Origin of the sequence: Solwaraspora sp. WMMD406, from assembly GCF_029626025.1 — a bacterium.
Taxonomy (GTDB): Bacteria; Actinomycetota; Actinomycetes; order Mycobacteriales; family Micromonosporaceae; genus Micromonospora_E.
In genome coordinates, this window is sequence record NZ_JARUBF010000001.1 from 2,704,523 (window position 1) to 2,762,193 (window position 57,671).

Sequence of the window (57,671 nt, forward strand, 5' to 3'; positions counted from 1 at the left end):
GGCCCGCCGGCGGCCGCCCCCCGCCGGCCACTCGCCGAGGTCCTGGTCACCGACGACTGAGGCCGTACCCCCGGAGCCGCCCCGCGTCCGGGCCGAGCGAGCCCGCGACGGTCGTCGGTCGGCCGTCGTCGGACGGGTCGGCCGGCCGTCCCGTAATCGAGGTGAACGTCGCAACGTCACGTCGTATCGTGCTGGCGAGCGCGGCGTACCCGGTCTTGTCGTACTCGGGCGGTAGGAATGTGTCGCCGCACCCGACCGGAGATCGGGACGAGATCGGCACGAGGGACGAGATCGGCACGAGGGAAAGGCCACGGATGTCGCTGACCAGTGCCGATCGACCTGGCGCGGGCACTCCGCAGTCGGATCCGCCGAGCGCAGGGGGGCCACGCGGGGTAGGGCCGATACTGGGTGTGTTCGAGTACTACCTGACCGGTTACCGGAGGACCTGGCGGGCGAGCGTCTTCTCGTCGTTCCTGCTGCCGCTGCTGACCGTGCTCAGCTTCGGTGTCGGTGTCGGCGCCTACGTCGACGGCGGGATCGGCGGCGTGCCCTACCTCGACTGGATCGTTCCCGGTCTGATCGCGTCCACCGCGATGCAGGTGGCGATCGGTGAATCGTCCTGGCCGGTGCTGGGCGGCTTCAGCTGGCAGCGGACCTACTACTCGCAGATCGCCGCACCGTTACGGATCATCGACATCGTCGGTGGGCTGCTGGCGTTCGTGCTGGTGCGGGTGCTGGCCAGCGCCGTCGCCTTCGTCGTGGTCGCGGCGGCCTTCGGGGCGCTGCGTTCCGGCCGGGCGATGCTCACCCTGCCGGTGGCCTTGCTGCTGGCCGCGTCCGTCGCGCTGCCGGTGGCCGCCTTCGCCGCCACCATCCGCAGCGACAGTTACATGGTCATCGTGTTCCGGTTCGCGGTCATTCCGATGACGCTGTTCGCCGGGGTGTTCTTCCCGGTCGAGTCGTTGCCGCCGGTAGTACGGCCGCTGGCGTACCTGTCGCCGCTGTGGCACGGGGTGGATCTGTGCCGGGCGGCGGCGTTGGGCCTCGCCCCTGCCTGGTCGGTGCCCGGACACCTGGTCTACCTGGGGCTGTGGGTGGTCGGGGGGTGGCTGCTGGCAGTCTCCCGGTTCCGTAGCCGTCTCGTTCACTAGCCGGCCCGTGAGGAGAACGTGATGGTGACCCTCGTCCTGCCCCGGATGCTCGGACTGGGCGCGTCTGTGGATCGGGCCGCGTCGGTGGTGGAGCGCAACGCGGCGGCTCTCAAATCGGCGTACTGGGTGGTGCTGATCTCCGGGGTGGTCGAGCCGGTGCTCTACCTGTTCTCGATCGGAGTCGGCGTGGGACGGCTCATCGGCGACATCGCCCTGCCCAGCGGCACGTCGGTGGCGTACGCGGCGTTCGTCGCGCCGGCCATGCTCGCTGCCTCGGCGATGACCGGGGCGCTGTCGGAGACCACGTTCAACTTCTTCGCCAAGATGAAGTTCGTCAAGCTCTACGACGGGATCCTGGCGACGCCGGTCCGGCCGACCGAGCTGGCCTTCGGCGAACTCGGGTGGGCGATGGCCCGGGGGAGTGTCTACTCGGCGGCCTTCCTGGTGGTCATGGTTGCCATGGGACTGACCACCGTCCCCCGGGCCCTGCTGGCGTTTCCGGCTGCCGTGCTGACCGGTTTCGCGTTCGGCGGGCTCGGCATGGCGCTGTCCACCTACATGCGCAGCTGGCAGGACTTCGACCTGATGGGCTCGGCACAGTTCGCCGTCTTCCTGTTCTCCGGCACGTTCGTGCCGCCGCGGGACTATCCCTCGGTGCTGCGGTGGCTGGTCGAGGTGACGCCGTTGTACCGCGCGGTCGACCTGATCCGGGCGATCGCCGTCGACACGGTTGGCTGGATCCAGGTGTTCGATGTCTGTTATCTGCTCGGGGTCGCCGCGCTCGGCCTGGTGATCGCCGGCCGCCGGGTCGGTAGGCTGCTCTGCGCGTGATCTGGTCGAGGCGCTGCGACCATCATCGATCAATCTGGACAACCCCCGCCATACTTCTGCCCGGTGGAGGACAAAGCCATCGGCGGTTCACCAGAAAGTTTGGTTCTTCAGGGTCTTTCTTTCCCCAGGTCTCCGGGGTTACTGTCTGCCCCAGACGTAACACCAGCGACACAGCGCCGTAAACGCCGGGTCGCGATCACGGGTCCACGTGGGCCCAGGCTGCACCGCCAGGGGCGTGGCGGGAGCAGCCGTGGTGGTGGTCGGCCCCGCGTCAGCGGGGCCGACCACCACCACAACCCCAACCCAACCCGCCCCGGAGTCACGCGTTTCGGCGGCGTGCGGCTCCGTACACCCCGATCCCCTCCTCACTCGTCATCCGACGGCTCACGAGCCGTCCTAGAAAGGTGGACAAGAATGGACGAGGTGCTACGCCGTAACGGTCAGCTCACTCCGCCCAACCCCGCGCTCACGCGCCGCAAGATCCTGGCGGCCTCGGCAGGTGCGGCCGCCGTACTCGGCGCTGCCGGCCTGCCGGTCCTGCAGACCAACCGTCCGGCGCGGGCCGCCGGCGGATGGTCCGTCGACCCGCTGATCCCCGAGCAGAACCGGGGCATCATCCTGTACGCGGTGCGGGACCGGATCGGCGCCGCCCCGGACGACAGTGGCGTGCCGTACGGCTTCGAGCGGGTTCTGGCCCGCCTCGCCGAGATGGGCTACAAGGAGATCGAGTTCGCCGGCTACAACCAGCACACCTCGATCCTCGGCCGGCAGATCACGCCGACCGAGATCCGCAAGATCCTGGACGACAACGGGCTGGTCGCCAACGGCTGCCACGTGTCGATCCGGGCGGACACGTTCCAGCAGCAGCTGGACATCGCCGAAGAGCTCGGCATGAAGAACATCGGCACCGGAAGCGACCCGACCAACAGCCCGTACCAGGCGGACTGGGACGCGGCCGCCGACCTGTGGAACGAGCTCGGCCGGCAGGCCAAGGAACGCAAGATGCGGCTGTACACGCACAACCACGACTCCGCGTACAACTTCCTGCTCGACGCCGGGCCGTTGGACGAGCAGGGACGGCCGACCCGTTCCTCGGGTACCCGCAAGCTCGAGTACTTCATGGCGAAGACCGACGCCCAGTACGTCTACTTCGAGATGGACATCTACTGGGGCTACGTCGCCCGGCACAAGCACCACACCTTCACCAACTCGGCCGGTCAGCAGCGCACCCGGGTCTTCGACCCGCTGCTGACCGTCGCCCGCCGGACGCGTCGCTTCCCGCTGTTCCACGCCAAGGACGGCAACAAGAACGTGGACCTGTCCAACGGCTACGAGATGACTCCGCTGGGTGACGGTGACATCAACTTCCAGCAGTTCTTCCAGACCATCGGGCACTACGACTTCCACCACGCCAACTGGGAGCAGGACACCGCTCCCGGTGGCGCGGCCAACCCCGGCCAGTCGCTGGCGTTCGCCGAGCGCAGCTACCAGCACATGGCCGAGCTGACCGTCTACAGCCAGACAGCGGAGTGATTCGCCGTCGCCGGCGGTGGTCCGTCCGGACCGCCGTCGGCGACGTACGGGTCACCTGCCCTTCCTGAGGTGGCATGGTCGGATGGCTCGGTCACGCGACGCGTGACCGAGCCATCCGACCGCTCGGCACCGCTCGTGAGTTCGACGACCGCCACGGCGGTTCGCTCGGCCGCTCGCGCCCACACCGGGCCCGGCTGTCCTGGTCAGACCAGGTTTCTCAGTCTCAGACAAATCTTCTGTCACGGAATGAAAAAGTTTCGAGTCTGAAGATCAAAGCTCTGGACACAGAGTGAGAAGGCTCCTACTGTTTCGAGCACGACACGTCGATGTCGCGTCGACGTTAACCAACTGTCGGAGGTGGACTCCATGCGTACGGCGGACCCGTTGCACCTGCAGCTGCTGCGCCTGCTGCGCGACCGCGGCTCGGTCTCCCGCGCCGAGCTGGCCGACCACCTGGAGATCCCCCGGCCTCGCCTGCTGTCCGAGCTGGAGCGGCTGGTCGCCGCCGGGTTCGTGACCGAGGCGGGGATGGCCGCCTCGCGGGGCGGCCGTCGCTCGACCTTGGTCGAGCTCAACCCCAATCTGCGGTTCGCCGCGGTGGACCTCGGGGCCAGCTCGGTCGACGTCGAGATCACCAACGGCCGGCTCGAACCCGTCGCGGCGTTCACCGAGGCCGCCGACATCCGACAGGGACCCAAGGTGATCCTGCACCGGATCAACGAACTCCTCGCCAAGGCGCGGGTGGAGGGCGTCCACGAGCGACTCGACGCGATCGGCATCGGTGTTCCCGGCCCGGTCAGCTACCGCGACGGCGTTCCGGTCTCTCCGCCGATCATGCCGGGCTGGGACCGCTTTCCGGTCCGCGAGCTGCTCACCCGGGAGCACGGCTGCCCGGCGGTGGTGGACAACGACGTGAACATCATGGCGATCGGCGAGCGGCACGGCGGCGTGGCCCACTCGGTCGACGACTTCCTCTTCGTCAAGCTCGGCACCGGGGTCGGCTGTGGAATCTACCTCTCCGGTGAGGTCTACCGGGGAATCGACGGGTGCGCCGGCGACATCGGCCACATCCAGGTCGACCCCCAGGGGTCGATGTGCTCGTGCGGCAACGTCGGTTGCCTGGAAGCGCTGTTCAGCGGCGCGGCCCTGGCGAAGGAGGCCATCGCTGCGGCCCGCTCCGGCACCTCACCCGCGCTGGCCGAACGACTGGCCCAAGGCTCCGAGATCACCGCCCGCGACGTGGCGGCATGCGCGATGGAGGGCGACGTGACCTGTATCCGGCTGATCCGCGACGGCGGTCGGCGACTCGGGGGGGTGCTCGCCGGCCTGGTCAGCTTCGCCAATCCCTCGATGATCGTGATCGGTGGTGGACTGGCCCACCTCGGCCATATCCTGCTCGCCGAGATCCGCAGCGTCGTGTACCGGCGGTCACTGCCGCTGGCCACCGGCAATCTGCCGGTCGTCCTGTCCGAGCTGGGCTCGCGCGCCGGAGTCACCGGTGCCGCCGTGCTCGCCAGCGACGTCGCCTTCGAGCAGGCGTCGTGAGCGCCGTCGAGCCCGTCGACGGGCAGCCGACCGGCGCGCCGGCGGACACGGTGGACGCCACCACCGCCGCCCCGCAGGTCGAGGCCGGCGGCCAGGTGGTCCTGCGGCTCACCGACGTCGTCAAGACCTTCCCCGGCGTCCGCGCCCTCGACGGGGTCCAGCTGGAGGTCCGGGCCGGCGAGGTGCACTGCCTGCTCGGCCAGAACGGCGCCGGCAAGTCCACCCTGATCAAGGTGTTGGCCGGGGTGCACCGCCCCGATTCCGGCCGTGTCGAGTGGCAGGGCCGGCCGGTCCGGTTCGCCAACCCGCAGGCGGCGATGAGGTCCGGAATCGCCACCATCTACCAGGAACTCGACCTGGTCGACGACCTCTCGGTGGCGGAGAACGTCTTCCTCGGCCACGAGCCGCGTACCGCCGGGTTCGTCCGCCGTGGCCAGATGGTCCGGCGTACCCGCGACATCCTCGCCCGGCTCGGGCACGACGAGATCCCGGCCCGGCGGCTGGTCCGGTCGCTGCCGGCCGCCGGCAAGCAGGTGGTCAGCATGGCCCGGGCACTGTCCCACGAGGCCAAGCTGATCATTATGGACGAGCCGAGCGCGGTGCTGGCCCACGACGAGGTCGACAACCTGTTCCGGATCATCCGGGAGCTCACCGCCCAGGGAATCGCGGTCATCTACATCTCACACCGCCTCGAGGAGATCCGCGAGATCGGCGACCGGGTCACCGTCCTCAAGGACGGCCGGACCACCGCGCAGAACCTGCCGGCGCAGAGCACCCCGACCCGCGAGCTGGTCAGCCGGATGACCGGTCGGTCGATCGAGTACGTCTTCCCCCAGCGTGAGCCCAACCCACACGGCGAGCAACTGCTGGAGGTCACCGGCCTGAGCCGGGCGGACGAGTTCCACGACGTGTCGCTGACCGTACGGCGCGGCGAGATCGTCGGCATCGCGGGACTGGTCGGCTCCGGTCGATCCGAACTACTCGAAACGATCTTCGGTGCCCGTACCGCGCAGTCCGGCACCGTCCGGATGGCCGGCCGGGCGATTCGGCCCGGCAGTGTCGGCGCGGCCGTACGGGCCGGCATGGGCATGGCCCCGGAGGAGCGCAAGAGCCAGGCGCTGCTGCTCGGCGAACCGATCTTCCGCAACATGACGCTGGCGACGTTCGCCCAGCTGTCCCGGGTCGGCTTCACTCAGGCCGGGCGCGAGGTCGCCGAGGCCGAACGGGTCGCCAGCTCGCTGGAACTGCGGCCCCGGGGGGTGCACCGGCCGGTGCGGCAGCTCTCCGGCGGCAACCAGCAGAAGGTGGTCGTCGGCCGGTGGCTGCTCGGCGACACCCGGCTGCTGCTGCTCGACGAACCGACCCGAGGCGTCGACGTCGGTGCCCGCGCCGAGCTGTACCAGGTCATTCACGACCTGGCCGCGCGAGGCGTCGGGGTACTGCTGGTCTCCAGTGAGGTACCGGAAGTGCTCGGGCTGGCCGACCGGGTGCTGGTGATGCGGGAAGGCCGCGTCATCCGCGAGGCCCCGGCCGGTGAGATCGACGAAGAGACCGTGCTCGACCTCGTCATGGCGGGGTCGTCGATGGAAGGCGCCGCGGCGTGACCGGGCGATCCGACCAGTTGGCCAGCGGCCAGCCGGTGAGCGAAGGAGTAGGACTGTGACCGCGGACGAGGCCACGGCAACCGTACCCGGTAAGGAGCAGCCGGCAGCGTCGCCGGCGCACGGCACGGACGCACCACCCCGGCAGAGCTGGTGGCGCTCGGACGCCAGCGAGTACGCCCGACGCAACCTTTGGCTGGTCGGAGTCCTCGTCGTGCTGGTCGTCATCGGTGCCGTCACCCGACCTGACCTTTACAGCGACCCGACCTGGGTCCGTAACAACGTCTTCACCATCCTGCAGCAGGCGTCCGCGATCGGCGTGGTCACCGTCGGCATGACATTCGTCATCATCTCCGGCGGTATCGACCTGTCGGTCGGGGCGATCATGGCGCTGGCCGGTGTGTGGGCCACCACCTTGGCCACCCAGAGCTACGGACCCGGCGGGATGATATTCACCGCCGTGACCGTCGGACTCTGCGTCGGCCTGGTCAACGGAATCCTGATCTCGTACGGCCGGCTGGTGGCCTTCATCGCCACCCTGGCCATGATGGTCGCCGCCCGAGGTCTGGCCGCACTCATCTCCGGCAAGCAGACGCAGGTCTCCACCTCGACGGTGATCAACGGCATGGCCACCGAGCGGATTCTCGGCATCCCCCTGCTGGTGATCATCCTCGCAGCGGTGGTCGCCGCCGGCTGGGTGCTGCTCAACCGCACCACCTTCGGCCGCCGTACGGTGGCCGTCGGCGGCAACCCCGAAGCGGCGCGGCTCGCCGGCATCAACGTCCGCCTGCACACGCTGATGATCTACGGGCTGTCCGGGTTGTGCTGCGGCATCGGGGCGATCATGCTGACCGCCCAGGCCAACTCGGCCCAGGCCGCCATGGCCAACCTGTACGAACTTGACGCGATCGCCGCGGCGATCATCGGCGGCACGCTGCTCAGCGGTGGCCGCGGCACCATCATCGGCGCCCTGTTCGGGGTGCTGGTCTTCTCCACCATCACCAACCTGTTCGCCATCAACGGCCTCTCCACCGAATCCCAGAACATGATCAAGGGCGGGATCATCGTGGCGGCCGTGCTCATCCAGCAGTTCCGGTTCAACTCGCTCAGCCAGCTGTTGACCCGAAAACCGGCCTGACCTGGTTGGCCTGACCCGGCCGGGTAAGGCCACCCTGATCGCACCACGCACGCACCACGGTGACCGTCGACTGTGACGGCCGCCGGGATCCGCACACCCCGATAACCCCTTCACCTTCCGATCCAGGAGGTCGTCATGACCGCACTTTCCCGCCGGGCCCTGTTCGGTGCCCGCGGCGCCGCCGACGCGTCACGTCGTCGGCTGCTCGTCGGCGGCGCCGCCGTCGGTGCTGGTGTACTGCTGACCGCGTGCACCAGCAACGAGGCCGCGCCGACCAACACCCAGACCCAGGCAGCCAACCAGGGCAACGCCAACTCCGAGCCCGGTGAGACGGTCACCATCGGCTTCTCGGCACCGGCGGCGGACCACGGCTGGCTCGCGGCGATCACCAACAACGCCCGCGCCCAGGCCGAGGCGTACTCCGACGTGGAGTTCCTCACCGTCGAGGCCGGTGCCGACGCGGCCGCGCAGCGGGCCGCGCTGGACACCCTGATCTCGCAGAGCCCGGACGTCATCGTGATGCTGCCGCACGACGGCGCCGAACTCACCGCGAGCGGGCTGCAGGCCATGGAGGCCGGCATCCCGGTGGTCAACCTGGACCGGGCGTTCAACCAGGCGCTGGCCTACCGCACCCAGATCAAGGGTGACAACTACGGCATGGGCGTCTCGGCGGGCAATTACATCGCCGCCCAGATGCAGGCCAAGGGAATCGCGAACCCGGTGATCGCGGAGATCGCCGGCATCGACGCGCTGGAGTTGACCCAGGAGCGCTCGAACGGCTTCCGGGAGGCTCTGGAGGTGCACGGCTTCACCATCGCCAACCGGCGGGCGGCGGAATTCACCGCTGACTCCGGCCAACGCGAGGCGGCCAACCTGCTGCAGGCGCTGCCGCAAATCGACGCGCTCTGGAACCACGACGACGACCAGGGCATCGGCGTGCTGGCCGCGATCAACCAGGCCAACCGGTCGGAGTTCATCATGGTCGGTGGCGCCGGCTCGCGGGCGGCGATGGAGGCGATCCAGGCCGACAACACGGTGCTGAAGGCGACCGTCACCTACAGCCCGTCGATGGCCTCCTCGGCGATCTCACTGGCCCGCCTGATCGCCCAGGGCAAGGGCATGTCCGACCTGGTCGAGCTGCAGGTGCCCAAGGAGATCATCCTGGCCTCGGAAACCATCACCAAGGAGAACGCGAGCGAGTACCTGCCGCTCGGGTTCTGATCCTCACGGGGAGGCTTACCTTGTCCGCTCAACACAACGAACTGCGGGTCGGCATGATCGGCTACGCGTTCATGGGTGCCGCGCATTCCCAGGCCTGGCGCACCGTGAACCGCGTCTACGACCTGCCGTCGCGGGTCCGGATGGCCGCGGTGTGCGGCCGAGACGAGGCGCAGGTGGCGCAAGCCGCCGACCGGCTCGGCTGGGAGTCGCACACCACGGACTGGCGCGCGCTGGTCGCCCGGGACGACATCGACGTGATCGACATCTGCACCCCGGGCGACAGCCACGCCGAGATCGCGATCGCGGCGCTGGCCGCCGGCAAGCACGTACTGTGCGAAAAGCCGTTGGCCAACACCGTGGCCGAGGCCGAACAGATGACCGCGGCCGCGGAGTCGGCCCGGGCCAGCGGGGTCCGGTCGATGTGCGGGTTCAACTACCGGCGGGTGCCGGCGGTGACGCTGATGCGTCAGCTCGTCGACGCCGGCCGGATCGGAACCATCCGCCACATCCGCGCCGTGTACCTGCAGGACTGGATCGTCGACCCGGAGTTCCCGCTGGTCTGGCGGTTGCAGAAGGACAAGGCGGGTTCTGGGTCGCTCGGTGACATCGGCGCGCACATCATCGACGCCACTCAGTACGTCACCGGTCAGCGGATCACCACGGTGAGCGGGCTTACCGAGACGTTCGTCACGCACCGACCGTTGCCGGCCGGCTCCAGCGGTCTGACCGCCGCGGCCGGTGGCGGCGGTGCCGACGGCGGCGAGCCGGCCACCGGCGAGGTCACCGTCGACGACGCCGCGCTGTTCATGGCCCGGCTCGACGGCGGCGCGATCGCCAACTACGAGGCGACGCGGTTCGCCACCGGACGCAAGAACGGGCTGCGGATCGAGATCAACGGCTCGCTCGGGTCGGTCGCGTTCGACTTCGAGCGGATGAACGAGCTGGAGTTCTACGACGCCACCCGGCCCGGCGTCGAGCAGGGCTTCAGCCGGATCATCGTCACCGAACCCGACCATCCGTACCTGTCGGCCTGGTGGCCGCCCGGTCACGGCATCGGGTACGAGCACTCGTTCACCCACGAGGTCCGTGACTTCGTCGAAGCGGTGGCGACCGGAATCGACCCCACACCGTCGTTCGCCGACGCGTTGCAGGTCCAACGGGTGCTGGACGCGGTCGAACGCTCGGCCGGTGTGGGGCAGTGGACCACCGTGGAATCGGCTCTCACCACGGACCAGGTCTGACCAAGACACCTCGTCCCCGTGGGCGAGGATCACCCGGCGCGGTTGCGCCCCGCGCCGGGTGATCCGCGGGGCACGAGGACGGTCCGTCCGGCGTGACCGGATCGGGATTCCCCGGTCACGCCGGACGGCCAGTACGGCGTAAGCACAACCTTGGCGGCTGTGGCACCGCGCCAGGGGTGAGGCACCAACCGCAACTGTCCGTACCCAACGGACTCAGTGCCCACGGTGAGGCTTCGCGGCCTTCCCGAACCCCCGGAGGAACGACTGATGACAAGAACCGCCCGGCGATGGCTCGCCATCGCCGCGGGCGCGACACTCGTCACGCCCATGATCGCCACCGCGCCAGTGGCCGCCCACCCCGGACACGACCACGACGAGAGCTACCAGGTGCTGGTGTTCACCCGCACCGAGGGAGTGGCCCACCCGTCGACGGCCAAGGCCGTCAACGCCATCCGCACCCTCGGCAACAACAACGGATTCACCATCGACGTCTCCCGTAACGGCACCGTGTTCACCCCGGAGAACCTGGCCAACTACAGCGCCGTGGTCTTCCTGAACAACACCGGTGACGTGCTCAACGACGTCCAGCAGGAGGCCTTCGAGGACTACGTCCAGGCCGGCGGCGGCTACCTCGGCGTACACGCCGCCGTCGACGCGGAGCCGGACTGGGCGTTCTACCGCGACCTGGTCGGCACCACCTCGACCGGCACCACCGCCAGCGGTGCCGGCGTGATCGACGTCGCGGACCGCTACCACCCGTCGACCAGCACCATCTCCCGCGAGCTGACCATCGACGAAAACTACCTGAACTTCACCGAGAACGTTCGGGGCATCCAGCACGTGCTCGCCACCGTGGACACCGACACGATCAGCGGCAGCAGCATGGGCTACGACCACCCGGTCTCCTGGTGTCAGGACTACCAGGGCGGCCGGTCCTGGTACACCGGTCTCGGTTCGTCCCCGGACACCTTCACCGTCGGTGCCGTCCGCAAGCACCTGCTCGGCGGCATCCAGTGGGCCGCCGGCGCGGCCGAAGGCGACTGCGGTGCGACCGTCGAATCCAACTACGAGCGGGTCGTCCTCAACGACCAGCCCGGTGAGCCGATGAGCCTCGCTGTGCTGCCCGACGGCCGGGTGCTGCACAACACCCGCGCCGGCGAGATCCGCCTCTACGACCCGGCCTCCGGCGCCAGCCCGGTGATTACCAGCGTGCCGGTCTACCAGCACGACGAGGACGGCCTGCAGTCGGTCACCCTCGACCCGAACTTCGCCGAGAACAAGTGGGTCTACCTCTACTACGCGCCGCCGCTGGACACCCCGGTCGACGACCCGGCCACGCCGGGCGTCAACGAGGGTGACGCGCCGGCCAACAGTGACGACCCGAGCGTGTGGGAGGCCTTCAAGGGCTACAACCTGCTGTCGCGGGTCAAGTTCGTCGAAGAGCCCACGCCGCACCTGGACCTGTCGACCGAGCAGGAAATCCTCAAGGTCGACACCGACCGGGGTGCCTGCTGCCACGTCGCCGGCGAGGTCAAGTTCGACGGCAAGGGTCTGCTCTACCTGGTCACCGGCGACGACACCAACGCCAGCGGCTCGGACGGCTACACGCCGATCAACCGGTCGCTGACCCGCGGTCCGGCGTACGACGCCGCCCGGTCCTCGGCCAACACCAACGACCTGCGTGGCAAGCTGCTGCGGATCAAGCTGAAAGAAGATGGCAGCTACAGCATCCCGGCCGGCAACCTGTTCCCCGAATCGCAGGACCTCGACGACCAGACCCGCCCGGAGATCTTCCTGATGGGTCTGCGCAACCCGTTCCGCTTCGACGTTGACGAGCGCGGCTTCGTCTACATCGGTGACTACTCGCCGGACTCGCGTAACCCGAGTGCCACCCGTGGCCCGGAGGGCACCGGCCGATGGTTCGCCACCAACAAGGCGGGCAACTACGGCTGGCCGTACTGCTACTCGCCGACCCTGCCGTACATCGACTACGACTTCACCACCCAGACGTCGGGCGAGCCGTTCAACTGCGCGGCCCCGATCAACGACTCCCCCCGCAACACCGGCCGTAGCCTGCTGCCGCCGGTCGAGCAGCCACAGTTCTGGTACACCTTCAACGCGACCACGACCTGTCGGGACAGCTACCTGGTCGACCCGGCCGGCACCTGCGACTTCCAGTGGCCGGCGATCGGCACCGGTGGCGTCGGCCCGATGGGCGGCCCGATCTACAAGTTCGACGAGTCGCTGGAGTCGGACTACAAGCTGCCGGAGTATTACCACGACGCCGTGTTCTTCGGCGAGTTCAGCCGGGACCGGATGTTCACCATGCGGACCAACGGCAGTGGCAAGTTCTTCGGCGTCGAGCGGTTCCTGCCCAGCACGTTCGTCTTCGACAACCCGATGGACATGGAGATCGGCCCGGACGGCACCCTGTACGTGCTGGACTACGGTGACGGCTTCTTCCGGGCCAACCCGGACGCGTCGCTTTACCAGATCCGCTACGTCAAGGGCACCCGTGGCCCGGTCGCCGAACTCGCCGCGTCTCCGACGTCCGGCCAGGCCCCGCTGACCGTGCAGTTCTCCAGCGAGGGCTCGCGTACTCCGGAGGTCGGCGCGACCATCAGCATCGCCTGGGACTTCGACGGAGACGGCACCACCGACTCCACCGACCCGGACGCGTCGTACACCTACACCAGCAACGGCGTGTACTACGCCCAGCTGACGGTGACCGACTCCAACGGCAAGCAGGCGACGTTGAGCCGCACCATCACGGTCGGCAACACCGCGCCGACGGTCGAGGTCGCCACCCCGCTGTCCGGTTCCTTCTTCAACTGGGGCGACACGGTGCCGTACACGGTCACCGTGACCGACCCCGAAGACGGCACCATCGACTGCGACCGGGTGGAGGTCACCTTCGTGCTCGGCCACGACGAGCACGGACACCCGCAGACCACCACCACCGGCTGCACCGGCAACCTGCCGACCCCGGCCGACGGTGCCGACCACGCGGGTAGCTACCTGTTCGGCGGTATCAGCGCCAGCTACACCGACCTGGGCGGCGGCGGACAGCCGGCGCTGACCACGGTCGGCCAGGCCACCATCCAGCTCTACCAGCAGCAGGCCGAGTTCGCCCAGGTCAAGCAGGGCGTGTCGGTATCCAACACCTCCGACACCGGTGGCGGTCAGCACGTCTCCGGGATCACCAACGGCGGCTACATCGCGTTCGACCCGATCAACCTGGGCGGGATCGACACGGTGACGCTGCGCCACGCCGGTGGCTCGTCGTCGACCGTGGGCAACCCACGGGCGGTCGTCGAACTGCGGGCCGACGCGCCGGACGGACCGCTGGTGGCCAGCACCACGCTCGCCGCCACCGCCGGCTCCAGCGCCTGGACCAGCACCGACGTGGCGGTCGACCACCCGGCCGGGACACACCAGCTCTACCTGGTGTTCCGCTCGGTCGAGGGTGGACCAACCTCCAACATGTTCAACCTCAACTGGGTGCAGTTCGGTCCCGCGAGCTGACCCGACCCGGTGCCGGTGACCGCTGGTCACCGGCACCGGAAGCAGCAATCCGGTAACGCCGGGGGCGGGCGCACCACCCGCCCCCGGTCAGGAAGGAAGAAAACAACGCGGGGGAGGCAGGGCCAGTACGCCGAACGTCCCTGCCTGCCACAGCCCCGTCCGTCCGGTCGACCGGGCCCGGCGACGGCATCGTTGACGCCGACTTCGGCGCCGTCGGCGGTGGTGCCACCCTGGCGCGCCCGGGTGGACGGGGCCCTTCAACACCACATCAGTTGTCGGAAGGTAGGCACGACATGCGTACGGGAATCTGGCTCATCGGAGCCCGTGGTTCGGTCGCGGTCACCAGCATCACCGGTGCGCTGGCGCTGCGTGCCAGCCTGGCCGAGGCCACCGGTTGCGTGACCGAACTTCCCGAACTGCGCGGACCGGCCCTACCTGGCTTCTCCGACCTGGTCTTCGGTGGCCACGACATCGCGACCACGCCGCTGGTCAAGAAGGCCGACGCGCTCGCGTCGGCCGGGGTCGTGCCCGGCCGGCTCGTCGCCGCCCTGCACGACGACCTCGCCGGCGTCGAGGCGGAGATCCGTCCGCTGCCAACGGCCGCCACCCAGGCCGAGACAGCCGCGGCGATCGCGGCGGACCTGACCGCCTTCCGCGACCGGCACGCCTTGCGGCGGGTGGTGGTGGTCAACGTCTCCACCACCGAACCGGCACCGCCACCGCATCCGGCACACCAGAGCCTCGCCGCGCTCACCGCCGCGCTGGCCGGCCCGGAACCGGTCCTGCCACCCAGCGCACTGGTCGCGTACGCGGCACTCGGCGCCGGACACGCGTACATCGACTTCACCCCGTCGACCGGCGCCCGGCTACCGGCGCTCGACGAGTTGGCCCGCCGTGAGCGGGCGCCGTACGCCGGCCACGACGGCAAGACCGGGGAGACGCTTGTCAAGGCGGTACTGGCACCGATGTTCGCGCTGCGCAACCTGCGGGTCCGCAGCTGGTCGGGCACCAATCTGCTGGGTGGGGGCGACGGCGCCAACCTGGCCGAACCAGCGGCGAACGCGGCCAAGGCGGCCAGCAAACAGCGGGTCCTCGCCGAGACGCTCGGCTACCAGCCGCAGGGGCACACCCGCATCGAGTACGTCGACGACATCGGCGACTTCAAGACGGCCTGGGATCTGATCACCTTCTCGGGGTTCCTCGGCACCGGCATGCGGATGGAGTTCACCTGGCACGGCTGCGATTCGGCGTTGGCCGCGCCGCTGGTGCTCGACCTCGCCCGGCTCACCGCCGCCGCGCAGCACTCCGGTCGCAGCGGCCCGCTGCCCGAACTCGCCTTCTTCTTCAAGGATTCGCTCGGCACCGGGTCGCACTCCCTGTCCGATCAGTGGCGTGTGCTGGTCGAATTCACCCACGGACTCCACGCCCGGTACGAGTCCGGCGGCGCGGGAGGGTCCTCGGCCGGATCGGGCATCCCGGGGGAGTCCTTGGCCGAGCCGGGCAGGGCCGCGTGATGCCCGGCCGATCGCCGAGGCGCGGGAACTGGCGAGCCCGGCTCGGCGACGTGGCACAGCTGGTACGGGCACCGGCGGCGCTGTCCGTACCCGGTGACGTGGTCGCCGGAGCCGCCGCCAGCGGTGGGCTCGGGCCGCGTACCGTCGGACTGGCCGGCGCGTCCGTCTGCCTGTACTGGGCCGGGATGGCCGCCAACGACTGGGCCGACCAGGACCTGGACGCCGTCGAGCGGCCGGAGCGCCCGATCCCGTCCGGCCGGATCAGCTCCTCGGCGGCGTTCGCCGTCGCCGCCGGGCTCACCACCGCCAGCCTGGCCTTGGCCGCCGCGACCGGCGGCCGTCGCGCGCTGGCGGTCGCCGTACCGCTGACCACCGCGGTGTGGACCTACGATCTGTGGGCCAAGAACACCGCCGCCGGGCCGGCCGTGATGGCCACCTGTCGTGGCCTGGACGTGCTGCTCGGCGCGACCGCGACCGGCCGACTGCGGTCCGCCGTACCGGCGGCGCTCGCCGTGGCCGCCCACACGTACACCGTCACCGAGCTGTCGCGCAGCGAGGTCAGCGGCGCCGACCGACGGCTGCCGGTGGCGACCCTCGCCGGTACGGCCGCGATCGCACTGGCGGCCGCCGCCCCTGCCGGGTCCGGCGGCACGGATCGCGTCGCCGCCAGGAACGGCGGCACGCACGCCAGGAACGGCGGCACGGACTCCGACGCTGCGGCCGTGGGCACTGGTCGGACCGGCCGCCGGTGGCGTGCGGTCGCCGCCGCCGGGCTCGCCGTCTGGTACGCCGCCCGGTACGGCGCCGCCCAGGCCAAGGTGTACCGCGACCCCGGGCCCGGTCCGGTGCGCGCCGCCGTCGGTGCCGGGATCGTCGGCCTGCCCGCCCTGCAGGGCGCCCTCACCGCCCGGTCCGGGGCCACCCCCGCCGGCGTGGCCACCGCCGTCGGGCTGGCCGTCTCCGCCGCCGCGCCGCTCGGCCGCCGGCTTGCCCGCAAGGTGTCCCCGACATGAGTACCGGCACCGCCGGCCGGGCTCCCGGGCTGCGGTACGGATACGGTACGAACGGCTTCGCCAACCATCGGCTGGCCGACGCGCTGCGGGTGCTGGTCGACCTGGGCTACCAGGGTGTGGCGCTCACCCTGGACCACGACCATCTCGACCCGTACGCCGCCGGCCTGCCGCGCAAGGTGGCCCGGATCGCCGACCAGTTGCGCGATCTCGGCCTCGCCGTGGTCGTCGAAACCGGTGCGCGTTACCTGCTCGACCCGTGGCACAAGCACGCCCCGACGTTGCTGCACGACGACGCCGAACGCCGGATCGACTTCCTGACCCGGGCCGTGGCAATCGGCGCGGACCTGGGTGCCGAGGCGGTGTCGTTCTGGTCCGGGGTGTGCCCCGACGGCATCGACGAGGCGACCGCGTGGGACCGGCTCGTCGCGGGCTGCGCCCGGGTGGTGGACGCGGCGGCCGCCGCCGGCGTCACCCTCGGCTTCGAACCGGAGCCCGGCATGCTGGTCGCCGACATCGCCGACTGGTGGCGGCTGCGGGCCGCGCTCGGCGCGCCGAGCCTGTTCGGCATCACCCTCGACATCGGCCACTGTCGGTGTCTGGAGCCGAAGTCGGTCCCCGACTGCGTGACCGAGGTCGCCGCGCACCTGGTCAACGTGCAGATCGACGACATGCGGCGGGGGGTGCACGAGCACCTCGAATTTGGCACCGGCGAGATCGACTTTCCGCCGGTGCTGGCCGCGCTGCGGGCCGCCGGTTACCCGGGGCTGGTCGCGGTGGAACTGCCCCGGCACTCGCACGCGGCTCCGGCGATTGCCGCCCGATCCATCGATTTTCTCCGTACCGCCGAACGTGTCGCCGCTACGCCGGCCGGGCGTCCGATCGCGCCGACCGGTGCCGACGTACCAGAGGGAGGCCAGTCGTGAACCTGCCCGTCCCGTCCGACTCCGACCACCCGGACCCGTCCCCCGTCATCGATCAGCTGGTGGCGGCCCTGCGTGCCCGATCCGATCGCGGCGCGTCCGCTCTGGACTGGCTGGCTGACGCCCGCGCCCGGGTGCGCGCCGACCCGGAGGCGTTGCCGGCGCTGTTCGCCGCCGTCGGCCGCCGGTGTGGCCGCACCGACCTGCCGGACCTTCCCGGCTGGACCGCCGACGAGGCCGCCCGGACCCTGCTGCTGCTGGACCTCAGCTCGGCGACCAGTGGACAGGACGACCTCGCCGACCGGATCGCCGACTGCTACGACCACGGCGACGGTGCCGAGCGACGGGCGGTGCTCAAGGCGCTGCCACTGCTGCCGGTCGGCGACCGCGCGGTCCCGCTGCTGCACGACGCGATCCGTACCAACGACACCCGGCTCCTGTCCGCCGCGCTCGGCCGCTATGCCCGGCACCTGGACCAGCCGATGTGGCGGCAGGCGGTGCTCAAGTGCGTGTTCACCGGGGTGCCGCTGTCCGCCGTACACGATCTCGACGCCCGGGCCGACGACGAGCTGCGGATCATGCTGGCCGGGTTGTCCGACGAGCGCACCGCTGCGGGTCGGACCCTGCCGGCGGACGCGGTGGCGCTGCTGGACCGGCTTCGGGCCGCCGCTGATTCGTCGCACCACGTGCTCAGACAGGAGGGATGAATGCGCATCTTCGATCCGCACATCCACATGACCTCGCGGACCACCGACGACTACCAGGCAATGGCCGACGCCGGGGTGCGTGCCCTGGTCGAACCGGCGTTCTGGCTCGGTCAACCGCGCACCAACGTCGGATCGTTCGTCGACTACTTCGATTCGCTGCTCGGCTGGGAACCGTACCGGGCGAGCCAGTTCGGCATCCGCCACCACGCCACGATCGCCCTGAACCCGAAAGAGGCCAACGACCCGCGCTGCGTCGGCGTGCTCGACGTGCTACCCCGTTACCTGGCCAAGGATGGCGTGGTCGCGGTGGGGGAAATCGGCTACGACTCGATGACCCCGGCCGAGGACGAGGCGTTCGCCGCCCAGCTGGCGTTGGCCCGCGAGTACGAGCTCCCCGCCTTGGTGCACACCCCGCACCGGGACAAGGCGCGGGGCACCGAACGGACCCTGGCGGTGGTCGCCGAGTCCGGCGTCGAACCGGGCCACGTCGTGGTCGACCACCTCAACGAGGTGACGGTCGGCCTGGTCAAGGAGTCCGGCTGCTGGATGGGCTTCTCCATCTACCCGGAGACCAAGATGTCGCCGCCGCGCATGGTCGAGATCCTCAAGCAGTACGGTCCCGAGCGGATCCTGGTCAACTCGGCGGCCGACTGGGGCCGCTCCGACCCGCTGCTCACCCGCACCACCGGGGAGGCGATGCTCGCCGCCGGCTTCAGCGACGACGACGTCGAACGGGTGCTGTGGCGCAATCCGGTGGAGTTCTACGGCCAGTCCGGGCGGCTGGACCTCAGCGATCTGGACGCCCCCGCGCCGACGTTCGAGGGCAGTTCGATCATGCGCGGCGGTGGCTGATGCGCCTGTCCGACCAGCGGCGGTGCACCGTCCATCTCAGCTACTGCACCAACGTGCACCCGGCCGAGGACCTCGCCGGGGTGCTGGACCAGCTCGACACGTACGCCGTGCCGGTGCGGGACCGGCTCGACGCCGACCCGCTCGGCCTGGGCCTGTGGCTGGCCGCGCCGGCCGCCGCCGCGCTCGCTGCCGACCCGGCCGCCCGTCGCCGGCTGCGGGCCGCGCTCACCGACCGGGGCCTGGAAGTGGTCACTCTCAACGGGTTCCCGTACGAGGCGTTCCAGGCACCGGTGGTCAAACACGCCGTCTACCACCCGGACTGGGCCGACCCGCGCCGGCTCGACTACACCCTGGCGCTGGCCGGTATCCTCGCCGACCTGCTGCCCGACGACGCCCAGCGCGGCTCCATCTCCACCCTGCCGCTGGCTTGGCGCGAGCCGTGGGACACCGACCGGGCCGACGCCTGCGCGCGGATGCTGGACCGGCTCGCCGCCGGGCTGGCCGACGTCGAACGCGACACCGGCCGAACCATCCGGGTCGGCTTCGAACCCGAACCGGGTTGCGTCGTGGAGACCACCGCCCAGGCCGCCGAACAGCTGGCCGACGTCGACACCGAACGGCTCGGCGTCTGCGTCGACCTGGCCCACCTGGCCTGCGCGTGGGAGGAGCCGGTCGCCGCGCTCGGCCGGCTGCGGGCCGCCGGCCTACCGGTGGTCAAGGTCCAGGTGTCGGCCGCGCTGGAGGTCACCGACCCGGTCCGGGACCGGTCCGCGATCGCCGGGTATGTCGAACCACGGTTCCTGCACCAGACCCGGTCGGACACCGGCGGGGCGACCGACGACCTTGACGCGGCCCTCGGCTCCGGGTTGCCCGGCCCGTGGCGGGTGCACTACCACATACCGCTGCACGCCGCGCCGGTCGCGCCGCTGGCCGCGACGATGCCGCACCTCCGGGACGGCCTCGCCGCGGTCGTCGACGGCACCGACTGTGACCACTTCGACGTGGAGACCTACACCTGGGGGGTACTGCCGGCAGACGTTCGCCCGACCGGGCCGGCGCAGCTCGCCGCCGGGATCGCCGCCGAGCTGGCCCAGGCCCGCGACGAACTGATCGCGCTGGGCCTGAGCACCACCACCCGTACCGCCACCACCCGTACCACCGCCACCCGTACCGCCGCCGGATCGGAGGCCGCCGCATGAATCCGCTGCTCGTGCTCGACGTGGTCGGGCTGACCCCCCGGCTGCTGCGCCACATGCCCCGGCTGGCGGCGCTGGCCGACACCGGATTCCAGGCCGAACTCGGCACCGTGCTGCCGGCGGTGACCTGCTCGGTGCAGTCGACGTTCCTCACCGGCGAGACGCCGGCCGGGCACGGCATCGTCGGCAACGGCTGGTACTTCCGGGACCTCGGCGAGGTGTTCCTGTGGCGTCAGCACAACGCGCTGGTCGGCGGCGAGAAGCTGTGGCACACGGCCCGCCGGCTTCGCCCCGACTACACGGTGGCGAACGTCTGCTGGTGGTACGCGATGGGTGCCGACGTCAACTGGACGGTGACCCCCCGGCCGATCTACCACGCCGACGGACGCAAGGACCCGGACTGCTACACCGACCCGCCGCAGCTGCACGACCAGTTGACCAACCGGCTCGGCACGTTCCCGCTGTTCAACTACTGGGGGGCGGGGGCGGGGCTGGTGTCGTCGGAGTGGATCGCGAAGGCCACGAGGCAGATCATGACCGACCACTCGCCGGACCTGACCCTGGCGTACCTGCCGCATCTCGACTACGACCTGCAACGCTACGGCGGCGACGGTCCGCACGCGCGGCGGGCGGCGGCCGAACTCGACGCGGTGCTGGCCCCGCTGCTGGACGCGGCGGCGGCGCGCGGCACGACCGTGGTGGCGTTGTCCGAGTACGGCATCACCGACGTGTCGCAGCCGGTGCACGTCAACCGGCTGCTGCGGGCCGAAGGGCTGCTGCGGGTCTACACCCAGGCCGGCATGGAGTACCTCGACCCGTGGACCTCGCGGGCGTTCGCCGTCGCCGACCATCAGATCGCCCACGTGTACGTGCGGGATCCGGCCGACGTGCCGGCGGTGGCCGCGCTCTGCGCCGAGCTGCCCGGGGTGGCCGAGGTCCTCGACGCGGACGGCAAGGCGGCGGCCGGGTTGGATCATCCGCGCTCCGGTGAGCTGGTGCTGGTCGCCGAGCCGCAGGCCTGGTTCACCTACTACTACTGGCGCGACGACGCGGCGGCACCGGACTTCGCCCGGCTGGTGGAGATCCACCGTAAACCCGGCTACGACCCGGCGGAGCTGCTGTTCGACCCGGCGAATCCGGGCGCGGCGAAGGCCCGGGCGGCGATCGCCCTGGCCCGCAAGAAGGTCGGCCTGCGCTACACGATGAACGTGGTCGGGCTGGACGCCGGCGCGCGAGCGGTCCGTGGCTCGCACGGCCGGCTGCCGGCGGATCCCGCTGACGGCCCGGTGCTGCTCTGCTCGTCCCTGGCGGCGGCCCGGGACCGTGTCGCCGCCACCGAGGTCAAGTCGTTGCTGCTGGAACTGGCCGGCCTCGGCGACGCGGCGCGCGCCCCGGTGGGGGAGGTGACCCGGTGACCGTGGCACCGGCCCGGCCCGGCGCACCCGGATCCGGCACCGGTGAATCCCTGCGGAGCCGCTGCGACGCCGAACTGGCCGCCTTCCTCGACCGGCAGGATCCGCACTGGCCGGACGGGGCGCCGCGCGGGGTGTACGACACGCTGCGCCGATTCGTGCTGGCCGGGGGGAAACGGATGCGGCCGGTCTTCTGCTATTGGGGTTGGCGTGGCGCGGGTGGGGCCGACTGCCACGAGATCGTCGCCGCCGCGGCGGCGTTGGAGATATTCCACGCGTTCGCGCTGATCCACGACGACATCATGGACGGCAGTGACCGACGCCGGGGCGAGCCGTCGGTGCACCGGATCTTCGCCGACCTGCACACCCGGTCCGCCTGGCGCGGCGACGCCGGCCGGTACGGGCACAGCGCCGCGCTGCTCTGCGGGGATCTCTGCGCGGCCTGGGCGGATCAGATGTTCCACGAGTGCGGGCTGGCGCCGGAGCGGATCCGGCGCGGCTACGCGGTCTTCGCCAACATGCGGACGGAGGTGATCGCCGGGCAGTACCTCGACCTGGTTTCCGGCGTCGGTGACGGTTCGGTGGCCAGTGCGCTGACGGTAATCCGGATGAAAGCCGCCAGATACACGGTTACCCGACCATTGCAGATCGGTGCGGCCCTGGCTGGGGCTGGACCTGAGCTGCTGGCCGCGTACGCTGCCTTCGGTGATCCACTGGGTGACGCCTTCCAGCTCCGGGACGACGTGCTCGGGGTGTTCGGCGATCCGGCGGTCACCGGTAAGTCGGTGCTCGATGATCTGCGAGAGGGCAAGTCGACGGTGATGATGGCGCTGGCCCGCAACATGGCGGACCGTGGCCAGGCGGCCCGGCTGCGCGAGTTGTTCGGCAACCCGCAGTTGGACGCCGCTGGCGCCGAGGAGCTGCGGACGATCATCGTCGACACCGGCGCGCGCGAGTCGATCGAGCAGATGATCCGGATTCGTACCCAGGAAGCGGTCACCGTTCTCGTCGATGCGTCGTTGACCCCCGAGACGCGTACGGAATTGACCGCCCTGGCTGAATCGGTGGCCGAGCGGCAGCGCTGAACCGCAGACCCCCAAGGAGGCATCGTGGCCATACCCCACCAGGTGACTGGAGATTCGCACCATGTCGACCGGCGTCCCGCCGGTGGCGACGCGGGGTATCGGCCGCTGCGGGTCGCCATGATCGGGCAGAAGGGGATGCCCGCCACCTACGGTGGGATCGAACGGCACGTCGAGGAACTGGCAAGCCGGTTGGTCGCCCGGGGGCACGAGGTCACCGTCTACTGCCGGCCCAGCTACGGCTCGGTGCCAATGGACCGCTACCGGGGCGTACGGCTGCGTCAGGTGCGGACCGTGGCCAGCAAGCACCTCGACGCGATCGTGCACTCCACCACCTCCACCATGGCCGCCATGCGGGAACGGCCCGACATCGTGCACTACCACGGTCTCGGGCCCGGTCTGGTCGCCCCGCTGCCGCGCTACCTGGCCCGCAGCAAGGTCGTACTCACCGTGCACGGCCTGGACCACCAGCGGGCCAAATGGAGCCGGATGGCCCGGACCGTGCTCGGCGCCGCGCACCTGTTCAGCGGCCACGTCCCGAACGCCCGGGTCGCGGTCTCCCGCGCCCTGGCCAACCACTACGAGACCCGCTTCGGCAGCCCGGCGAGCTACATCCCCAACGGAGTCAGCGCCCCCCGGCAGGTTCCGGCCCGGCACATCGGTCCCCGCTTCGGGCTGACCCCCGGCGGCTATCTGCTGATGGTCGGCCGACTCGTCCCGGAGAAGTCCGCCGATCTGCTGGTCCGCGCGTTCCGCCAGGTCGACACCGATCTGCGGCTGGCGATCGTCGGTGGCTCGTCGTTCAGCGACGAGTTCGTCGCCCGGGTCCGCGCCGAAGCGGTCGACGACCCACGGATCGTGTTCACCGGGTTCGCCTACGGCGACCAGCTCGCCGAACTGTATTCGCACGCGGCTGCCTTCGTGCAGCCGTCCCGACTGGAAGGGCTGCCGCTGACCCTGCTGGAGGCCGCCTCGTACGGCCTGCCGGTCGTGGCCAGCGACATCACCCCCCACGTGGAGGTGCTGACCGCCGACGCTCCGGGTCGCCGGCTGTTCGCCGACGGCGACCTCGACGATCTGGTCCGCGCCCTGCGGCAGGTGGTCGCCGACCCCGACGGCGAACGGGCCGGAGCGCGCGGACTGCGCGACCGGGTCGCCACCGAATACACCTGGGACGCCGCGGCCCGGGAACTGGAGGCGCTCTACCTGGATCTGCTCGCGCCCCGCCGTCCGCAGCCGGAACGCCCCCGTCCGCAGCTGATCCGCCCTCGTCGGCTGCGATCTGACTCGGCCGTCGGCGCCGACGCCGGCCGTCCCACCGGCTCCACCGGCTCCACCGGCTCCACCGGCTCCACCGATTCCACTGTTCTCACCGACGCCCCCGGACCTGCCGACGAGCGGGCCCGGACGGAGCCGGACGGCTGATGCGCATGGCCGGCGGGTCGGCAGATACTGCCTGATCAGGGACCCGGCTGAGAGCGTAGATTGGGCCGTCCGCACCGGTGGACGCCAACAGCAGGTGGAGCGAGACAGCGGATCGGCGTGCGGTGACGACAACGCGACGGGATGTCTGGCCGGATGGCCGGGAGCGGGACGGTGCCATGCCGTCCGGCGGCTTCGGCGTGCCCACGCACACCCGGCCCCGCCGGCTCACCGGGTCCGGCCGGCTCACCGGGTCCGACCGGCCCGACCGGCCTCGCCGGACCGGCGGGCAGGTGCTGAGCGTTCTCGCCGCCGTCGCCGCCGCCGCGGTGGCACTCAGCGCCGGGCTCGCGCTCGCCGCCGGCGACCGACGGGGGGTGGTCCTCCCGCTGGCCCTCGCGGCGGGTATCGCCGTCGGGGTGCTGGCCATGACCCGGTTCTCCGGGTACGTGATCCTGATGCTCGCCGTACGGCCCCTGCTCGACGTGGTCAAACTGTCCGGGCCGACCGCCGGACGCGCCGACACCGAGCAGGCGTCCCGGCTGACCGACCCGTCGACGATGGTCGCGGTGCTGTTCCTGTTGGCCGCCGGGCTGTGGCTGGCGGCCCAACTGCGCCGCGAAGGGCGGCTGCGCGGATCCCCGCTGGGCTGGGCGATGCTGCTGGTCGGGGCGACCGCGATGGTCAGCGCGCTCGGTGCGGACCGGCCCACGCCGAGCCTGCTGGAGGCGCTGCGGATCCTCACCGTCGTGGTGATGTTCGTCGTGCTGGAACAGCTGATGCCGGATCGTGCCGCGATCCGCCGGATCCTGCTGGCCTGCTACGCCTCGCTCGCGTTGGCGCTGGCCTACACCGTACTGACCAGCCTCTTCGGCCAGGTCCCTTCCGAAGTCAAGGGGCAGTTCATCCGGGTCAGCGGCCCGTTCAGCCAGTCCACCACCTTCGGCCGCTACCTGATGTTCCTGGTCATTTTCGGCTTCGCCGTCTACCGGTTCCTCAGCCGCCGGGCCCGGCTGGTCCTCGGTGTGCTGCTCGCCACGTCACTGATCTTCCTGATGCTCACCAACACCCGGTCGGCGATCCTCGGCGCGGCGATCGGCCTGGTCGTCGTCGCCGTCCTGCACCGCAGCGGCCGGATGCTGGTCACCCTGCTCGTCGTCGCGGTCGCCGGGGCCAGTCTGCTGCCGTCGGTGGCCGACCGGTTCGCCCAGCTCGGCCAGGACCGCTCGGTCGGCGGCGGACCGACCGGCAACACCCTGCAGTGGCGGGTCGGCTACTGGACCGACATTGTTCCGTTGGCCAACCGCAACCCGGTCACCGGGATCGGGCCCAACATGACCCAGCACGCGACGCCGCAGGCCAAGAAGCCGCACAACGACCTGCTGCGGGCGTACGTCGAGACCGGGGTCGCCGGATTGCTGGCGTACCTGGCCATGCTGGTGTTGCTCGTGCACACCGGGCGGACCGCGCTCCGCCGCGCCCCGCCGGGCACCCTGGAACGGGGCGTCGCCGTCGGCTTCGCCGGCTGCGCGGTCGCGTTCATCGCGGTCAGCCTGGCCTCCAACGTCATCTCCAACGTGGTGACACTCTGGTACTTCGTCGCGTTCGCCGCCGCCGCCAGCGCCATCGCCCATGGCCGGGCCGCCACCACCGGTACGGTGGCCGTCCCGGCATCACCCGTCCGGTACGAGTAGTAGGAGCCATAGCGTGGAGATCGTCGACTACCTGCGCGTCGCGCGCCGGCGGCTGTGGCTGCTGGTCGGTGTGCCGGTCCTGGCCGCCGGGGCGGCCGCGACCCTGGTGCTGATCGCTCCGCAGCAGTACACCGCGACCGCGTACGTGGCGGCGCCGGCCCTGGTCGGTGGAGCCGCCGCCCAGCAGTACACCGGCAACCAGGCGGCCAACCAGTTCGCCGCCGCGTTCAGCGCCGCCGCGACGTCACCACGGGTGGTCGACGAGGTCGCCGCCGACACCGGGATCGCCGCCAGCCGGCTGCGGTCCGGACTGTCCGTCAGCCAGGTCGGTGCCAGCAGCCAGATGGAGATCACGTACGCCTCGACGAACCGGGCGACGGTCGAGCCGGTGCTGGTGGCCACCGCCGACCGGGCCCTGGCCTTCCTCTTCTCCTCCCAGGTGGCGATCGCCACCGAGCAGGTCACCGCGGCCAGCGCCGACGTGACCGCGGCGACCGCCGCGATCACCGCCTGGGAGACCGAGAACGAGGTCACCCAGCCCGACAAGATCTACCAGGCGACCCTCTCCGAGCTGGCCAGCCTGCGTCAGCAGCGCCTGCAGATGCAGGCGGTCGGCAACGGCAGGGGGGTCGACGCGGCCACCGAAGCGATCGAAGCCGGGCAGCGCCGGCTGGACACCATCGGCCCCAAACTGCCCGACTACGAAGCGTTGATCGCCCAGCGGGACGCCGCCACCAGCGCGTTGTCGTCGGCCCGCCAGGGCCTGCAGGCGGCCCGCGCCCAAGCCCAGGCCGCCGATCCGGCGGAGGTCGCCAGCGTCGGGGCGGTCCGGGCGGTGTCCCGGACCCGCGCGCTGGTCAACGCCACGGTCCCGGTCGCCGGTGCCGGCGTGCTGCTCGCCGTGGTCCTGGTCGCCCTGCTGGAACTGCTGGCCCGCAACCGGGAAACTGAACCGCCGGCGACTCCGTCCGGCGACCCCGTCGGACCGTCCGGCCCCCGGCCGACCGGCGGCGACGAGACCCGCGAGATCCCGGTGGCCCGGGTCGGCCGGGCCACCCCGGTCGGGCAGGCGTCCCGCACGGGTGGCCGGGTGTACGGGTCCGGTGGCGCGCTCGAACCCCACGCGGGGCGGTGACGTGCCCGCCGAGGTGACGCCGTCGGACCCGCAGCCGCAGCCGGTGCCGCCGCCGACCACCGCCGATTCCGGCGACCAGCACATCCGGGGCATGGCCCGGGGCGGCGGGCTCAACCTGGTCGGGGCGGTCCTCAACCAGGGCGCGGTCTTCCTGGTCATGCTGCTGCTGGCCCGCTTCCTCGGGATCAGCGAGGTCGGCCAGTACGCCCAGTGCTACGCCGTACTGGCCCTGCTCAGCCTGCTGTCGCTGTCCGGGTTCCGGGCCGGGCTGACCCGCTTCGTCGCCGTACACCTGGCCGACGACGACCCGGCGGCGATCCGGGGGACCATTCGCCTCGGCCTGGCCATCTCGGCCGGTTCGGCCACCGCGATCGCGGTCGCGCTGGCCCTGGCCGCCCCGGCGCTGGCCGCCGCGCTGCACGACCCCGGCCTGGTCACCGGGCTGCGGCTGGTGGCGTTGACCCTGCCGGCGCTGACCGTCTGCGAAGCGGCGCTCGCCGCCACCCGGGGCTGGCGCACCCAGCGGCCGTTCACCCTGATCGGGCAGATCTACGAACCCGGGACCCGGCTGCTGCTGACCGCCCTCGCCCTGATCACCGGGGTCGGGATCACCGGCAGCTACTGGGCGCTGGTCGTCGCCGGCTGGTCGGCCGCGCTGCTGGCCCTCGGCGCGCTGGCCCGGCTGATGCGTACGGTCGCGCCGGGTCCGGTCGTCTACCGGCCCCGGCAGCTGTTCAGCTTCTCCACGGTCAGCTGGGTGTCGTCGCTGTCGTCGACCGGGCTGATCTGGGTGGACACCCTGATGCTGGGCTTCTTCGCCAACGACGAGATCGGCGTCTACAACGTCGCCACCCGGCTGGTCACCGTCGCGATCTTCGTGCTCGCCCCGATCAACGCCGCGTTCGGACCGTACCTGGCCTACCTGCACCACCAGGGGCGGGCCGACGAGGTACGGCGGATCTACGGTGCCGCCACCGGCTGGGTGGTCCGGCTGTCGCTGCCGGCGTTCGTGGCGCTGCTGGTCTTCCCGGAGAGCCTGCTGACGGTCTTCGGCGGCGGGTTCGCCGCCGGCGCGGCGGTCACCCTGATCCTCGCCGTCGGGCAGCTGGTCAACGCGGCCACCGGACCGTGCGGCACGGTGCTGAACATGTCCGGCCGGGTGGCGATCAACATGTACGACAACATCGCCGCCCTGTTGCTGAACATCCTGCTCAACCTGTGGCTGATTCCGGCGTACGGGATCATCGGGGCGGCGATCTCCTGGGCGATCTCGCTGGCCGTGGTCAACGTCGCCCGGGTCCTGCAGGTGCGGGCACTGATCCACGCGGTGCCGGTGACCGTCGGCATGCTCAAGGGGTTCGCCGCCGGCTTGGCCGCGTTCGCCGCCGGGTTGGCCGTCCGGCTGCTGCTACCGGGCTGGCCGGAGCAGCTGCTGGTCGGGCTGCCGGTGGTGGTGGTCGTCTACGTGGGTGTGGTGCTGGCGCTGGGGCTGAGCCGGGAGGACATGATGGTCCTGCGTACCCTGCGCCGGGGCGGCCGGCGCGGTGCCGGTCGTGGCGCCGGTGGCGCTGACGGCGGCCCGGGACCGGCCGGTGGCCGCGTCACGTCCGCCCCGACCCTTGAGGAGGCGGCGCGGTGACCGGCAACCGGGGAACGACCGACCGGCTGCGCCGCACCGTACGCGGCGCACGGGCCTGGGCCCGGTCGGTGGTGCCCGGCCAGCTCGGCGCGCCGCCGGACTTCCTGATCATCGGTGGACAGCGCTGCGGTACCACTTCGCTGCACCACTACCTGGCCGCGCACCCGCAGGTCCGTCCGGCCACCGGCAAGGAACTGCAGTACTTCAGCATCCACCATGGACGAGGTGAGCGCTGGTACCGGGCGCACTTCCCGGTCCGGCCCGCCGGTGTGCGCAGCTTCGAAGCCAGCCCGTACTACCTGTTCCACCCGAGCGTGCCGGCCCGCGTCGCCGCCGGTCTGCCGCAGGCCCGGTGCATCGCCCTGCTACGGGATCCGGTCGAACGGGCCTACTCGCACTACCTGCACACCCGCTCGTACGGTGCCGAACCGCTGTCGTTCGCCGACGCGGTCGCCGCCGAGGAGCGGCGGCTGGCCGACGCGCTGCGCGACGGACCGGACAGCCCGACCGCGCACACCGCCCTGCGTAACCACTCGTACCTGGCCCGGGGGCGTTACGTCGAGCAGCTGCGGCGCTGGTACGCCGTACTGCCGGGTGACCAGCTGTTGGTGTTGCGCAGCGAGGACATGTACGTCGACCCGGCCGGCGTCTACGACCGGGTGCTGCGGTTCCTCGGCCTGGATTCGTTCACGCCGGCGGGGTTCGCCCAGCACACCCGGCGTACCGACCGGGGGCCGGGGGAGTTGACCTGCGAGCTGCGCGCCCAGCTCGGCGGCTACTTCGCCGCACCCAACGCCGACCTCGCCGACCTGCTCGGCTGGCCGCACACCTGGTCTCCGAGGAGCTGACGGGACACGTCCCGCGTCCGGTCAGCTCAGTGACGGGAGTGGAGCAGGTAGATCGCGTACGTGCCAGCGCCGTTGTCCATCTCGGCCACCTGCAGATCGGTGACCGGTACGTTGATCCGTTGCCCGGACCCGCCGCTGCCGGCGTCGGCCCACACTTCGACCGTCCCGCTCGCGGGTAGCTCCCGTGGACCGACGACCAGAACTGTGCTTGGCATGGCAGGTCTCCCTGTGTCTCGGCCCGGTTCCGGGAAGTCGGTCACGACATCCCGGCGGAGGGCTTCCTGTCGGATGAGACCCAGCATGGCAAAGCTGCATATGCATGTCAACTGTTGCAGGTGTTAGTGGGTGTCGGCTGTCAGATCGAAGTGGTTCACCAGCTCGTAGACTCCTGCATCCAGCACCATCCGGTTGACCTCGACGCACCGGTCACCGGACCTCGCGTACCGGGTGATCTGCAGCACCGTCGCCTTGTTTCGTGCGATGTCCAGGTCATCGATCTCGTCGGGATGCGGCGGCCGGGCGACGACCCGCTCTTCGAACCTGGTCGGCTTCCACCCTTGATCTTCAAGCCGGCCGTACACCCCGCCGGGGCCGGAGTTCTTGTAGACGATCGCCGTGCCTCGTGCGAGCTCGACGGGGAAGTAGGACGCCGATATCTGGACGCGGCGACCTTCCACCCAGTGCACCCGCTTGCGGCGAACCACCGGATCGCCCTCGTCGACGCCGAAGGCTGCGGCAACGAAGTCGGGTGCCGGAAGTTCGTCGACCTCGACGTCGGTGCGGATCGGGCGGTCGCCGGCGTCATGCTGATGGATGGTTCGCCCCAGCTGTTTCGAGCTGTCCAGGCGATCTGGCATGACCCGTACGAGTCGGGCGAACCAGCCCTTGACGATGCCGGGGGCGCCGCGCCGCGAGGTGACAAGTCCTTCCGCCCGCAGCGCGTTGAGCGCCTGCTGTGCTGCTCCTCTGCCGACGCCGAACCTGTCCATGACGGCGCTGGTAGTGGGCACCTTGTCGCCCTCGGCGAGTTCGCCGGTCCGGATCTCCTCACGGAGGTGAGCAGCGACGGTTTCGGCTGTTTCACCAGTTTCTGCCATGGTTCACCACCAAGTGTCTCCTGAAAGTTTCACATGCCGGAGAGTACAGCGGATGCGTACCCGCTACTTCATATGCTTGTGCAGCACGGACGACGAGGGAGGAGACCACGTCGTGGAGGTTTCGAACGCCACCCCGCCGGTGCCGAGCGGTGGGCCGGCCCCGCGTACCGCGCCGACCGGCAACTACTCCGGGGTGTGGTTGTCCCGGTACGAGTACCACAGCTCAGGTCGTGGTGCCGTGTTCACCGGTCGGCATTACGTGGTGCTGCTGCAGCATGGAGACCGGCTCACCGTACGCAGCCTGCCCGGGTCGTCCGACGCGCCACTCACCATGGATTTGACCATCGACGGCAACGTGGTCACCGGGACCTGGTCGAGCAGACCGCGCCGCAGGGCTACTACCGGGGTGCCCGTTACCACGGTGCGATCCAACTCCTGGCCGAGCCCACCGGGCGTCGGCTGAGCGGCAAGTGGATCGGATTCGGCAAGGAGATGGACGTCAACACCGGCCCGTGGGAGCTGATCTTCCAGGACGCCAGCACGAACAAGGCGACCCTGGCCGCCTACGATCGCAAGCCCGATCCGGAGCAGCCGCCCGCTGCCTCATGATCAGTTGTCGTGTTTACGGCCGACACGCCGTTGCGAGCCCGTCAATACGACAACTGATCATGAGGGGGACCGGTAGCACATCACCGAGGCCGGCATCGCCCGATCCACAGCCGACCGTCTGTCCACAGCCCACCCGCACCCGGTCGTGCCCAGGGGACTGCGGCTCGGGCATCGTCGAGGGCCATGGACCCAGTGCTCGACGCACTCCTGCGCCGTACCGGGGGAGTGGTGACCCGCCGCCAGGTGTACCAGGTGCTGCCGCGCTGGGCGTTGGAGAACGCGGTGCACGCCGGCCGGCTCCGACACGTACTGCCCGGCGTCTACGTCGCGGCCGACCTGATCGACCACCACCGCGGCGCAGCGTCGCCGATCCACGTTCTCGGCCCGCAGCCGCGACGACTGGCGGCACTGGCCTACGCCGCCGGACGGGCCGCGTTCAGCCACACCACGGCACTCGAACTCTGAGGGCTGCGCCGGCAACCCGCCGACGAGGCACTGCACCTGACGGTGCCGTTCGGCGCGGGAATGCGCAGCCGGTCCGGGCTCACTGTGCACCACCGGCGGGCGTTCGTCGTCGGTCCGCCGCAGGTGGTGGTGCGGGGTGGAGAACCGGTGGTACGGCTGGAGCGGAGTCTTGTCGAGTCCTGGCCGCTGCTGCCGGCCATCGACCGGCCGGCTCCGCTGATCCGGGCGGTCAACGATCGGTGGACGAACGCGGACCGGATCACCACAGCCCTCGATGAGCTGCCCCGGCTCACCGACCGGGCCGCGTTGCGGACGTTGCTGACGAAGCTGGCCACCGGCTGCCGCAGCCAGTTGGAGATCTGGGGCCACGAGCACGTCTTCGTCGGCACCGGCATGCCCGCGTTCCGACGTCAGCAGATGGTCCGGGTCGGCGGCGGCCGTACCTTCTATCTGGACGTGTACGCCGGACGGGAACGGGTCGACTTCGAGCTCGACGGGGCGGCATCGCACGGCAGCCCCGCCCAGCGTGAGATCGACCTACGACGCGATGCACTGCTGGCGACCGCCGGCATCCAGGTGGTGCGGTTCGCACACCGCCGACTGATGTGCGAACCACAGCAGGTCCGCCGAGAGATCCTGGCCATCCTCGACCACCGCCGCCGTTGATGCGACCGCCGCCCTTGATTCGGCTCAGGACCTGCCGATGCTCATCTCAGTGGCGAAGAACCGTTCCAGAAACGCTGCCTGTTCCGGCAGCGTGCGGGGCGGGACGCGGCGAAACCAGCCGACCTCGTCAGCCTGCTCGTCGGCGGCCAGCAGGGTGCCGCTCGGCGTCGCTTCGAACGCGATGCCGACCGGCCAGCCACGGTATCCCTCCCGCAACAGTGACGGGTACTCGATGTATCCGAGCATTCGGCCGACCGTCACGGCCACCCCGAGTTCACGCCGGGCGATCCGCCGGACCGCGTCGTGGAGGTGTTCGCCGAAGTGCACTGTCCCACCAGGTAGGTGCCATTTCCCCTGGGCTGGCGGAACAGCCCGCTTGGTCAGCACGACACCGCGCGAGTCGACGCACACCACCTCGGCGGTCAGTCGCGGCACCTTGCTGTAGATGTCGGCGAACTCGGCGGCCGAGAACGGATGCTTCTCCACTGATCCGCCTCAGTCGACTTCGGCGAGGATCGAATCGGGGGAGCCGGTGGCACGCAGCAGCATCGGACGGTCCGAGATGGTGACTTCGCCGCTGGCCGGGGCGAGGTCGACGCCGGCCGCGCCCGCGCGCAGACTCGGCACCGGTGAGACCCGCAGATCGTCGTTGAACTCGCTGGACCAGACGACCAGGGTGCTCTCCGCACCCTGCTGGAACGCCACCCCGGTCAGCCCGTCGCGGTCGACCGGGGTGACGGTGGCACCCCGCGCGGCGATCGCCAGACTTTCGAACATCCGGCCGGCCTCCCGTTCCGTACCGTCAGGTTCGAGCAGGCCGTAGCGGACCTCGCTGCCGGCCCGGTTGTTCGGGTTGTAGCCCAGCGGCAGCCACATCACCTGCCGGATGCCACCGGCCAGCAGCATCGTGGAGACCTTGACGACCTCTTCGGCCCGGCTGATGTCGTCGCCGTCGCCGTCGCGCCAGAACTGTCCGACTTCCCACGCCTCGATCGGTACGTCGGCCGGGTTCTCCGCCGCCAGGTAGTCCAACAGCGCCGGTACGCCGTCGAAGTGCTCGTAGTAGTGCACCTGGCGCAACTGCACGATCCCGTCGTCGATCAGTCGCTCGGTGGCGGCCAGGAACGCGACGTTACGCGCGTTGGTCTCGTCGGCCAGCGCGGTCCGCAGCGTCTCGATCGCGTCCACCTCGGGGATCTTGCGGCCCCGGGTGCCGATGCGACGCTGGAAGTACGCGTTGTAGGCGGCGATCGCCTCGTCGTCGCGGCCGGCGCGGACCAGCCGGTCGACCACCCCGAAGCCGTACGCGACGCTGCTGATGCCGGAGTCGACCACCACGGCGTCCGGGTTGGCCTCGTGCACCGCCTCGGCGGCGGCGGTGACCAGGGTGACGTACTCCTCGGGGGTGCCGCGCCAGTACTGCGGGGCGTTCACCTCGTTCTCGATCGCGTACTGCCGGACGCCGTACGGCGTGTACCGGCGTACCACTTCGGAGACGAACCGCTGGTAGGCGGCCATGTCCAGGGGCATCGTCGACTCGGTCTTGTTGGCCTGGCCGCGCAGGTACTCCGGGGTGCCGCCGGTGGCCCAGCACATCTCGGTGCGGATCTTGATGTTGAGCGCGATGCCGAGTTCACGACTGCGCTGGGCGATACGGTCCAACTCGGTCCAGTCCGGCTGGCCGGCGACCGGCTCGATGCTGCACCAGCTGATCTCGTGGTACGTCGCCGACCCGGACAGCTTGCGCAGGTACGGCAGGAACTCGTCGTAGCGGTTCCAGTCCCAGTGCGCGCCGAACGGGTGGGTGTCGGCCGGGTACGGCGGCAGGTCTGGCAGCGGCGCGCCGCTCGGCGGTGCCGGCGGTGCTGTCGGCGCGGGTAACGGGCTGGCGTCGTCGTCGCCGCTGGTGCAGCCGGCGAGCAGCAGCAGTACGCCGAGCGCAGCCGCGACGCCGCGCCGGCCCGCAGCGTTCAGTCGGGTAACGGTGGTCACCGATAACCCAGTTCGCGCAGCATGCGGCCGGAGAAGACGGCGACGAGCAGGCGCAGGAACGGATCGAGTTCGCGCCGGTGGCTGCCGACCCGGGAGCCGTAGATGGCCGAGTCGGTGCCGGCGGCAGTCCGCCGACGGTCGGCTTCGGCGGTGTACTTGCCGGCCACGTCGTGTGGCTTGTCGACGTAGTCGAGCACGCCGTCCTCCCAGGGTTCGCCGAGGAACTCGAACAGCGCCCGCATCGACTTCTCCGGCTCGCGTACCGCGTCCTCGTAGCGCAGTTCGTAGTACCGGTCGGCGGGCAGGTCGGCGGCCATCGCGCGGGCGGTACGGATGTAGCGCGGCCATTTGACCACGCACTTCACCGCCGACCAGTAGCCGAACCGTTTGCGGTGCGAGACCACCACGTCCCGGCCGTCGCGGATGACGTGCACGATCTGCGCGTCGGGGAAGACTTCGGTGACGAAGTCCAGCGAGATCGCGTACAGCGGGGTCTTGTCGGCCCACCGGGCCTTGCCCCGGCCCTCGGCGTAGTCGGCGTGCACGCCGCCGAAGAAGTCGGCGATGCGGCGCAGCCAGTCCTCCCGGGGGAAGCCGAACCGGGCCAGCCGCTCCCAGTCGGACCCGACGATGCGCCGCAGGTCCGGCAGGAACCGGGTCTCCGGTCCGCAGGAGATCCGCGAGTGCGAGTCGAGCACCAGCCGCAAGAACGTGGTGCCGGAGCGCTGACAGCCGACCAGGAAGATGGGGGCCGTCGGCGACGGCGTCACGTCGGTGGTGGTCTGCTCGGCGGTCTCGGTCTCGGTCTCGGTCACGGGTCGGTCCTTTCCACGCTCACCGGGGTACGCCGGTCGGTGTCGGCTTGTCGAGGTGGGGTGGCGGAAGCAGGTGGGGTGGCGGGAGCCGGTGGGTCACCGGCGAGGCGGGAGTTCAGGCGGGCGGTGAGGTCGTCGCAGAGCGTACGGACCGCCGGGTCGATCGGCAGCGGTTGGCGGCGCGGCGCGCGGGGGGCGATGTGCGCGGACAACTCCGGCCGGTACGCCAGCCCGAGGAAGTCACAGAGTCGGCGGACCTGCGCGGCCGGGTCGGCGATCAGCGCGTCGTAGGAGCTGAGCAGGACGTCGTCGCGGCGGTCCAGGCCGAGCCGGTAGTACAGGCTGTTGCGCACGTACCAGAACAGTGCGGCGGCCGTGTACCGGTCCATCGTGCGGTAGTCGAAGCCGTGGATGAGTTCGTAGGTGTCGGCGTCGAGGCGTTGGCCCTGCCAGCGCCGGCCGATGGTGCCGTCGGCGATGGTGGCCAGCGCTCGCAGGTTGGCGTCGCCGAACTTGGCGACCTCCGACCGGGCCCGGTCGTCGACGTCGCGCCAGGCCCAGATCGCCCGGCCGGGTGCCGTGCCGGGCAGGGCGAGCAGTTCGTCCACCCGGTGGCTGTCGCACAGCGGCTTGACCAGGACGTACGCGTGGCGGCTGCGACGCACGACGGCGGTGAGCACGGCGTCGTCGCGCAACTGGAAGCGGTGGAAGACCCGTCGGTCGTTCTCGTTGCGTACCTCGAACTCGGGCGCGGTTTCCAACCCCCGGACCAGCATGTTGGTCCCGGACCGCTGCAGGCCGACGAGATAGACCGGTACGGCCTGGCCACGGGGTACGCCGTGGCGTCGACGCCAGCGCAGTTTACGCCAGGCGGTGCCGGCCCGGTCCACCGGGTTGAGCCGGTCCTCCTCGACGAGCCGGCGCAGACCTTCGGTCCGGATCCACCGGGCGTGCCGGGCGACGCGCCGCGCGGTCCATGCCAGAGCCGAGGGCTCATCGTCGTGTCTCACCGGTCCTCCTCGTAGCGGTCTCCAGCCGTCGTGGCCAGGCTGGGGCGAGGTCGGGCCGGGGCCAGGCTACCTACAGATCGGGGCGAAATGCCAGGCCAGGGACTGGTCAGCCACACGAGATCATCCGATCAGCTAGTTGGCGATTCGGTGCTGGACTATCTCCGCGTCGGTGCATAGCGTGTGGCAGCAGCCGGGGGACGGGAGTCCTGAGCCACCATAACCGGGTGGACGCACCCCGGGATCGAGCGAGCGGGCCGGACTGATGCGTGTCCTCCATGTGAACAAGTTCCTCTATCGCCGTGGCGGTGCCGAGGGATATCTGCTTGACCTTGCCGACCTACAACGGTCCGCTGGGGACGAGGTCGCCTTTTTCGGGATGACTCACCCCGACAACGACAATTCGCTGCCGTACGCCGGGCATTTCCCGCCGTACGTCGAACTGGAACCGCCGCCGCGCGGCCTGGCGCCCCGGATCGCCGCCGCCGGCCGGATGATCTGGTCCCCGGCGAGTCGGCGCGGCCTGGCCCAGGTGATCGCCGACTTCGCCCCCGATGTGATCCATCTGCACAACATCTACCACCAGCTGTCACCATCGGTGTTGGCCGCCGCCCGGTCCGCCGGGGTGCCGTGCGTGCTGACCATGCACGACTACAAGCTGGCCTGCCCCAGCTACCAGCTGCTCGACCAGGGCAAGGTCTGCCAGGCGTGTGTCAGCGGCGGTCCGCTACACGCCGCGCGGCGCAGGTGCAAGGACGGATCGGTATCCGCCAGTACGCTACTCGCGGTGGAGACCTGGATGCACCGACAGTTACGGTCCTACGACCCGGTAGGGGTGTTCGTCAGCCCCAGCCGGTTCCTCGCCGACGTGATGGCGCGGGCCGGGGTCTACCCGGACCGGATACAGGTGATCAACCACTTCGTCGACACGGCCGGCATCGCGGTCAAATCGCAGGCCGGTGGGGGAGTGCTGTTCGCCGGCCGGATCTCCCCGGAGAAGGGAGTGGACGTGTTGATCGAAGCGGTCGCGGCCCTGCCCGCCGACGTCGCGATCGACGTCGCCGGCGACGGCCCGGCGCTGCCGGCGGTACGTGCGCTCGCCGAGCGCGTCGTGCCCGGTCGGGTACGGTTCCACGGCCGGGTCGACAAGTCACGCCTGCAGGAGCTGACCCGGGCGGCGGCGGTCGTGGCCGTGCCGTCGCGCTGGCACGAGAACCAGCCGATGGCGGTGCTGGAGGCGTTCGCCTGCGGGGTCCCGGTGGTCGGCACCGACCTGGGCGGTCTGCCGGAGCTGATCACCGCCGGCGTGGACGGCGAGGTCGTCCCGGCCGACGACCCGGCCGCGCTCGGCGCGGCACTGGGCAAACTGGTCGCCGACGCCGACCGGGCGTACGCGATGGGCCGGGCCGCCCGCGACAGGATCGACCGTGACTTCCCGCCGGAGCTGCATCTGACCCGGCTCCGCGACGCCTACCTGGCGGCGGCCCGTGTCGTGCCGGCCGGAGGGCGACGATGAACCCGACCACCCCGCCTCCGGTACGGGTGCTCTACCTGGCTGGCAGCGGCCGCAGCGGCAGCACCCTGATCACCACCGTTCTCGGACAGCTCGACGGCGGTTTCGCCGCCGGTGAACTGCGCTACCTGTGGCAGCGGGGCATCTTCGACAACCGCCCGTGTGGCTGCGGTGCGGCGTTCGACGACTGTCCCGTCTGGCGTTCGGTCCTCGCCGATCTGCCCGGCGGTGCCGGCCGTTCCGAGCTGTCCGGCCGTTCCGAGCTGTCCGGCCGTTCCGAGCTGTCCGGCCGTTCCGAGCTGTCCGGCGGTGCCGAGTTGTCCGGCGGTGCCGAGTTGTCCGGCCCCGCTGGTGCGCCGGACGCGTCTGGGATCGCCCGGCGGTTGCGGACCCGGCTGCGGATGCGGGACCTGCCGGCGTTGCTGCGCCGCGTGTCGACCGGACGCCGGGCCGTGCCGGAACACCCCGACGACGCGGCGATCGCCGCGCTCTACCTGGCGATCGCCCGCCAGGTTCGCCGGTCCGGCCCCGGGCCCGTGGTGGTGGTCGACTCGTCGAAACTGCCGCCGTACGGTGCGCTGCTGCGGGACCTGCCTGGGATCGACCTGCGGGTGCTGCACCTGGTCCGGGATCCGCGCGGCACCGCGTTCTCCTGGCGCCGTCGGCGCGGCTTGGACGGATCCGGCGACGAGCGGCTGATGAGCCGTCCGCCGGTGTGGAAGGCGGCGCTGCTGTGGCGCGTCTGGAACGCCGCCACCCGCCGGCTGTTCGAGTCCGCCGGACCCGAGCGTTACCTGCGGATCCGCTACGAGGACGTGGTCGCCGATCCGGCGGCCGGACTCCGCCGGATCGCCGAGTTCGCCGGCCTGGATCCGGCCGGTCTGCCGCTGGACGCCGACGGCCGGGTGCGGCTGGCTCCGACGCATTCGGTGGCCGGCAACCCGGCACGGCACCGTACCGGCGCCATCGCCATCACCGACGACGCCGAGTGGATTCGGACGTTGTCCGGCTGGTCGTACGCCGTGGTCACCGCGGTCACGTGGCCACTGCTGCGCCGGTTCGGCTACCCGGTCCGCCGCCCGGCACCGGCACCTGAACGGACGCCGGTACCGCCGCCCAGCCCGGCCCTGACCAAGGAAGGCACGACCTGATGCTGTCCGTCGTCGTCGGCACCGGCCGCTGCGGATCCACCCTGGTGCAGGAGATCCTGGCCCGGCACCCAGCGGTCGGATTCGTCTCCGGACTGGACGACAAGCTGCCCCGACTCAACCTCGCCGGCCGACGCAACGGCCGACTCTACCGCCGGTCGGCCCCCCGGCCCGCCGGGATGACGTCCCTGGGACACAGCCGCCGGCTGCTGGAACGGGGACGACTGCGGGTCGCTCCGTCCGAGGCGTACCAATTGATCGACCGTCAGGTGATGGCCGGCTACTCGAAGCCCTGCCGGGACCTGCGCGCCGACGATCTCACCCCGTACGTGGCGCAGCGGCTGCGTGCCTTCTTCGACCGGCGGATCGAGGCGCAAGGCTGCCAGACGTTGCTGCAGCACGTCACCGGGTGGCCGCGTACCGGCTGGCTGCACGCCGCGTACCCGGACCTGAAGGTGATCAACGTGGTCCGCGACGGCCGGGCGGTGACCAACTCCTGGCTGCAGATGGGCTGGTGGGACGGGTGGCGAGGGCCGGACAACTGGTTCCTCGGTCCGTTGCCGGCGGACCTGCGCGCCGAATGGGAGGAAGCCGACCAGTCCTTCCCGGTGCTGGCCGCGCTCGGCTGGAAGATGCTGATGGCGTCCTTCGCGCAGGCCCGCGCGGCCCATCCGGTCGGCCAGTGGCTCGACGTACGGTACGAGGACCTGCTCGTTGCCCCGCGTGACGAGATCGCCCGGATGCTGGAGTTCCTCGGACTCGACTGGTCACCCGCGTTCGACCGCGGCTTCCGGCGCTACGAGTTCCACGGCGGGCGGGGCGCGGCGTACCAGCGGGAGCTGGGGCCGACCCAGTTGGCGGCCGTGGACCGGGTGCTGGAGAAGGCTCTGGCGGAGTGGGGCTACTGACCGTCCCGGCCCCTACCGTTGGTGCCGGCGGCGGCTTAGAGTGATGCTGGCAGGCCCCGACGCGGGCCGGTGTCCGGGCGGGAGGCGCAACCCGCCCGGTCGCTGTGGGTGGATCGGCTGGGTGACCAGGTGGATCCGCGCCGCCGCGATCGTCACCGGACGTACGGGTGCCCGCTGGCGTTTCCGTACCAACCGCTCGGAGCACCGTCGGTGGCCGAGCAAGCACCTCGGACTGACACCTCGCGCCGGTCCACCGTACGCCGCCGACCAGACCGGCGGCGGTCAATCGTGCGCCGCCGACGCGGCGCAGGTCGGAATCCCAGCCACGACTATGGGAGAAGGACCATGGCGCGACCCATCACGCTCTTCACCGGCCAGTGGGCCGACCTGCCGTTCGAGGAAGTGTGCAGGCTGGCCTCGGAATGGGGCTACGACGGCCTGGAGATCGCCTGCTGGGGCGACCATTTCGAGGTCGACCGGGCACTCGCCGAGGACGACTACGTCGAGCGCAAGCTGCAGACCCTGGCCAAGTACAACCTCAAGGTGTACACGATCTCCAACCACCTGCTCGGCCAGGCCGTGTGCGACCACCCGATCGACGAGCGTCATCAGGGGATCCTGTCAGCCCGGATCTGGGGCGACGGGGAGCCCGAAGGGGTCCGGCAGCGGGCCGCCGAAGAGATGAAGGACACCGCCCGCGCGGCGGCCAAGCTCGGAGTGTCCACGGTCGTCGGATTCACCGGATCGTCGATCTGGCACACCCTGGCCATGTTCCCGCCGGTGCCGCCGGCGATGATCGAGCGGGGCTACCAGGACTTCGCCGACCGGTGGAACCCGATCCTCGACGTGTTCGACGAGGTCGGCGTCCGGTTCGCGCACGAGGTGCATCCGAGCGAGATCGCCTACGACTACTGGACGACCCGGCGCACCCTGGACGCGATCGGGCACCGGCCCGCGTTCGGCCTCAACTGGGACCCCTCGCACTTCGTCTGGCAGGAGCTGGACCCGGTCAACTTCATCCTCGAGTTCGCCGACCGGATCTACCACGTCGACTGCAAGGACGCCAAGGTGCGCACCGGAGACGGCCGTCGTGGGCGGCTCGCTTCCCATCTTCCTTGGGCGGACCTGCGTCGCGGCTGGGACTTCGTCTCCACCGGACACGGCGACGTCCCCTGGGAGGACTGCTTCCGGGCATTGAACGCGATCGGCTACGACGGACCGATCTCGGTCGAGTGGGAGGACGCCGGGATGGATCGACTGGTCGGTGCGCCCGAGGCGCTGCAGTTCGTCCGTCGGCTCGCCTTCGACGCGCCGACGGCGGCCTTCGACGCCGCGTTCTCCAGCGGGGACTGACGTCGAACCGACGAGAGCCGGTCACCGTGCGCCGCACGGTGACCGGCTCTCGCGTCGATACGGGTGTCAGCTGGCGCCGGAGGCCGGGCTCGCACCCTTGCCGGTGGAGCTGCTGCGCCCCACCGACGTGCCTGAGCCCGACGCGGTCGACGCCGCCGTGCCGTTCGCCGTACCACCGGTCGGCGTGCTGCCGGATCCGGTGACCCCGGCACCAGCGAGGCTGCCTCCACCGGTCGAGGAGGTGGTGTCGTGGTGGTCGTGGCCGTTGAGCTTCTCACCGAGGCGAGTGTGGCTCAGCCGTTCCCGACCTTCGACGTAGAGCCGGTTGGCCTGTGCCTGGGCTACCCCGGCGGCCTCCTGCACCGTGGGGTGGTCCATGACCTTGCGGGCGTTGAGCACCAGTTCGTCGTACTTCTCTCGGCCGGCGCGGGCGCCCAGGACGAAACCCACGGCCACCCCGCCGATGAACCAAAGCTTTCCGCGCATGGCGGCTCCTTCCGTACCTGACCCGATGTGCTCCCGACCGCCGTCCGGAGATCGATCCCGTACCGGCGGCCGATGAGCGACCCGGTCGTGCCTGCGTCGTCTGTCCGTTGCTGTCTACCCATCCTGCTCCCTCATTACGCATTCCCGCAGACAACTCGAATTTTTGTCCGCATTTGACGGTAATGTGGCGTGGCGGAAAGGGGAGCGTGTGTCCTGTCTGCCGGAGCCAACCCGGTCGCCCACACCCCCGTGTCGTCCTGTACTCTTGTCCCGTCGCCAAGCGGCCGGAGATCGTCCGCCGTTGGCTACGCCGCAGTCCCCCGTAGCTCAATTGGCAGAGCAGCCGGCTGTTAACCGGCAGGTTTTTGGTTCGAGTCCAAACGGGGGAGCTTCCACGCGATGGTCAACCGGACCGAGATCGTCATCGTCATCGTCATCGTCATCGTCATCGTCATCGTCGGCGCTGGTCTGGCAGGGCACCGGCACGACACGGATGGCTCATCCGCTCCGGATGCCGTTCGCCGCTCCCGGCACCCTGCTCGCCGGTGTCGGCACCCTCACGGACCGGCTCCGGCTCGGCCTGCTGCTGGCCCGGTACGCCACCGTGGCACCCGATCGCCTGCTCCGCTCACCGGAGACGACCGCGTACGCCGAGCTGCGGGCCGCCGGACCTCTCCGACCGGATCATCGACGACCTGCTCCAGCTGTTCCTGTCCGGGGTGTTGGCCGACCGCGAGCTGGACACCTCCAACCACGTCCTGGCGATGATCCTGCGGTCGTTCGCCCGAGGCCGCATCGGTGTGCCGGCGGCCGGCATGGCGGCTCTACCGCGCGCGTTGGCCGCGCCGCCGCGCGCGTTGGCCGCGCCGCTACCCGGCCGACCGGCTCGCGCTGCGGACCGACGCCGTCGACATCCAACCCGGCCTGGTCCGGACCCAACCGGCGCAGACCCGGCCCGAAACCCTCCGCTGCCGGTGGATCATCGTCGCGACCGACCCCCGTACGGCGGCGGCCCTGCTGCCCAGCCTCGGTCCGGTGCGGATGCGGCAGCTCACCACCTACTACCACGCCACGGTCGAGCCGCTGTCGGCCGAGCCGATCCTGGTGCTCGACGGTGACCGCCGGGGGATCATCGCCAACAGCGTCGTGGTCAGCCGGGCGGCGCCGGGGTACGCGCCAGCGGGCCAGCATCTGGTCGCGACGTCGGTGGTCGGCCCGGACGCGCCTGCGGAACCGGTCGTCCGCGCGGAACTCGCGTGGCTCCACCAGACCTCCACCGCCGGCTGGCGCCCGCTGTCGACCGTACGGGTCACCGACGCGTTGCCGGCCGCCGTCGCGCCACGTGGCCGGCTACGGGATCCGGCCGAGGTCGGTCCAAATGTCTTCGTCGCCGGTGACCATCGGGACAGCCCGTCGATCCAGGGGGCGTTGGCCAGCGGCTGGCGGGTGGCGGGAGCGGTGTTGCGTCGTCGGTCCGGGCAGGTTTGACGGTCCTCCGGCGGCAAGCCCTCGCCGAGGCGCGGGACCGTGCCGCGTCACCGATCCCTTTGACGGGATAGGATTCCGACGCTGAGGGGCGGTAGCTCAGCCGGTTAGAGCAGGGGACTCATAATCCCTCGGTCGCGGGTTCGAGCCCCGCCCGCCCCACTTCGTTGGTAGCGCGTGAAGGTGCGGACCCGGCACCCGATTCCGGCAGGAGACGCCGTTCGTGAGCGGTAGGCGGCGGTAGGCGGCGATCCCGGGGTCGCCGCCTACCGCCGCCGACAGGGTGCGGGTCAGGCCGTGCCGAAGAAGGACCTGAGCGCGGGCACCCTGCGGATGAGGAGCTGGTCCAGCGCCAGGATGACGAGCAGCGAGAGACCGAACAACGGTAGGAAGACGCCGAGTACGACCATCGCGGCGAGTAGCGTCCAGTTGCCCCAGATCGGGAGTTTCGCCCGTGGTGCGGCGAGGCCGGAGGCCGTGGCCCGCCGGGTCCACCACATCATGGGCCCGGTGACGCACATGAAGATCACGGCGAGGCAGAAGAGCGTGGACATGATCGTGTTGAAGGTGCCGAGGCGACGCCCTTCGTGCAGGGCGATGCCTTGCGAGACCACCTTCGCCATGGCGCTGTAGTCGTCGTAGCCGTACTCGCCGACCACCTCGCCGCTGTACTGGTCGACGTGAATCGTCGTCTCTTTGGTCACGTCGGATTCGGCGGGGTTGCCGACGTCGTACCACTGGCTGCTCATCACGCTGAACACGCCGGTCTCGCCCTCGGGATACAGGACGAGGTACGGCCCGGGGGCGCCCAGCGCCTGGGCCGCGCTGACCGCCCGGTCGATCGAGATCGGGGTGCCGCTGCCGGTGCTGCTGCCTTGCGGGGCGTTGCCGGAAGCCCAGCCGGCGGGAGCCGACTGACCGTCGGCGTCTTCGATCTGCTGCCGGATGGTGGACTCGGCGCCGGGGTCCGCGCCCCAGAGTCCGGAGCCGGAGTCGACGGCGATCTGCTGGGCCTGGGCGCCCCAGAAACCGGTCCAGGGCAGGCCGGAGACGACGAGCAGCAGGATGCCGAGGCCGACGGGGAGCCCGACGAGGGCGTGGTAGCTGCGGAGCCGGGCCCCGCGCTTGCCTTTGGCCTGTGCGCCGCTGCGGGCGCGGCGGCCGAGGAAGAAGATGATGAACCCGGTGATGGTCAGCACGATGGCCCAGGAGGCGCCGAGTTCGACGATGCGGTCGCCGACGCCGTCCTCGCCGATGAGCAGGTCGCCGTGGATGCGTTCGGCCCAGGTGGAGATGAGCTGGTCCTGGCTGAGCTCGCCGGTGACCGTGGCGGTGTAGGGGTCGACGTAGATGTTGGTGCTGCCGCCGTCGTCGAGTCCGGCGACGAAGAGAGTCGCCCGGTCGCCGGTGCCGTCTTGCACGGACAGGATGGGACGGTCCGGGAACGCCGTGCGAACGGCGGCCTCTTGCTCGGACAGTGCCGTTCGTTGCGCGCCGTCGGCGACCGGGACCTGCAGCACTCCGGGATGGGTCAGGGAGTCCACCTCGGCCCGGAACATGTAGGTCATGCCGGTGACGGCGAGGCAGAAGAGTACGGGTATGACGAGTATCGATCCGTAGAAGTGCCAGCGCCAGAACGCGGCGAACCAGTTGGTCTTCCGCGGTCGGGCCAGGGACGACGGCGACTCCCCGGAGGTCGGCGTCTCGGTTTCTGTGGCGGTCATCGAGGCTGGCCCTTCTCTGGTCGGCACGTTGTTCGCAGGGGAAACCTGTGGTACTAGCTAGAGTCGTGCTGGAGACGCCGTGGGTTCCCGTATTGACGGTCGTATTTTTGTTGACCGGGCTCTTCTGCGTCGGCGACCTCGTCGTCCGTCGCCGTGGCGTGCCGCGCGAGCAGGCGTTCTCCGACGCCGAGCTGATCGACATCAATCACGCCGTGATGAGCGCCGCGATGATCCTGATGGCCTGGCTGATGGTCGATGGCGTATTCGCCTGGGCGCAGGTCGCCATCTTCGGCATCCTTGCGTTCGCGTTGCTGCCCGCGTACCTGCGGGCGCGTGGCAGATCGGAGCGGGTGGACGTGCTGGGCCACGCCACGCAGAACCTGGCGATGATCTGGATGCTCGCGGCGATGCCGACACTGATGTCGGAGATGGGGATCGGCGGCGGCTCCGGGCACGCGCACGGGGTGGCCGCCGCTGGCGCGGTGCCCACGCCGACCCCGGCGTGGGCGGACATGACGAACGTCGCCTTCGTGGTCGTGAGCGCGATCGGGGCGCTGTGGTGGCTGTACCGGGCCGCGACGACGAGATCCGGCCACCGGCTACATCTGCTGGGCTACGCCGTCATGGGTGCCGGCATGGGCACGATGCTGTTGCTCATGAACAGCTGAGACCCGCCGCCGGTACGCTCGCCGGCCGTCGACGCGGTCATGGCGGCGCGCCGACGGTCCGGAAGTCAACGGGGCGTCGTGAAGCCGCGGGATGAGGGCACCAGCGCTGCGGCGGCCGGCGCGGCGAAACAGACCACGGTGCAGACGGCGAGGACCACGGTGGCACCGAACTGGTCGATCGCGGGGGCGATGAGCGCGAGCCCGACCGGTGCGAGACCGTAGGAGAGCAGGAAGTCCAGGGACGAGACCCGGGCGAGTTTGGCGGGTTCGATCTCGCGCTGGGTGGCGGTGAACCACGGTACGTTGAACAGCTCGATGCCGATGCCGGCGACCACGTACGCGGCGATGATCACTCCGGGGTGCACCGGCAGGAGCAGGCTCAGCGGCGCGAACCCGTAGAGCCCGAGTCCGACGAGCGCGGACCAGCCCTGGGCTCGGGGCCGCCATCTCGCGATGATCACCGCGCCGACGAGCGCACCGATGGTGTACGTGGTCATCGCGGCGGCCAGCACGGCCTCGTTGTCGTAGCGGTCCCGGCTGACCATCGGCAGAACGACGAAGGTGGCCGAGTATCCGGTAGTGATCACTGCGGTCAGCGCGGCCAGGCCGGCGAGGAACCATGGGTGCCTGCGGGCCTCGCGTACGCCGTCGACGAACTCGGCCAGGATGCGCGGTCGCGTACCCGACGGCACGAACGAGCCGGCACCGGCGGGCGGGATCAGCGCGGCTGCCAGCCACAGCGCGCCGATGCCCCACAGCAGCACCGGGGTGGCGACGACCGCCGCGAGCAGGACGGTGAGAGTGGGTGCCACCAGGGTGGTGACTCGGACCGCGAGGGTGATCGCGGCGTTGGCCTGCTGCCGCTGCGGCTCGGCGACCACTTCGGCGGTCAGCGCCTGGAATGCCGGGCGGCACGCGCCCTGCCCGGCACCCATCACCGCCGCCGCTGCTGCTGCCAGCAGCAGTGACCGGTCCAGGCTCATCGCCATCACGGGTGCGGCGAGGGCGGCCATCAGCCCGGACCACAGCACTGTCTGTCGTCGGGAATACCGGTCGGCGAGCACGCCGCCGACCGGCACGGCGGCGAGAAAGCCCACCGTACGGGTGGCCAGGAGAACTCCGAGCCCGACCGCGGTCAGCGACCGGTCGAGTACCGCCAGCCCGAGGATGAACGGCAGCGCCCATGTCGCCACGCCGGAGGCCATCGTGCCGGTCCACAACCGGACGAAGGACGGGCTGCGCAGCAGGGACTTCGGGGCGGACCGGGTCTCGACCGCGTCGTCGAGCATGTGCGTCGACCTCCCGTCGTTGATACGAAAACCATTCTCAATGAGGTACCGGTGGCGTTGCCCTCGTCATGTCCGAGGCGGAGACCGTCAGATAGGTGATCCGGAGGATGCCGGTGGCGGGCTCGCGGTCGGTGAGCACGGTGACGCCGTAGACCGACTCGATCAGGTCGGAGGTCAGTACGGTCTCCGGTGCGCCGGCGGCGACCACCTGCCCGTGATCGAGGACGACGACGTGGTCGCAGTAGCGGGCGGCGAGGTTGAGATCGTGCAGGGCGACGACGCAGGTGACCTCCAGTGATCCCAACAGGTCGAGGAGTTCGAGCTGGTGGCGGATGTCGAGATGATTGGTGGGTTCGTCGAGCAGGATCTCTCGAGGCTCTTGGGCGAGAGCACGGGCGAGTTGGGCGCGCTGCTTCTCCCCTCCCGAGAGGGTGTGCCAGCTCTGGTGCTGTTTGTCGGCGACGTCGGCCCGTTCCAACGCGGCGTCGATGATCCGCTGATCGTGCTCGGTCAGCCCGTCGAAGCGACCTCGGAACGGCGTACGGCCGAGTTCCACGACCTGACGGACGCTGACGCGGTTGTGGGCGGTCACGTCCTGTTCGACGACGGCGAGCCGCCGGGCGAGCACGCGACGGCTGAGCCCGCGCAGGCTGGTGTCGTCGTATCGGACGAGTCCGGTGTCGGGGCGGCGCAACCCGGCGAGCAGGCGCAGCAGCGTGGACTTGCCCGAGCCGTTGGGCCCGAGGAGTCCGACGATCTTCCCGTCGTGGGCCGCCATTTCGATGTTGTCCAAGAGCCGGTGGCCCTTGACCGACCAGGAGAGATCGGTGGCGGTGATGCGGCCCATTAGGACTCCAGACGCTTCAGGACCAGGGCGAAGGCGGGCGCGCCGAGAAGTGCGGTGATGACGCCCGCCGGCAGTTCATGAGGCGTGAACGCGGTCCGCGCGAACGTGTCCACCCAGATGAGGAGGATGGCGCCGGTGATCGCGGACAGGGGAAGCAGCGAACGATGCATCGGGCTCACCAGGATGCGGACGGCGTGCGGGACGAGCAGCCCGATGAAGCCGATCGCGCCGGAGGCCGCCACGGCGGCGGCCGTGATGAGAGCGGTCAGCACCATCAACCAGACGCGGGCGGCAGTGACGTTGATCCCCAGGGCGGTGGCGGAGTCCCAGCCGAACGTGACGGCGTCCAGGGCCGGCGCGAAGAACTGGATGGCGAGCACTCCGACCAGGACGATCACGATGGTGACGGTCACACCCTCCCACCTGGCGCCCGCGAGGGTGCCGAGCAGCCAGTAGGTGAAGCCGCGGGTGGAGTTCGCGTCCCCGCTGACCATGAGGATGAGCGAGGTGACCGCCGCGAAGAACTGGGACACGAGTACGCCGGTGAGCACCACCCGGGTAGGGCTGGCGACGCGCCCCCCACCGAGCAGCACCAGCAGCAGGCCGAAAGCGACCAGACCGCCGGCGAAAGCTCCGGTCGAGAGGGAGATGCCTCCGCCGATGCCCAGCAGGAGGACGGCCACCGCGCCGGTCGAGGCGCCGGAGGAGACTCCCAGCAGGTACGGGTCGGCCAGCGGATTTCTGGTGATCGCTTGCAGCACCGCGCCCGAAACCGCCAACGCCGTGCCGACGACGGCGGCCAACAACACACGCGGGAAGCGCGACTCCCAGATCAGCGCGTCCAGCAGTTTCGGCAGTGGCGGCGTCGGGGCGATCCCGCCCAGGCCGACATGTCGCAGGATCGTGGAGACGACATCGAGGAAGCCGATGTCCGCGCTGCCGAACAGGGACGCCGCGACGATCGAGACCGGCAGCCCGGCTGCGGCCAGCAGGAAGAAGGCCACTGCCGGGGCGCGCCGACGGCGCGCCGGAACCACCTTCTGATCGATGATCGGGTTCTCGGCGCGCCGGATCGTACTGCGTGGGTTGGCTGTCATGATGGTCGGCTGCTCACCGGAACGTGTTCAGGCCTTCGACAAGCGCGGGAACCATGTACACGCTGCCGTAGGAGGGGTCCATCTGGGCGCCGGGGATGGTGATGAACCGGTCGTCGGCCACTGCGGCCAGATTGCGGGTGAGCGGGTCCTTCTTGAGCAGGTCGATCTTTTCCAACGCGGTGTCGTTGGGTTCACCCCGGGTCAGATCGGCGAGGATGATCACGTCGGGGTCGCGGGCGGCGACCTCGTCCCAGCTCACCTCGGCCCACTTGGTCGACGCGTCCTCGAAGATGTTCTCGACCCCGACGAGGTCGGAGACGTGTTGGGGCAGACCGCCGGGACCCGCCGCCCACGGCGTGCCGTCGTAGGTGGAGTAGAACCACAGCACCTTCAGCGGGGTGTCCTGGCTTTCGATAGTGCTCAGCGCCTCGTCCACCACGGCCTGTTGTTCGGCCGCCAGTTCTTCCCCTGCGGCCGGGACGTCGAAGATCGTGCCCAGCTGGCGGTACTCGTCGTACAACATCCTGAAGTCCGCGTCCGCGACGCTGACGTGCAACGTGCAGTCGAGCTCGGTCACGTAGGTCGGCACGCCCAACTCATGCAGCTGTTCCCGGTCGCCGGACTGCGCCGCGGTGAGAAAGCTGCCGAAGGAGGTGTAGACGAACTCCGGTTGTGCTTCCAGCAGCTTCTCGTGGTTGATCGGCTGTCCGTGCGCGGACAGGATCGGGATCTTCTCGTACTGCTCGGCGATGTCTTGCGGCGGCTCGTAGATCTCGTAACCCGATCCGACGATCCGGTCGCCGACTCCCAGGTGGATGAGGATCTCGGCAGCTGTCTGGTTCAGCGTGACGACCCGCTGCGGGGCCCTCTCGAATGTCACGTCGGTGCCGCAGTTCGTGATCGTGAGCGGGTAGCTTGCCGCGCCCGCCCCCGGTGCCGCCGTACGCCTGTCCGCCTCGGAAGACTCGGTACCCGCACAACCCGCGAGCGCGAGCACCGCCACGGCGGTCATGACACTGGTACCCGTTCTCGTTTTCATTGGAGACAAGCTAGCAGCTCGCGCGCGGGCAACTGAAGGGCCCGGGAGGAGCTGGGTCACATCAACGGGGATCGAGGTGATGATCGTCGGAAGTCGTGGGCTCGGGCGGGCTGGGGCGACGTTGCCGGCCCGTCGGAGGTGGTGACGAGTGGACGTCCTTCTATTCTTGATCCACATCATGGTCGACCATGATGTGGATCTCGGGTCGAGCGGCAAACCTCTGGGCTGGAGCCTCGATCGTGATCACCAATTTTTAGTGATCAAAGTCGATCTGACTGTTGCAAACGATTATCGGCTGCAGTAAACATGAGGGTGTGACCACACCGCGATCAAGCCCGGGAACTCTGCTGTCCGGAGTCCAGCCCTTCCCGCTTACCGCACTTCGACACCCCGCCGTGGCTACGCTTCTGGACGATCATCGAGCACTGCTTGTCGACCTCCTGGATGGCCTTGGCTCGCCACTGCACGTCGTGTTACCGGAAGTCTTCGAGGAAAACGTCGCAGCCCTCAGACAGGCGTTCGCCGAGACGGGCGCCGAGGTCGACATCTTGTTCGCCAAAAAGGCGAACAAGGCCGACTGCTTCGTCAGATCGGCCGCCGTCCTCGGCGTCGGAATCGATGCCGCCAGCACCGCCGAACTGGTCAAAGCCCTTGCTGGCGGTGTACCCGGACATCGGATCGGCATTTCCGGCCCGGAGAAGGACGACACACTGCACGCTCTCGCCGTCCAGCACGACTGCCTGGTCGCCATCGACTCGATCAGCGAACTTCGTAGACTGGCCGCGACCGCGCGGCTCGCGCGTCGACAGGTCAGGGTGCTGCTGCGTGCTCGGACGGAAAGCCAACCGACAAGCCGTTTCGGCATGGCCGCCGCCGAGCGCGACGCGGCTGTCGACATGTGTCTGGAACTCACCGAACACGTGAGCTTCCGAGGATTCTCGTTCCACTTGAACGGCTATTCTCCCGAGGAACGGGCGGCGGCGGCGAACGAGATGATCGAGCACTGCCTCGACGCCAGGCGGCGTGGCGCGCACGCCGCCGAGCTGGTCGACATCGGCGGCGGGTTGCCGATGCGCTATGTCGATCCGGGACTCTGGGACGAGTTCGTCCAGCAGAACGAACCTGGCCACTATCACCCGGCCAAGACCTCCAAGGGCTTGTACTTCTACCCGTACGGAGGTCTTTCTCCCACCCAGGCCGCACGTATGATCATGAGCCACCCGGTCGACGGTGACGAGAGCCTGTCGGCGAAGGCGGCACGCCACCGCATCCGTTTCATCGTCGAGCCCGGCCGGTCATTGCTGGACCAGGCCGGATTCACGATGTACCGCGTGCAGCAGGTCGACGACCGGCGGGACACCGACGGATACGCGATCGTCACCGTCACTGGTAACAGTCTGAACCTTTGTGAACAATGGTTCAACACCGACTATCTCCCGGACCCTTTGCTGCTGTCCGCCCAGTCCGTTGCCGACGAGATGTTCCCGGCCAGTGTCGCGGGTTCGACCTGTCTGGAAAACGACATGGTGACCTGGCGAAAGATCGGGTTTCCTCGACCCGTACGGCCCGGTGATCAATTGGTCTATCTGAACACCGCCGGCTATCACTCGGACTTCCTTGAATCACGGTTCCATGACACCGCGTTGCCGTTGAAAGCGGTTCTCCGGCTCGGTGACGCAGCACCGCGTTGGCGTCTGGACGGAATCTGAATCCAAATCAGCCTCGACCCGAAGGAGAAGTCTCACATGTCACAAGGCTACGCCGCGCCCGGGCAGTTGTGGTTGTTGCCGCAGTCGGAACAGGAAGGGCTGGACTTCGACTACCGGCAGGTACTCGACGTCGTCGAGCGGGCCTACTGCTCCTTGCGCGAACACGGATCGAACAACCCGGTCAAGACGATCATCGAGGATCCGGATGATCGATCGCTGAGTTACTCGATGGTCGCCAGGGACGCCGGTACCGAGACCGTGTGCTTCAAAGCCGTCTACGAGTTCGATCCGAGCCGCAAGCGGGACAGCTACCGGTTCCACTCGTTCATCTTCATCGCCGACGACACCACCGGAGCGCCGATCGCGTTGATGGACGTGGTGAAGCTCGGGCCGTTGCGCTCGTCGGCCAGCAGCGCGCTGTTCGCCCGCGCGGCCTGCCCGGACGCCCGCAGCGCCCTGGTCATCGGCACGGGTGTCCAGGGACAGATGGCCCTGCCGATGCTGCTCGCGGCACTTCCGAACCTGGAACGGTTGCAGGTGTGCGGTACTTATGCCGAGGGGCTGCGGGCCGTTCAGGACAGTGTCGACGGCCGCGAGGTGGAGATCGTGGACGACCTCCAGAAGGCCGCGGGCGAAGCGGACATCCTGATTGGCGCCGCCGGTCTGTCCGTGCAGAAGGTGGTCCAGCGCGACTGGGTCAAACCGGGAGCGATCGCCGTACTGCTCGGCTACGGCGTCCACGACGTGTTCCACGGCGCGGACTACCGGATCGCGACCGACATCACCCAGATGCATGTCACCTGCGGCAAGCTGCGAGCGGCCGATGGCAGCCTGCCCCCGGTCGACGCCGAACTGCCGGACATCCTGCTCGGACGGGCGTCGGCCCGGCGCGACTCCGACGATGTGGTCTTCGCGTACAACAGCGGCATGGCGGTCACCGACGCCGCGCTGGGCCGGTACATCGCCGATCTCGCGCTGGCTGCCGGGCGTGGGCAGCGGGTCGATTTCTGGTGAGCACCGTCGAAGTCGGCGCCGGCTGGTGGGTCGGGCACCCGCCGGCGCCGCGCGATCTGGCGCCTCCGCTGGCCATGAACCAGCAGGGCAACCCGGCGCTGATCCGGACCGTACTCCTCGATGTCGCGCCGATCGTGCCGGCTGTCCGGGCGGCCGTTCCATGAGCCGTGCCCTCGAACCAGCGACCTCGGCGTCCCTGGTGCGCCGGGTGGTCGCGAGTCTGCCCGCCTACGACCCCGGCGCCGACCCGGACGAGGTGGCCGCCCGCAGCGGTGCCGCCCGCGTGATCAAGTTGTCCAACAACGAGAGCCCGTTCGGCGTGTCCCCGGCGGCCACCGAAGCGGTATGTCGGCGCCTGGCCGCCGGCGTCTCCCGCTATCCGGATCCCACGGGCAAACGGCTGGCGGAGGCGGTCGGACAGAGCCTGGCCGTGCCTGCGGAGCGCGTCGTACTCGGCAACGGTTCGGAGAACGTCCTGGAGCTGTTGTGCCAGGCGGTTCTCGATCCGGGCGATCTGGTGATCACCCAGGTGCCCGGGTTCAGCCTGCACGAGATCTTTCCGCGCATGGTGGGGGCCCGGGTGGGGAAGGTGCCGGTCACCACGGAGTTCGGGTTCGACGCCGCCGCCTGGCGTGCCGCACTGGCGGCGGACCCGAAACTCGTCTTCCTCGCCAACCCCTGCAATCCGACCGGCGCGATGCTCGGCACCGGCGAACTTGAGCGAATCGTGGCCGACACTCCGGAGTCGGCGTTGCTGGTGCTCGACGAGGCGTATTGCGAGTTCGCCCGCCCCGACCCGGACTACCCCGACGGGCTGGCGGTGCTCCGCGGGCGGAAGCGACCGTGGATGGTGTTGCGCACCTTCTCCAAGGCCTACGGCCTGGCGGGCATCAGGGTGGGGTACGGCATCGCCTCCGACGCCGCTCTGGTCCAGGCACTGAACCGGGTCCGCACTCCCTACAACGTCAACCAACTGGCCCAGGACGCCGCCATCGCGGCGCTGGGCGACCGCGCCCATCTGGCTGACACCGTCCGGCGGACCGGCCTGGAGATCGCCCGGGTGACGGACCGCTTGCGCGCCGCCGGCTTCCGCGTGGCGCCGTCCTCGGCCAACTTCGTGTTCATCGACACGGGACGCCGCTCCGACGAGGTGGCCCACGAGCTATACGGCGTCGGGATCATCGTCAAGGCCTGGCGTGAGCCGGGATACGAGAACTTCATCCGAGCCTCACTGTCGTTTCCCGAGGACAACGACGTCTTCGTGCGCTGTCTGACGGAAATCTGCGCAAGGGGATAGCAATGATCAGAGACAAGGTATCCGACCTGATCGGGCGGACGCCGCTGCTCAGGCTGGCGGTGGCGGACAGGGCGGCAACCGTACTGCTCAAGATGGAGCAGTACAACCCCACCGGTACGGCGAAGATCCGGATGGCTCGCAACATGGTGGACGAGGCCGAAGAACAGGGATTGCTCGCCCCTGGCGGGTGGCTGGTCGAGGCCACGTCCGGCAACACCGGGCTCGGCCTGGCGCTCATCGCCGCCGAACGCGGATACAAGTTCACCGCGGTGGTGGACAACCACTCCAGCGTCGACAAGCTGCGCGGGTTGCTCGCCTACGGCGCGGAGCTGCTCAACGTCGGCGGGGACGCGGGGGGACTGGCCACCGCCGAGCGGTACGCCACGGCTCGTCGACTCGCCGCCGAGCATGGCGCGTACTGCACCGCGCAGGACAGCAACCCGGGGAATCCGAACGGCTACCGGCCGCTTGCCCGCGAGTTGCACGACGACGTGGGCGTGGGCATCCACTATCTGTACGGGGCGGTCGGCACCGGCGGGTCGCTCTGCGGCACCGGGCGTGTTCTCCGGGAGCGCATCCCGGACCTGAAGATCATCGGCGTCGAGCCGGTCGGCTCCGTCAACTTCGGCGGTGAAGAGGCGCCGTACCACCAGTCCGGCACCGGGACACCGGTACCGTCGGAGATCTGCGACACCCTCGACTACGATCTGATCGACGAGGGGGTCAAGGTCAGCGATTCGGAGGCCTTCGAAACCTGTCGCTATCTGGCCAGGAACTTCGGCATCCTGATCGGCGGCTCGGCGGGCGGCGTGGTCTACAAGGCGTTGGAGCGGGCGCAGACCCTGGGGCCCGAGACCACCATCGTCGTGCTGGTGTGTGACGGCGGTGAGAAGTACCTGGACACCGTGTTCAACGACGAGTGGATGGCGGCCGAGGGCCTGTTCGACGCTCGGGTCGTGGACCGGCTCGCCGCGATGCTGCGGTACGCCCCAGCCGACGGAGCCAGGAAGACATCTGACGAATTCCACTGATTTGGTGCCCCCGCCCGGCGTGTCGGCGGCCTGCCGTCCGATATGATAACGAGAACTATTTTCATCAGGTTGACCGGAAGCCCGCCGACACGATCGAATCGCCCAGGCGGCGCCACCCGGCTCGTCTTGCCGGGTCAGGGTCCATCGGTTGCGGAGGTGTCGCTGTGTGGTCGGCGGTGCGAATGTTCATGGGCTTGCGCCCGCGCGCGTGGCTGGACGTGGCCGGGCTCGTCGGGCTGATGTTGCTGGTGACGGCGACGTACGTCGGTCAGGGTCTGATGATCGCGGACCTGCTTTTCCGGGTCTTCTCGTCGGCTGACGTCGGCAGCCTGCTGACACCTCTGGCCGTGATCGGCGTGTTGCAGGTGCTCCGGATCGTGCTGCTGGTGGTACGGGACTGGTGGGCACCACGGGTGTCGGCACGGGTGAAGGAGGCGGTGCGTGAAGGGCTGACGTTGAAGTTGATGGAGATCGGTCCCGGACAGGCGCAGCGGATGCGTACCGGTGATCTGCAGTCGACGCTGGTGGACTCGGTGGAGCTGCTCGACCCGTTGGTGGGCCGATTCGTGCCGACCGTGCTGGCGTCGGTGCTGGGATCCTGCCTCGCCTCGGTGTACGTGATAGCGGTCGACCCGCTGGTGGGCCTGGTCGTGCTCGCGTGTGCGCTGCTGGCGCCGCTGTCGAAACTGCTCGGGGAGCGGACGATCAGGGAGCGTGGTGGCCGCTGGATGGTGTCCTACCGGGGCATGTACTCGGAGAGCCTGGACGCCGTACAGGGGATGGCGACGCTGAAGGCGTTCAACGCCAGCGGCCGGCGCGGCCGGGAGATGGTGGAGCGCGGTGAGGCGTTCTGCCGGGACTCCATCGGGCTGATGGTGGCGTGGTGCGGCACCTCCAGTCTCGGCGCGTTGATGGTGCCGATCGGTACGGCCGCTGCGGTGGGCCTGGGCGCCTGGCACGCGGCCACCGGCTCGGTGAGCGTCGCAGGGCTGTTCACGATTCTGATGCTGACCCGCGAGACCTTCCGCCCCATGAACGAGCTCGAGGTGGCGTACCACTCGGCGTACTCCGCCATCCCGGCCGGACGGGCGGTCGCCGACGTGCTGCGCCTGGAGCCGGACGTGCGGGACGCGGCGGCCACGGCGCCGGCATTGCGGCGCGACCCTCCCGGCCTGGAGTTCCGCGACCTCCGGTTCTGCTACCCGACGCGGCGTACGCCGGCCCTGGACGGATTCGACCTGGTGGTCGCGCCGGGTGAACGGGTGGCCATCGTGGGTCGTTCCGGAGCGGGCAAGAGCACGGTGATCGGGCTGTTGATGCGCTATTTCGATCCCGACGCGGGCGCCATCCGCGTCGACGACCGCGACATCCGGGAGTTCCCCCTGGCCGACCTGCGGTCACTGGTGGGCGTCGTCGCGCAGGACACCTACCTGTTCCACGGAACGGTGCGCGAGAACCTGCTGCTGGCCAGACCGGACGCCACCGACGAGGAGATCCGCCGCGCGGTGACCGCGGCGCAGGCGGCCGACTTCATCGCCCACCTGCCCCAGGGCTTCGAGACGATCGTCGGCGAACGCGGCCTGAAACTGTCCGGCGGCGAACGCCAGCGCATCGCGATCGCGCGCGCGCTGCTCAAGGACGCCCCCGTGCTCGTGCTCGACGAGCCGACGTCGAGCATCGACGCCGCCAACGAGGCGGATATCACCCAGGCGCTCGGAGAACTGACCCGTGGCCGGACGACGGTCATCATCGCGCACCGGCTGTCCACCGTGCGCGACGCCGACCGGATCGTGGTGATGGACTCCGGCCGGGTGGTCGAGTTCGGCAGCCACCCGGACCTGGTGGCGCGCAAGGGTCTCTACGCCGAACTCGTCGCGACGCAAACTGGAGCGCCCGTATGACCTCGACCACCCACACCCACCCGCACACCCACGGACACGGCGTCGAGCACGACCACGACCACGACGTCGTGCCGGTGTCCGGCCGGTCGCTGAGCACCAGGCTGAGGAGCCTGATGCCCCTGCTGGGCAGACACCGCCGACTCATCGCGGTCGCCTATCTGGCAGGCGCGTTGCACCAACTGCTCCTGCTCGCCTCCTCCGGGATCGGCGCGTACGTGGTGGCACGGGCGGCCATGGGAGCCGCACTGGACCAGATCACCGGCTGGCTGATCGTGCTGGGCTGCCTGATCGTGCCGCTTGTCGCTTTGAGCATCGCCGACAGCACCTACGCCCACGTCGCCGCCTTCCGCGCGCTGGCCGACACCCGAGCTAAGGTGTTCGGCGCCTTCGAACGGCTCTCGCCCGGCTACATGCTCGAACGGCGTTCCGGCGACCTCGGTTCGGCCGTCGTCTCCGACGTGGAACAGATCGAGCTGTTCTTCGCCCACACGCTCAGCCCGCTGGCCGTCGCGACGACCGTTCCCGTTGCCACCACCGTCGCGTTGGGTTGGTTCCACTGGTCGCTGGCCTGCGTTCTGGTGCCGGTCCTGCTCCTGCTCGCCTCGGTCCCGGCATGGTTGCGGCGCCAGGCCGAACGACACGGACACGAGCTCCGCGATTCCCTCAGCCAGATGAGCGCCGACAACACCGACACCTTCCAGGGCCTGCGCGAACTGGTGAACTTCGGTGCGCACGCCCAGCGGCTCGGGCTGCTCCGCAAACAGAGCCGTCGCTTGGCCGAGGCCAAGTCCGCCCACGGACGCCGTAGCGGCATCGAGTACGCCGCCACGGACACCATCGCCCTGCTGGGAACACTCGTGGTGTTGGTTCTGGGCGCGTGGCTCGTCGTCGAGGGCGAGCTCGACCGTGCCCTCTTCCCGGTCGCCGTGGTGCTCGCCGCGATGGCGATGCTGCCGGTACTGAAGGTGACCGAGGTCGCACGCGAGCTGGCCACGGTCGCGTCATCGGCCGACCGCATCAACACGCTGCTCGACGCGCCCGCCCCGGTCACGGACCTGGTCAGCCTGCCACCCGAGGGGCCGATCGTGCCGCATGTCCGGTTCGACGCCGTCACCTTCGCGTACCGCGGCGACCTGGCACCCGCCGTACGGGACATCAGCTTCGAGATCAGCCCGGGCGAGACCGTCGCACTGGTGGGACACTCCGGCGCGGGCAAGTCGACCTGCGCCAACCTGCTGCTGAGGTTCTGGGACGTCACCGCCGGATCGGTGTCGGTGGGCGGACACGACGT

General features: G+C 70.1%; 49 protein-coding genes, 2 tRNA genes and 2 pseudogenes (2 of these 53 running past the window's edge). 41 read left to right on the forward strand and 12 right to left on the reverse strand.

Going from position 1 to position 57,671, the window contains the following annotated elements; all coding sequences use genetic code 11:
- From O7632_RS12360 to O7632_RS12470, 23 genes are all read left to right on the forward strand, one after another.
- Nucleotides 1–60 carry the 3' portion of a nitroreductase family protein gene (locus O7632_RS12360; RefSeq protein WP_278114158.1) on the forward strand. It extends 282 nt beyond the left edge of the window, so 60 of the gene's 342 nt are visible here — the last part of the coding sequence; its start codon lies off the left edge, out of view; the stop codon is at nt 58–60.
- 341 nt (nt 61–401) lie between these two features.
- Nucleotides 402–1,151 carry an ABC transporter permease gene (locus O7632_RS12365; RefSeq protein ID WP_278120000.1) on the forward strand — a complete coding sequence of 250 codons (750 nt, stop codon included), beginning with the start codon at nt 402–404 and terminating at the stop codon, nt 1,149–1,151.
- Nucleotides 1,152–1,172: 21 nt separating this feature from the next.
- Nucleotides 1,173–1,982: an ABC transporter permease gene (locus O7632_RS12370; protein WP_278114159.1), complete on the forward strand. Its 810-nt coding sequence runs from the start codon at nt 1,173–1,175 to the stop codon at nt 1,980–1,982.
- A gap of 414 nt (nt 1,983–2,396) precedes the next feature.
- Nucleotides 2,397–3,515, forward strand: coding sequence for a sugar phosphate isomerase/epimerase (locus O7632_RS12375; protein WP_278114161.1), 1,119 nt, complete (start codon nt 2,397–2,399; stop codon nt 3,513–3,515).
- A 366-nt stretch (nt 3,516–3,881) separates the two neighbouring features.
- Nucleotides 3,882–5,060, forward strand: coding sequence for an ROK family transcriptional regulator (locus O7632_RS12380; protein WP_278114163.1), 1,179 nt, complete (start codon nt 3,882–3,884; stop codon nt 5,058–5,060).
- A gap of 95 nt (nt 5,061–5,155) precedes the next feature.
- Nucleotides 5,156–6,664 carry a sugar ABC transporter ATP-binding protein gene (locus O7632_RS12385; protein WP_278120002.1) on the forward strand — a complete coding sequence of 503 codons (1,509 nt, stop codon included), beginning with the start codon at nt 5,156–5,158 and terminating at the stop codon, nt 6,662–6,664.
- 55 nt (nt 6,665–6,719) lie between these two features.
- On the forward strand, nt 6,720–7,799 hold the full coding sequence (locus O7632_RS12390) for an ABC transporter permease (RefSeq protein WP_278114164.1): 1,080 nt from the start codon (nt 6,720–6,722) through the stop codon (nt 7,797–7,799).
- A 135-nt stretch (nt 7,800–7,934) separates the two neighbouring features.
- Nucleotides 7,935–9,020 (forward strand): substrate-binding domain-containing protein, encoded by a 1,086-nt coding sequence (locus O7632_RS12395; protein WP_278114166.1) that lies wholly within the window; start codon nt 7,935–7,937, stop codon nt 9,018–9,020.
- A 20-nt stretch (nt 9,021–9,040) separates the two neighbouring features.
- Nucleotides 9,041–10,261, forward strand: a complete 1,221-nt coding sequence (locus tag O7632_RS12400; protein WP_278114168.1) for a Gfo/Idh/MocA family oxidoreductase — start codon at nt 9,041–9,043, stop codon at nt 10,259–10,261.
- Nucleotides 10,262–10,528: 267 nt separating this feature from the next.
- Nucleotides 10,529–13,786, forward strand: coding sequence for a ThuA domain-containing protein (locus O7632_RS12405; RefSeq protein WP_278114169.1), 3,258 nt, complete (start codon nt 10,529–10,531; stop codon nt 13,784–13,786).
- Between the two features lie 293 nt (nt 13,787–14,079).
- Entirely contained in the window at nt 14,080–15,300 is a 1,221-nt protein-coding gene (locus tag O7632_RS12410; RefSeq protein ID WP_278114171.1) for an inositol-3-phosphate synthase, read from the forward strand.
- Between the two features lie 50 nt (nt 15,301–15,350).
- Nucleotides 15,351–16,313, forward strand: coding sequence for an SCO3242 family prenyltransferase (locus O7632_RS12415; protein WP_347403568.1), 963 nt, complete (start codon nt 15,351–15,353; stop codon nt 16,311–16,313).
- Nucleotides 16,310–17,236 carry a sugar phosphate isomerase/epimerase family protein gene (locus tag O7632_RS12420; protein WP_278114175.1) on the forward strand — a complete coding sequence of 309 codons (927 nt, stop codon included), beginning with the start codon at nt 16,310–16,312 and terminating at the stop codon, nt 17,234–17,236. Before O7632_RS12415 ends, O7632_RS12420 begins: the two co-directional genes overlap by 4 nt.
- A gap of 101 nt (nt 17,237–17,337) precedes the next feature.
- Nucleotides 17,338–17,940 (forward strand): EboA domain-containing protein, encoded by a 603-nt coding sequence (locus O7632_RS12425; protein ID WP_278120004.1) that lies wholly within the window; start codon nt 17,338–17,340, stop codon nt 17,938–17,940.
- On the forward strand, nt 17,941–18,792 hold the full coding sequence (locus O7632_RS12430) for a TatD family hydrolase (RefSeq protein WP_278114177.1): 852 nt from the start codon (nt 17,941–17,943) through the stop codon (nt 18,790–18,792). It abuts the gene before it with no gap.
- The gene (gene eboE, locus O7632_RS12435; RefSeq protein WP_278114179.1) at nt 18,792–19,991 is read left to right on the forward strand and encodes a metabolite traffic protein EboE; all 1,200 of its coding nucleotides are present in this window, start codon (nt 18,792–18,794) and stop codon (nt 19,989–19,991) included. Before O7632_RS12430 ends, eboE begins: the two co-directional genes overlap by 1 nt.
- Nucleotides 19,988–21,403, forward strand: coding sequence for a nucleotide pyrophosphatase/phosphodiesterase family protein (locus tag O7632_RS12440; protein ID WP_278114181.1), 1,416 nt, complete (start codon nt 19,988–19,990; stop codon nt 21,401–21,403). The genes eboE and O7632_RS12440 overlap by 4 nt, the downstream gene beginning before the upstream one ends.
- Nucleotides 21,400–22,485, forward strand: coding sequence for a polyprenyl synthetase family protein (locus O7632_RS12445; RefSeq protein ID WP_278114183.1), 1,086 nt, complete (start codon nt 21,400–21,402; stop codon nt 22,483–22,485). Before O7632_RS12440 ends, O7632_RS12445 begins: the two co-directional genes overlap by 4 nt.
- 24 nt (nt 22,486–22,509) lie before the next feature.
- Nucleotides 22,510–23,907 (forward strand): glycosyltransferase family 4 protein, encoded by a 1,398-nt coding sequence (locus tag O7632_RS12450; RefSeq protein ID WP_278114185.1) that lies wholly within the window; start codon nt 22,510–22,512, stop codon nt 23,905–23,907.
- A gap of 122 nt (nt 23,908–24,029) precedes the next feature.
- Nucleotides 24,030–25,598 carry an O-antigen ligase family protein gene (locus O7632_RS12455; RefSeq protein ID WP_278114187.1) on the forward strand — a complete coding sequence of 523 codons (1,569 nt, stop codon included), beginning with the start codon at nt 24,030–24,032 and terminating at the stop codon, nt 25,596–25,598.
- A gap of 13 nt (nt 25,599–25,611) precedes the next feature.
- Nucleotides 25,612–26,733, forward strand: coding sequence for a Wzz/FepE/Etk N-terminal domain-containing protein (locus O7632_RS12460; RefSeq protein ID WP_278114189.1), 1,122 nt, complete (start codon nt 25,612–25,614; stop codon nt 26,731–26,733).
- Between the two features lies 1 nt (nt 26,734).
- A complete protein-coding gene (locus O7632_RS12465; protein ID WP_278114190.1) occupies nt 26,735–28,372 on the forward strand; it encodes an oligosaccharide flippase family protein in 1,638 nt (545 codons plus the stop codon).
- Complete coding sequence (locus tag O7632_RS12470; protein ID WP_278114192.1) at nt 28,369–29,220, forward strand: sulfotransferase; 852 nt, start codon at nt 28,369–28,371, stop codon at nt 29,218–29,220. The genes O7632_RS12465 and O7632_RS12470 overlap by 4 nt, the downstream gene beginning before the upstream one ends.
- Before the next feature lie 26 nt (nt 29,221–29,246).
- On the opposite strand, the gene O7632_RS12475 is transcribed toward O7632_RS12470, so the two are convergent.
- Both O7632_RS12475 and O7632_RS12480 read right to left on the reverse strand, forming a co-directional pair.
- Nucleotides 29,247–29,435, reverse strand: a complete 189-nt coding sequence (locus O7632_RS12475) for a hypothetical protein (protein WP_278114194.1) — start codon at nt 29,433–29,435, stop codon at nt 29,247–29,249.
- 123 nt (nt 29,436–29,558) lie between these two features.
- Nucleotides 29,559–30,317: a GntR family transcriptional regulator gene (locus tag O7632_RS12480; protein ID WP_278114196.1), complete on the reverse strand. Its 759-nt coding sequence runs from the start codon at nt 30,315–30,317 to the stop codon at nt 29,559–29,561.
- Nucleotides 30,318–30,486: 169 nt separating this feature from the next.
- On the opposite strand from O7632_RS12480, the pseudogene O7632_RS12485 reads away from it, so the two are divergent.
- The 3 genes and pseudogenes from O7632_RS12485 to O7632_RS12495 form a co-directional block, all read left to right on the forward strand.
- A pseudogene (locus O7632_RS12485) lies at nt 30,487–30,926 on the forward strand (XRE family transcriptional regulator); the annotation flags it as partial.
- Nucleotides 30,927–31,109: 183 nt separating this feature from the next.
- Nucleotides 31,110–31,391: a type IV toxin-antitoxin system AbiEi family antitoxin domain-containing protein gene (locus O7632_RS12490; protein WP_278114198.1), complete on the forward strand. Its 282-nt coding sequence runs from the start codon at nt 31,110–31,112 to the stop codon at nt 31,389–31,391.
- A 60-nt stretch (nt 31,392–31,451) separates the two neighbouring features.
- Nucleotides 31,452–32,057, forward strand: coding sequence for a DUF559 domain-containing protein (locus O7632_RS12495; protein ID WP_278114201.1), 606 nt, complete (start codon nt 31,452–31,454; stop codon nt 32,055–32,057).
- Between the two features lie 24 nt (nt 32,058–32,081).
- On the opposite strand, the gene O7632_RS12500 is transcribed toward O7632_RS12495, so the two are convergent.
- From O7632_RS12500 to O7632_RS12515, 4 genes are read right to left on the reverse strand one after another with little or no spacing between them, the layout of a single operon-like run.
- Nucleotides 32,082–32,543 carry an NUDIX domain-containing protein gene (locus O7632_RS12500; protein ID WP_278114203.1) on the reverse strand — a complete coding sequence of 154 codons (462 nt, stop codon included), beginning with the start codon at nt 32,541–32,543 and terminating at the stop codon, nt 32,082–32,084.
- A 9-nt stretch (nt 32,544–32,552) separates the two neighbouring features.
- Nucleotides 32,553–34,049: a hypothetical protein gene (locus O7632_RS12505; RefSeq protein ID WP_278114205.1), complete on the reverse strand. Its 1,497-nt coding sequence runs from the start codon at nt 34,047–34,049 to the stop codon at nt 32,553–32,555.
- Nucleotides 34,046–34,864, reverse strand: a complete 819-nt coding sequence (locus tag O7632_RS12510; protein WP_278114206.1) for a sulfotransferase — start codon at nt 34,862–34,864, stop codon at nt 34,046–34,048. The genes O7632_RS12505 and O7632_RS12510 overlap by 4 nt, the downstream gene beginning before the upstream one ends.
- Nucleotides 34,861–35,874: a hypothetical protein gene (locus tag O7632_RS12515; RefSeq protein WP_278114208.1), complete on the reverse strand. Its 1,014-nt coding sequence runs from the start codon at nt 35,872–35,874 to the stop codon at nt 34,861–34,863. The genes O7632_RS12510 and O7632_RS12515 overlap by 4 nt, the downstream gene beginning before the upstream one ends.
- A gap of 262 nt (nt 35,875–36,136) precedes the next feature.
- Between O7632_RS12515 and O7632_RS12520 the strand changes: the two genes are divergently transcribed.
- From O7632_RS12520 to O7632_RS12535, 4 genes are all read left to right on the forward strand, one after another.
- Complete coding sequence (locus O7632_RS12520) at nt 36,137–37,387, forward strand: glycosyltransferase (protein ID WP_278114210.1); 1,251 nt, start codon at nt 36,137–36,139, stop codon at nt 37,385–37,387.
- On the forward strand, nt 37,384–38,535 hold the full coding sequence (locus O7632_RS12525) for a sulfotransferase (protein WP_278114212.1): 1,152 nt from the start codon (nt 37,384–37,386) through the stop codon (nt 38,533–38,535). The genes O7632_RS12520 and O7632_RS12525 overlap by 4 nt, the downstream gene beginning before the upstream one ends.
- Nucleotides 38,535–39,440, forward strand: coding sequence for a sulfotransferase (locus O7632_RS12530; protein ID WP_278114214.1), 906 nt, complete (start codon nt 38,535–38,537; stop codon nt 39,438–39,440). The genes O7632_RS12525 and O7632_RS12530 overlap by 1 nt, the downstream gene beginning before the upstream one ends.
- A 345-nt stretch (nt 39,441–39,785) precedes the next feature.
- The gene (locus tag O7632_RS12535) at nt 39,786–40,793 is read left to right on the forward strand and encodes a sugar phosphate isomerase/epimerase family protein (protein WP_278114215.1); all 1,008 of its coding nucleotides are present in this window, start codon (nt 39,786–39,788) and stop codon (nt 40,791–40,793) included.
- A 66-nt stretch (nt 40,794–40,859) separates the two neighbouring features.
- Here the strand turns inward: O7632_RS12535 and O7632_RS12540 are convergent, their stop codons facing one another.
- Nucleotides 40,860–41,279 carry a hypothetical protein gene (locus O7632_RS12540; protein WP_278114217.1) on the reverse strand — a complete coding sequence of 140 codons (420 nt, stop codon included), beginning with the start codon at nt 41,277–41,279 and terminating at the stop codon, nt 40,860–40,862.
- 316 nt (nt 41,280–41,595) lie between these two features.
- On the opposite strand from O7632_RS12540, the gene O7632_RS12545 reads away from it, so the two are divergent.
- The 3 genes and pseudogenes from O7632_RS12545 to O7632_RS12555 all read left to right on the forward strand — a co-directional run bounded on the left by O7632_RS12545 (nt 41,596) and on the right by O7632_RS12555 (nt 42,926).
- Nucleotides 41,596–41,668 (forward strand) — tRNA-Asn (locus tag O7632_RS12545).
- A gap of 98 nt (nt 41,669–41,766) precedes the next feature.
- Nucleotides 41,767–42,767 (forward strand): annotated as a pseudogene (locus O7632_RS12550) (FAD-dependent oxidoreductase); the annotation flags it as partial.
- Nucleotides 42,768–42,852: 85 nt separating this feature from the next.
- Nucleotides 42,853–42,926: transfer RNA gene (locus O7632_RS12555), tRNA-Ile, on the forward strand.
- Nucleotides 42,927–43,054: 128 nt separating this feature from the next.
- Here O7632_RS12555 and O7632_RS12560 read toward each other — a convergent pair.
- Complete coding sequence (locus O7632_RS12560) at nt 43,055–44,488, reverse strand: PepSY domain-containing protein (RefSeq protein WP_278114219.1); 1,434 nt, start codon at nt 44,486–44,488, stop codon at nt 43,055–43,057.
- 65 nt (nt 44,489–44,553) lie between these two features.
- Here O7632_RS12560 and O7632_RS12565 point away from each other — a divergent pair, with 65 nt between their 5' ends.
- Nucleotides 44,554–45,156, forward strand: a complete 603-nt coding sequence (locus tag O7632_RS12565) for a DUF5134 domain-containing protein (RefSeq protein ID WP_278114220.1) — start codon at nt 44,554–44,556, stop codon at nt 45,154–45,156.
- A gap of 65 nt (nt 45,157–45,221) precedes the next feature.
- Here the strand turns inward: O7632_RS12565 and O7632_RS12570 are convergent, their stop codons facing one another.
- The 4 genes from O7632_RS12570 to O7632_RS12585 are packed head-to-tail and all read right to left on the reverse strand — an operon-like array spanning nt 45,222 to nt 49,488.
- Nucleotides 45,222–46,445 carry an MFS transporter gene (locus O7632_RS12570; protein WP_278114222.1) on the reverse strand — a complete coding sequence of 408 codons (1,224 nt, stop codon included), beginning with the start codon at nt 46,443–46,445 and terminating at the stop codon, nt 45,222–45,224.
- A 37-nt stretch (nt 46,446–46,482) separates the two neighbouring features.
- On the reverse strand, nt 46,483–47,292 hold the full coding sequence (locus O7632_RS12575) for an ABC transporter ATP-binding protein (RefSeq protein WP_278114224.1): 810 nt from the start codon (nt 47,290–47,292) through the stop codon (nt 46,483–46,485).
- The gene (locus O7632_RS12580; protein ID WP_278114226.1) at nt 47,292–48,389 is read right to left on the reverse strand and encodes an iron chelate uptake ABC transporter family permease subunit; all 1,098 of its coding nucleotides are present in this window, start codon (nt 48,387–48,389) and stop codon (nt 47,292–47,294) included. The genes O7632_RS12575 and O7632_RS12580 overlap by 1 nt, the downstream gene beginning before the upstream one ends.
- A 13-nt stretch (nt 48,390–48,402) precedes the next feature.
- Nucleotides 48,403–49,488, reverse strand: coding sequence for an ABC transporter substrate-binding protein (locus tag O7632_RS12585; protein WP_278114228.1), 1,086 nt, complete (start codon nt 49,486–49,488; stop codon nt 48,403–48,405).
- 335 nt (nt 49,489–49,823) lie between these two features.
- On the opposite strand from O7632_RS12585, the gene O7632_RS12590 reads away from it, so the two are divergent.
- From O7632_RS12590 to O7632_RS12620, 7 genes are all read left to right on the forward strand, one after another.
- On the forward strand, nt 49,824–51,137 hold the full coding sequence (locus O7632_RS12590; RefSeq protein WP_278114229.1) for an alanine racemase: 1,314 nt from the start codon (nt 49,824–49,826) through the stop codon (nt 51,135–51,137).
- 36 nt (nt 51,138–51,173) lie between these two features.
- Nucleotides 51,174–52,151 (forward strand): ornithine cyclodeaminase family protein, encoded by a 978-nt coding sequence (locus O7632_RS12595; protein ID WP_278114231.1) that lies wholly within the window; start codon nt 51,174–51,176, stop codon nt 52,149–52,151.
- Entirely contained in the window at nt 52,148–52,315 is a 168-nt protein-coding gene (locus O7632_RS12600) for a hypothetical protein (RefSeq protein WP_278114233.1), read from the forward strand. The genes O7632_RS12595 and O7632_RS12600 overlap by 4 nt, the downstream gene beginning before the upstream one ends.
- Nucleotides 52,312–53,448: a histidinol-phosphate transaminase gene (hisC, locus tag O7632_RS12605; protein ID WP_278114235.1), complete on the forward strand. Its 1,137-nt coding sequence runs from the start codon at nt 52,312–52,314 to the stop codon at nt 53,446–53,448. Before O7632_RS12600 ends, hisC begins: the two co-directional genes overlap by 4 nt.
- A 2-nt stretch (nt 53,449–53,450) precedes the next feature.
- Complete coding sequence (locus O7632_RS12610; protein ID WP_278114236.1) at nt 53,451–54,479, forward strand: cysteine synthase family protein; 1,029 nt, start codon at nt 53,451–53,453, stop codon at nt 54,477–54,479.
- Nucleotides 54,480–54,667: 188 nt separating this feature from the next.
- Nucleotides 54,668–56,380, forward strand: coding sequence for an ABC transporter ATP-binding protein (locus tag O7632_RS12615; protein WP_278114238.1), 1,713 nt, complete (start codon nt 54,668–54,670; stop codon nt 56,378–56,380).
- A protein-coding gene (locus O7632_RS12620; protein ID WP_278114240.1) for an ABC transporter ATP-binding protein crosses the window boundary here: on the forward strand, nt 56,377–57,671 show its 5' portion. 526 nt of this gene lie beyond the right edge of the window; only the first 1,295 of its 1,821 coding nucleotides appear in the window; the start codon lies at nt 56,377–56,379; its stop codon lies off the right edge, out of view. The genes O7632_RS12615 and O7632_RS12620 overlap by 4 nt, the downstream gene beginning before the upstream one ends.

Coding starts and splice junctions, on each gene's coding strand:
- O7632_RS12525 (WP_278114212.1), top strand. CDS start 37,384: ATGAACCCGACCACCCCGCCTCCGGTACGGGTGCTCTACCTGGCTGGC.
- O7632_RS12520 (WP_278114210.1), top strand. CDS start 36,137: ATGCGTGTCCTCCATGTGAACAAGTTCCTCTATCGCCGTGGCGGTGCC.
- O7632_RS12495 (WP_278114201.1), top strand. CDS start 31,452: ATGCGCAGCCGGTCCGGGCTCACTGTGCACCACCGGCGGGCGTTCGTC.
- O7632_RS12370 (WP_278114159.1), top strand. CDS start 1,173: ATGGTGACCCTCGTCCTGCCCCGGATGCTCGGACTGGGCGCGTCTGTG.
- O7632_RS12410 (WP_278114171.1), top strand. CDS start 14,080: ATGCGTACGGGAATCTGGCTCATCGGAGCCCGTGGTTCGGTCGCGGTC.
- O7632_RS12375 (WP_278114161.1), top strand. CDS start 2,397: ATGGACGAGGTGCTACGCCGTAACGGTCAGCTCACTCCGCCCAACCCC.
- O7632_RS12480 (WP_278114196.1), bottom strand. CDS start 30,317: ATGGCAGAAACTGGTGAAACAGCCGAAACCGTCGCTGCTCACCTCCGT.
- O7632_RS12530 (WP_278114214.1), top strand. CDS start 38,535: ATGCTGTCCGTCGTCGTCGGCACCGGCCGCTGCGGATCCACCCTGGTG.
- O7632_RS12475 (WP_278114194.1), bottom strand. CDS start 29,435: ATGCCAAGCACAGTTCTGGTCGTCGGTCCACGGGAGCTACCCGCGAGC.
- O7632_RS12610 (WP_278114236.1), top strand. CDS start 53,451: ATGATCAGAGACAAGGTATCCGACCTGATCGGGCGGACGCCGCTGCTC.
- hisC (WP_278114235.1), top strand. CDS start 52,312: ATGAGCCGTGCCCTCGAACCAGCGACCTCGGCGTCCCTGGTGCGCCGG.
- eboE (WP_278114179.1), top strand. CDS start 18,792: ATGCGCCTGTCCGACCAGCGGCGGTGCACCGTCCATCTCAGCTACTGC.
- O7632_RS12405 (WP_278114169.1), top strand. CDS start 10,529: ATGACAAGAACCGCCCGGCGATGGCTCGCCATCGCCGCGGGCGCGACA.
- O7632_RS12380 (WP_278114163.1), top strand. CDS start 3,882: ATGCGTACGGCGGACCCGTTGCACCTGCAGCTGCTGCGCCTGCTGCGC.
- O7632_RS12440 (WP_278114181.1), top strand. CDS start 19,988: ATGAATCCGCTGCTCGTGCTCGACGTGGTCGGGCTGACCCCCCGGCTG.
- O7632_RS12580 (WP_278114226.1), bottom strand. CDS start 48,389: ATGACAGCCAACCCACGCAGTACGATCCGGCGCGCCGAGAACCCGATC.
- O7632_RS12535 (WP_278114215.1), top strand. CDS start 39,786: ATGGCGCGACCCATCACGCTCTTCACCGGCCAGTGGGCCGACCTGCCG.
- O7632_RS12490 (WP_278114198.1), top strand. CDS start 31,110: ATGGACCCAGTGCTCGACGCACTCCTGCGCCGTACCGGGGGAGTGGTG.
- O7632_RS12575 (WP_278114224.1), bottom strand. CDS start 47,292: ATGGGCCGCATCACCGCCACCGATCTCTCCTGGTCGGTCAAGGGCCAC.
- O7632_RS12540 (WP_278114217.1), bottom strand. CDS start 41,279: ATGCGCGGAAAGCTTTGGTTCATCGGCGGGGTGGCCGTGGGTTTCGTC.
- O7632_RS12430 (WP_278114177.1), top strand. CDS start 17,941: ATGCGCATCTTCGATCCGCACATCCACATGACCTCGCGGACCACCGAC.
- O7632_RS12560 (WP_278114219.1), bottom strand. CDS start 44,488: ATGACCGCCACAGAAACCGAGACGCCGACCTCCGGGGAGTCGCCGTCG.
- O7632_RS12595 (WP_278114231.1), top strand. CDS start 51,174: ATGTCACAAGGCTACGCCGCGCCCGGGCAGTTGTGGTTGTTGCCGCAG.
- O7632_RS12615 (WP_278114238.1), top strand. CDS start 54,668: ATGGGCTTGCGCCCGCGCGCGTGGCTGGACGTGGCCGGGCTCGTCGGG.
- O7632_RS12420 (WP_278114175.1), top strand. CDS start 16,310: ATGAGTACCGGCACCGCCGGCCGGGCTCCCGGGCTGCGGTACGGATAC.
- O7632_RS12395 (WP_278114166.1), top strand. CDS start 7,935: ATGACCGCACTTTCCCGCCGGGCCCTGTTCGGTGCCCGCGGCGCCGCC.
- O7632_RS12570 (WP_278114222.1), bottom strand. CDS start 46,445: ATGCTCGACGACGCGGTCGAGACCCGGTCCGCCCCGAAGTCCCTGCTG.